The organism is Nocardia sp. NPDC058176 (genome assembly GCF_042883805.1).
In the GTDB taxonomy this organism is placed as follows: Bacteria; Actinomycetota; Actinomycetes; order Mycobacteriales; family Mycobacteriaceae; genus Nocardia.
This window is the reverse complement of record NZ_JBHVVA010000001.1, coordinates 2,363,594-2,421,264: the sequence shown is the minus strand read 5'-3', so window position 1 is coordinate 2,421,264 and position 57,671 is coordinate 2,363,594. Positions and strand designations below refer to the sequence as shown.

Sequence of the window (57,671 nt, the reverse complement as noted above, 5' to 3'; positions counted from 1 at the left end):
GCGAATCCGGTGTCGGCGGCGGGTGCGTCGGCACTGCCACCGACCCACACCACCCGCGCACCGTCGAACACGATCGCGGCGTCGTGCCGGATCCCCAGCGGGCCCACGCCCAGGTCGGGGTCGTTGGTGACGAGGGTGCCGATCTCGGTCAGCGCGGTGGTGGGCACCTGGTCGGTCCTCCTGGTCGTCGAGGGTGGTTCGGCGCAAATCCAAGTCTCCGCCCGGCCTGCTCGGGTCGGCCGTCACCGCCTGTCGCCGCAAGGGCAGGTCCGACCGGCGAGATCATCATTCGATTCTGCGCCTTCCGACCCCGGGGAGAACGGATTGACCGAGCCCACCGCGCCGCCGCCGCGGGTGGTGAACGGGTCGACCGGGCGGCAACCGAGCAGCCAGGTGGATCGCCTGCTGCGTGGACTGGGCGAGGAATGCCGCATCATGATCAACGCCGCCGGTTCCGAAGCTGCCGAAGACCGCGCGGTCTCCCCAGACACCGACTTCCTCGACCACGCCCGGCAACATCCAGCGCCCACCAGCCGTGCCTGCTCTCCATGACGCCGATCAGGCCGTAGGCGGTGCTGCGCGGCAGTCCGACACACCTCGAACGCGATCGGCCGCCGTCCGCGAGGCCGAGACGTAGGCCTAGACCGGAGGCTCTCATTCCCGAACCCGTGACCGGTCCAGCGCGGTAGTCCGACACACCTCGAACGCGATCGGCCGCCGTCCGCGAGGCCGAGGCGTAGGCCCGGACCGGAGGTCCGCATTCCCGAGCCCATGACCGCGGATCGGAGGCCGAGATGGCGGCCGGACTCGCTGCCAGCGGTGCACTACATCGTGCCGACGGTTGGCAGGCGGGGCACTCGGAAACCCGCCACCTCGGCCGGTGGTTGTCGGCGCGCGGTACGGGTGGTCATTCGGATACGGGCCGCACAGCCAAGCCCGACGGACGGCGTGTCGCCACCTGACCCGTTTGCCGACCATGCGTGCCAGGCTGGTGTTCCTGACACTTCGGAACGGAGCAGCATGGTGAGGATCGACTCTGCGCGACCGGCGCCGGTCGCTGGGGAACCGGTTGTCGTCGGTATCGGACCGGTGTCCCCCGAGGACGTGGTGCGCGTGGCCAGGGACGGTGTCGCGGTGTGGGTGTCGGCGGAGGCGCTGGCCGCCATGGCACAGACGCGTCAGCGGATCGAGGCGCTGGCCGCGGACCCCAAACCGGTGTACGGGGTGTCGACCGGGTTCGGTGCGCTCGCGGTCCGGCACATCCCGCCCGAGTCACGTAAGCAGTTGCAGCGCAGTCTGATTCGTTCACATGCGGCGGGTTCGGGTGCCGAAGTCGAGCGGGAGGTGGTGCGGGCGCTGATGCTGCTGCGCCTGTCGACGTTGGCCACCGGCCGTACCGGCGTGCGGCCGGTGATCGCCCAGACCTATGCAGCGCTGCTGTCGGCGGGGATCACTCCGGTCGTCCACGAATACGGCAGCCTCGGCTGTTCGGGCGATCTCGCGCCGCTGGCACACGTCGCACTGGCCGCGCTCGGCGAGGGCACCGTGCGCGACGCCGACGGTGACCTGGTGCCCGCGGACCGGGCGCTGGCCGCGGCCGCTATCGAGCCCGTCGAACTCGAGGAGAAGGAGGGTCTCGCGCTGATCAACGGCACCGACGGCATGCTCGGCATGCTGGTGCTGGCCTGCCGTGACCTGCGCGAACTCCTGCGGCTGGCGGATGTCACCGCCGCGATGAGTGTGGAGGGTCTGCTGGGCACCGACCGGGTCTTCGCCGCCGACCTGCAAGCTTTGCGTCCTCAGCCCGGTCAGGCGGTCGCGGCCGCCAACATGACCCGCCTGCTGGCCGATTCGGGCATCGTCGCCAGCCACGCCACGCCTGACTGTCCGGTCGTCCAGGACGCGTATTCGCTGCGCTGCGCACCCCAGGTCGCCGGTGCCGCCCGAGACACCCTCGCCCACGCCGAGCGGGTCGCGGGCTACGAGCTGGCCGGCGCCGTGGACAACCCGGTGGTCACCCTCGACGGCCGGGTGGAATCCAACGGCAATTTCCACGGCGCCCCGCTCGCCTATGTGCTCGACTTCCTGGCCATCGTCGTCGCCGATGTGGCGTCGATGAGCGAACGCCGCACCGACCGCTTCCTCGACAAGGCCCGCAACCACGGCCTGCCGCCCTTCCTGGCCGACGACCCCGGCGTCGACAGCGGCCACATGATCGCCCAGTACACCCAGGCGGCCATCGTCGCCGACCTCAAACGCCTGGCCGCCCCCGCCTCGGTCGACTCCATCCCGTCCTCGGCCATGCAGGAGGACCACGTCTCCCTCGGCTGGTCCGCCGCCCGCAAACTCCGCCGCGCCCTCGACGGCCTCACCCGCGTCCTCGCCATCGAAGCCCTCACCGCCGCCCGCGCCCTCGACCTGCGCGCCCCGCTCACCCCGGCCCCCGCCACCGCCGCCGTCCGCGCGGCCCTCCGCACCGAAGTCCCCGGCCCCGGCCCCGACCGCCACCTCGCCCCCGACATCGAGGCCGCCGTCCGCCTCGCGGCCACCGGCGCCCTCGTCACCGCCGCCGAATCGATCACCGGCCCACTCGCCTGACACCCCGCTTCCTTGACCGAGGCGCGGTCGTCGAAGTGCCGTCCGGTGACGGTGTCGCTGCCGCGCAAGCCGTCGACGGTGCCCTCGAAGCAGATGGTGCCGCCCTTGGACCCGGCGGCCGGACCGATGTCGACGATGTGGTCGGCGATGGCGATCGTCTCGGGCTTGTGCTCGACGACCAGCACGGTGTTGCCCTTGTCGCGCAGGCGCAACAGCAGGTCGTTCATGCGCTGGATGTCGTGCGGGTGCAGGCCCGCGGTCGGCTCGTCGAACACATAGGTGTGTTCCGGACGGAACTCGGTGACGGCTGTGGATCCCGGCTTCCCGCTGGTACGGCGGGACGGTGGGCCGGCCAACCACCGTGTCTCCGCTACGGGGAGGCGTCGACGTGGTGAGGCGGACAGCGGGCGGCAATCGCTACCAGTGCTGGGTGGTTGGGCTTGCCTACGCGGCATCGCGGCCCCAGCCGTCGCGATGGGATGACAGGCAGCACCGCCTACCGTCGCATCGCCGCCTCGGCGGAGGGCTCGACTTCGGTGAGGCGGGACAGCGAACGGGGGAGTGGGGACCGGTGCAGGACGCCGAGGCGCTGGGTGGCTCGGGTCAGGGCGACGTAGAGTTCGGCGGCGCCTCGTGGGCCGTCGGCGAGAATGCGGTCCGGGTCCACGATCAGCACGGCGTCGAATTCCAGGCCCTTGGTCTCCGAAGCCGCCACCGCGCCCAGCACCTCGGGCGGGCCGATCACGATGCTCGTGCCTTCGCGCTCCGCCTCGGTGCGCACGAATTCCTCGACCGCCGCGGCCACTTCGTCGCCGGTGACCTGGCGCGACCAGGGTTGGACGCCGTTGGCGCGCACCGACTCCGGTGGCTGTGCGTCGGGCGCGAACTCGGCGAGCACGTCGGCGGCGACCGCCATGATCTCGGCGGGGGTGCGGTAGTTGACCGTCAGCGAGCGATAGACCCAGCGGCCGGGGACGTACGGGTCCATGACCGTGGACCAGGAGGTCGCGCCCGCGGGGGAGCGGCGCTGGGCGAGATCGCCGACCACGGCGAACGACCGGCTCGGGCAGCGGCGCATGAGGAGCCGCCAGTCCATGGCCGACAGTTCCTGGGCCTCGTCGACCACGATGTGTCCGTAGGTCCAGTCCCGGTCCGCGGCGGCGCGTTCGGCGAGCTCGCGGGTGTCGCGTTCGAGGAAGCGCTCAGCCAGGTCCTCGCCGAAGAGCATGTCCTGGGCGAAGAGGTGGTCCTCGTCGTCCATCATGTCCGCGCGGTCGACCAGGACGTCGAGGACCCCGGCGGCGTATTCGGCCTCGGCCTTGCGCTCCCGCTCGGCGCTGTCGTCGACCGGTTCGTGCGGGCCGAGCAGGTCCACCAGTTCGTCGAGCAACGGCACATCCGACACCGTCCACGCCGCCCCATCGGTCCGCGACAACACCGCGTCGGCACCCGCGGCGCGCAGCCGATCCGGCGACGAATACAGCTGTGCCAGTACGGTTTCCGGGGTCAGGATCGGCCAGTACTCGTCGAGCGCCGCGCTGAAGCCCTCGTGCTCGGCGAGCTCGGCGACCAGATCCCCGCGCAACTGCTCCCAGGCTTCGCGATCGTCGCGGGTCAACCAGCCCTGCCCGATCCGCGCGATCGCCCGTTCGGTGAGCACGTAGGTGAGGATCTCGCGGAACACCGCGCGGGCCTCGTTGTGCGGCTGCTCGCTCGCTCGCGCCTCCTCCCGCGCCCACTCCGCGGTCGCGGCGTCGATCCGCACCGTGACGTCCGAGAGCGCGATCGGCACGGGGTCGACGGGCAGGCGCTGGTGATCGGCGACCGCCGCGGCGAGCACCTCCAGCATCGTCAGCGACCCCTTGATCCGCGCGGCCGCCGGACTGTCCTCGGCGGTGACGCGCAGGCCCGGGACCAGGTCACCGGTGGTCGAGAACACCACATTGGTCTCGCCGAGCGAGGGCAGCACGTGCGCGATGTGGTTCAGGAACGCCGGATTGGGCCCCACCACGAGCACGCCCTGCCGCTCCATCCGCGCCCGCTGCGTGTAGAGCAGATAGGCGACCCGATGCAGCGCCACCACGGTCTTGCCGGTGCCGGGACCACCCTCGATCACCAGCACACCGGGGTGCGCCAACCGGATGATCTCGTCCTGCTCGGCCTGGATCGTCGCGACGATGTCGCGCATGCCCGCCCCGCGCGGCGCGTCGACCGCCGCGAGCAGGGCCGCGTCGCCGCGATCCCCGGCATCGGGGCGCCCGAGCACCTCGTCGGTGAAGTCGCGGACCCGTCGTCCCCTGGTGTGGAACTGGCGGCGCCTGCGCATCCCCTCGGGATTGGCCGCGGTGGCGACATAGAAGGCGCGTGCCGCGGGTGCCCGCCAGTCGAGCAGCAGCGTCGTGAACTCGTCGTCGGCGTCGAACAGCCCGATCCGGCCGATGTAGGAGCGCTCGCCGGACAGGGCGTCCAACCGGCCGAAGCACAGCCCGCTGTCGGCCACGTCGAGGCGGCGCACCTGCTCGGCCAGCGTGCGCACCGCGACGTCACGCTCCATCGGTGACCCGCTGTTGTCGCGCAGCGCGGCCCGGTACTGCCCGTTCACCCGCGCGCGCTCGTCGTCGAGCCGCGTGTAGAGCCCGGCCACGTAGTCCTGTTCGGACCGTAGTTCGTCGTCGTTCCCCTGCGTGGTCATGTGCTCCTTCGGGTCCTGCCGACACCGACCCGACTGTCGGTGTTTCGGCCTGGGCCGACGATTATGCGGGACCACCGGGGCCTTGCCGCAAGGCCGGGGGTGCGCTATACATTGAAAGTGGAAGAGAGTGATTTCGCCTCCTTCCCGATCAACCCTCTTGCATCGGAATTCGCACTCCGCGGGCCCGAGCGACCTCCGTGGCCTTCTCGTAACCCGCGTCAACATGCCGCATCACCCCGGTCCCCGGATCATTGGTGAGCACCCGCTCGAGCTTCCGCGCCGCCAACTCGGTGCCATCGGCGACACACACCTGACCGGCGTGAATGGAGCGACCCATCCCCACTCCGCCGCCATGGTGGATCGACACCCAGGTCGCCCCCGACGCGGTGTTGAGCAGGGCGTTGAGCAGCGGCCAGTCGGCCACGGCATCGGAGCCGTCGGCCATGGCCTCGGTCTCGCGATAGGGCGAGGCCACCGATCCGGCGTCGAGATGGTCACGGCCGATGGCCAGCGGCGCCGACAGCTCACCCGAGGCCACCATCTCGTTGAAACGCAGCCCCGCCCGGTGCCGCTCGCCGTAGCCGAGCCAGCAGATCCGCGCGGGCAGCCCCTCGAACCGCACCTTCTCCCCGGCGAGGGTGATCCACCGTCGCAGATGTTCGTCCTCGGGGAACAACTCCACGATCGCGCGATCGGTGGCGGCGATATCGGCCGGATCACCCGAGAGCGCCGCCCAGCGGAACGGGCCGCGACCTTCCTCGAACAGCGGCCGGATATAGGCGGGCACGAAGCCGGGAAACGCGAAGGCCCGGTCGTAGCCGCCCTTGCGGGCCTCGTCGCGGATCGAATTGCCGTAGTCGAACACCTCGGCGCCCCGATCGAGAAAACCCACCATGGCCCGCACGTGCGCGGCCATCGACGCCTGTGCCTCGGTGGTGAACCAGACCGGATCCTTGGCCGCGAGGTCGTGCCAGTCCTCGACCGTGACGCCGACCGGCAGATACGACAGCGGATCGTGCGCCGAGGTCTGGTCGGTCACGACATCGATCGGCGCGGCCATGGCCAGCAGCCGCGGGAACACCTCCGCGGCATTGCCGAGCACCCCGATCGACAGCGCCCGGCCCTCGTCCCTGGCCGTGATCGCGAGATCCAGTGCCGCGCGCAAGGATTCGGCCCTGGTATCGAGATAGCCGTGTGCCAGGCGCCGCTCGATCCTGGCCGGATCGCACTCCACGCACAGCGCCACACCGCCGTGCATGGTCACCGCCAGCGGCTGTGCCCCACCCATGCCGCCCAAACCCGCGGTGAGCGTGATGGTTCCGGTCAGCGTGCCGCCGAATCGTTGACGGGCGAGGGCGCCGAAGGTTTCGAAAGTGCCCTGCAGAATGCCCTGACTGCCGATATAGATCCACGAACCGGCGGTCATCTGGCCGTACATCATCAGGCCCAACTGCTCGAGCCTGCGGAATTCGGTCCAGTTCGCCCAGTCACCCACCAGATTCGAATTCGCCAGCAACACCCGCGGCGCCCACTCGTTCGTGCGGAACACCCCGACCGGTTTCCCCGACTGCACCAGCAGCGTCTCGTCCGATTCGAGCGTGCGCAGGGTGCGCACGATCGCGTCGAAGGCCGCCCAGCTGCGCACCGCCCGCCCGGTCCCGCCGTAGACGACCAGCTCGTCGGGCCGTTCGGCGACCTCGGGGTCGAGGTTGTTCATCAGCATGCGCAGCGCGCCCTCCTGCTGCCAGCCCCTGGTCTGCAGCACCGATCCGCGCGGCGCGGTCACGGGCCGCGGGCCGGACACGGGGGAGTCGTTCATGGATTCACTCCTCGACAGACGGTGTTCCTCGGTCGCCTCGGATCAGGGTAGAGACAGATAACGCGACTCGCGGTGAAACGGTGCTCGGAATTGTTACGGGATCTGAATATAATCCACCACAAGCAAATAGTCCGCTATCGCGATATCTCGGCCTGAGCTGGGAATATTAGCGAGTGCTGAATAAGTGGCAATTTTGAGTTATCACTGTTTCGTGACGAACTCCGCTCTGAGCACGATTCGGGCTGTACGTTTGTGGCCCATGGTTCGCTGGGTCCCATTCGGGTAACGGAGAGGGCGGAAATGGCTACAGTCACACGGCAGTCCGGGCCGCATGGAGTGATCTTCCGGCACGGCTTCTCCGCAGCGAAATCGACCATGACGCCCTCGGCTCTGGTCACCCTCGGCCTGATCTTGTTGATCCCGGTTCTGGCCACGGTCGGCCCCATCGCCGCCTCCGCGCTGATCGCGCGCAACGCCGGAATCGGCTGGCCGGGCGCGGTGGTGTTCGCGGTGCTCGCGGCCGTGGTCTGCCTGTCGGTGGTCGCGTCGGTCGTCGCCTTCCGGATGGCCTGGCGCCGCGGACGGCACTCGTTCGGTTCTTTCGCACGGTAGGGGGCTCGCGATGCAGACACATGGACACGCGGCCGGGCCGGTGGCCCCCGCGATCGAACCGGCGGCTCCCGGTGCGGACGAATGCCGTCGCCTGCGGATCGTGGCGCAGATCGACGATCCCCGAACCTGGGACCTGACCGCGGCCCGCCTGCTCGACAGCGGCTGCCGCCGCTGGCGGGCCAGGCCCGACATCGCCGACCATCCGGCGCTGCTGCGCTGGACGCGGATCCAGCAGTCCCAGCAGGTACCCGAACAGCCTTGCCTGCGAACGACTTTCGCCGCGGTGGCGGCCGGGCAGGCGATCGGCGCCGGTGACGCGTGCACCGGTTTCGCCGCCGCCATCATGCTGCTGTCGAGCTGCCCCACCGAGGCGATCCTGCAGTCGGACACACCGAGCGATCCCCACATCGTGCGCTTCTCGGTCTACGCCTACCGCGAGGACGATCTCCCGCTCGCCGAGGATCTGATCACCACCACGATCCACACCTGCGGCACCGTTCTCGTCCGCCGCTGCACGGTCGTGCGGCGCCGCCCGGGGGCCACGACCCCGGTGCTCGGTCAGCCGGTTCCCGAGCTGTTCGTCCTCGGCAGCACCGCCGCTCGCTGACCCCGGCTCAGCCGGAAATCTGTCCCGCCGCCACCGCGGGCGGCCGCGTCGACCCGCGCAGCGGATTGGCGGTCGGGAAGGTGATCGAGGGCAGCGTGACCCACATGCGCACGCGGGTGCCGTTCTCGTCGTGGTCGAACTCGAGATCCTCGGTGAGCACGCGCATCATCTCCACACCGCGACCCCGAAACCCGGGGTCGGTGGGCGTGGGAATCCAGCGGCCACCGTCGGCGACCTCGATCACGACCCGGTCACCCTCGCAGGTGGCGGTGAGCCGCACCCGGCCCGGCGTGCTGTCGCGGTAGGCGTGTTCGACGCTGTTGCTGCACGCCTCGTTGGCGGCGGCGACCAGGTCGGCGGCCAGATCGTGCGGGACGGCGGCGGTGGCGAACCAGCGGTAGAGATTGCGGCGCAGCCCGGTCAGCTCGGCCGCGGCGGCGGGGATGTCGAGGCTCAGCGGCGCGGGGGGCTGACGGTAGACGACCATGGCGACGTCGTCGTCGTAGCCGGCGGGCGGACACAGCCGTGACAGCACGGCATCGGCCACATCGCGCGGCAGCGCGGCGCCGGTCTCGCTCAGCACCTCCGCGATCTTGACGAAGCCGTCGGCGATGTCGTAGCCGCGCTGCTCGACCAACCCGTCGGTGAACAGCACCAGCGTGGCGCCCGGCGGCAGCGCGGTCGTCGCCTCGGGGCGGCGCGGGGTGTCGAAGGTGGCCAGCGGCACCGCGCGCCCGCCCTCGAGCATCCGGCCGGGGCCACCGGGCGGGGCGATGATGGGTGGCATGTGCCCGGCGTTGGAGTAGCGGACCATGCCGCGCTCGGGGTCGAGCACCGCGGCGCACACCGTCGTGCACATGGCGCCGGGGATCCGCGCCGCGACCGCGTCGAGCTCGGCCAGCAGCTGCGCCGGACCCGCCCCGCGCAACAGCAGAGCCCTTGCCGCGGTACGCAATTGGCCCATCACCACGGCGGCGGACAGGCCACGGCCGACGCAGTCGCCGACGACGACGCCGATGGTGCCGTCGCGCAGCGGCACCACGTCGTACCAGTCGCCGCCGATCTCGAGCGGGGGCAGCGCGGGTTCGTAGTGCACCGAGAACCGGGGCGGCAGCTCGATCGGACCGAGCATGGCCCGCTGCAGGGTGAGCGAGGTGGCGCGGGCCTGATCGAAGTTGCGCGCACGCTGCAGGGCCACGCTGAGATGGCCGACCAGCAGTGAGTAGAGCGCCCAGTCCGCGGCGCTGACCGCGCGCGGCGCGCCGAAACGCACCCACAGCGCGGCATCGCCGGTCTCGCCGAGCGGCGCCACCACGGCTTCGACGCCGCCGTCCTCGCCGGTGATCGCCGACAGCCCGCGGGCAGGCTGCCTGCGCGAGCGGTCCAGCAGCCCCTTGACCTCGTCGTCGAGCGTCACCGTATCCGCGGCACGGGTTCCGGACTGCACCGGTGTGACGGTGACTTCCGTTGTGCCGCCGGTATTCTCGGCCGAGGGTGGTTCGCCGCACGAATACAGGTCGGGCCGCCCGGTCCGGCTCGGCCACACCGCCACCAGCGCCGTGCGCGCGCCCATGGTCCGGCGCAACTCGTCGAGCCCGACGGCGAGCACCTCCACCATGCTGGTCGCCGCGCCGACCGCCGTCGCCAGCCGCGAGGCCGCCTGATCGCGGGCCTGCGCGTCGTGTTCGGCGGTCACGTCACGCACGGTGCCGACGAAGATCCGTTCGTTGTTCTCCTGCTTGACCAGCGAGCTCGCGCTCACCGCCAGCCAGCGCTCCCGGCCGTCGCGGTGCCGCACGGGCATCACGAAACGCGAAGCCTCCGTGCCGATCTGGGGATAGCCCTCGCGATCCGACAGCGCCCACGGGTGCGGCAGCGAGAACGGCACCTCCCCGGCGCCGTAGCCGGTGAGCACACCGAAGGCCGAGTTCACCTCGACGATGGTGCCGTCGGCATCGGCGACGAAGAACCCGTCCTGCAGCGATTCGACCAGCGCGGTGCGGAAGGCGTCACGGCCGGCGAGGTCCTCGGCGCGCTCGCGCTGCTGTTCGTAGCGGCGGGTGCCGTCGAGGTAGCCGCGGGTGGCGATGTCGAGCGCGGCCATCGTCTGCAGGAGGAACCCCAGCGCCACCTCGGCGCTGCGCGGATCGGCCGGGTCGCCCGCGTATTCGGCGACCGCGCGGTAATGGTGCTCGGTGAGATCGAGCAGGCTGATGCCCTCGACGAGGGCTCGCCTGCCGAGGTCGTAGCCCTCGGTGAGGCCGTCCTGTCCGGGCGCGGCGACGTGGCGGCCCAGGGCAGCCGAGTAGTCGTCGAGAAATGCGGCCAGGACAGCGCTCATCGGCAACCTTTCATGGGCAGGCTCCGCGGAAGCGGGCCGCGAGCACCAGGGCGTCGTCGGTGTCCTTGGCGTCGCGCGCGAGCAGATCGCCCGCGACGGCGGTGGCCGGTTTGGCCAGATCGATCGATTCGGGACCCACCGCGACAATGCCGTCGGTGGCCATCAGCAGCAGGTCGCCCGGCCGGATGGGCAGGGTCTGTGGCTGCAGGTGCGAGGGCAGCCGGTAGCCGACGATGCCGCCGGTCAGCAGCATGGTCGCGCGCAGTTCCGGCCCGGCGGGGCCCAGCGTGAGCAACCGCGAATCGACATTGCCGACCCCGAGCCACTCCAGGGTCTCCCCCGGCCCGATCAGCGCCAGCGAGACCGCGGCGCCGCGGGTCTCGACCATCGCGCGATGACACAGCACCATCAGCACATCCAGCGGTTCGCCGCGGTTGTCGGCCAGGATGACCGCCGCGCGATCGGCGGCGTCGGCCGCGGCGACACCGTGCCCGAGCCCGTCGAGCACGGCGAACAGCACGCCGCCGTCGCCGGTGTCGAGGATGACGGCACGGTCACCGGAGACGTCCTGCCCGGGCAGTGCCCGACCGGCCGTCGACCATTCCGTGCGGCCGATGATCCCGTCTTCATGCACCGTCGGGTACCCACTTCCACATCTCGATCAACGTGCCGCGGCCGGGCGCGGAATCGATGGTCAGGCGGTCCATCAGCCTGCGCGCACCGGGCAGGCCGAGACCGAGGCCGCGGCCGGTGGAATAGCCGTCCTCGAGCGCGCGCGGGATGTCGCGGATCCCCGGGCCCTGGTCCTCGGCCTGGACCACGAGCGCCTTGCGGCCTTCGCGCAGATCCACCAGCAGGCGGATCTCGCCGCTGCCCGCGTAACTGGTGATGTTGCGGGCGATTTCGGAGATGGCGGTCGAGATCATGGTGCGGTCGGTGAGGGTGAAGCCGAGGTGTGCCGCCAGCTCGTGTCCGGCTTTGCGTGCCGTCACGATGTCTTCGGACACCTTGACCCCGATCGCGACCTGCTCAGCGGCCACTGTCACGACCATCTCGTCGGCTGCGCGGATGCCGGTTCAGCCAGGCAAGGCCCTCCTCCAGATCCAGCGCGGTGTGCATGTCCTCGAAGGTCAGGCCGAGTTGCACCATGGCGAACGCGACCTCGGGCTGCAGACCGACGATCACGGTCTCGGCGCCGCGCAGCTGGGTCATGTGCGCGATGGTGCGCAGCGAGCGCGCGGCGAAGGAGTCCATGATGTCGATCGCGGTGACGTCGACGATGATGCCGGTCGCGCGATAGCGGCTGACCTGCGTCATGAGGTCTTCCTGCAGGCGCAGGGTGTCGGCGTCGGTCAATGCCGACTGCACCGAGGCGATCAGGAAGGTGCCCTGTTTGAGAATAGGTACGGGCATGGTGGACGGATCAGCGCCCGTCCCGCTCGACCAGGCGCTCGTTGCCTCTCGACACCTCGTAACCCAGCAGGCGCTCGGCTTCTTCGATGCCACCCTGGAGGTCGCCGACGGCGTTCATCTTGGACAGGTCGAGTCCGATGGTCACCAGGGTCAGCGCGATCTCCGAGGACAGGCCGGTGATGATGACGCTGGCACCCATCAGGCCCGACGCGTCCACGGTCTGGACGAGGTGGTTGGCCACCACCGCGTCGATCTGCGGCACACCGGTGATGTCGATGACGACCACCTTGGCGCGATTGGCGCGGATGGCGCGCAGCAGCTGCTCGGTGAGCTGGCGGGCGCGCTGGGAATCGAGCACGCCGATGATCGGCAGGATGAGCAGCTGCTCACGGACCTGCAGCACCGGAGTGGACAGCTCGCGGATGGCTTCCTGCTGGCGGCTGATGACGCGCTCGCGCTCCTGCACGAACGACACACTCACGGTGTTGGCGATGCGGTTGGCCGCGGGCTCGTAGGCGTCGAGCACCTGGTTGAGCATCTCGAAGTTCGACTGGTACTTCGAGAACAGCGAGCGGGCCAGCACGTCACGCAGCAGGGCGACGATGCCGAGGACCTCGTCGGTCTCGACGCCTCGCGGAATGATGCGCTCGGACAGGTCGCGGGCGTAGGCCTGCAGTGCCTCGACGCTACCGGTCTCGAGCACCTCGACGTAGTTGTCGAAGATCGAGGTGGCCTCGGAGAAGATCTCCTCCGGGGTCATCGCGGTGAGCAGCTGGGCCTCGGTGATGCGCCGGGCCCACTCCTCGCGCAGGGCGGTGCGGTTCTGCCTGAGGTGTTCGACCAGTTGGGGTAGCAGACTGTCTACCGGGCGCGCCGGCAGCGAATCCGCCGAAAGACTCATGGACACCTCGGACATGGAAACTCCTGCCCCTTTCGACGGACTTTCTACGGTGCGCACGGCGCGCGTTTGGACCCGAGCCTACTCATACCCCACCCACAGTGGTGTCCAAACCTGCCGGTTGTCGGCTATTCCGGGGCGAATCCGCGCTCCAGTGCCCGCAGGGCCTGATCCAGATAGACGGTCAGGTCGGTGTCGCCGCGTTCGAGCCAGGCGTCGAAGGCGGCGCGCGCGGCGGCCAGGGTGGTGCGGCCGACCGCCAGCGGGACGAGCGCGCCCGCGGTGGTGCCGAGGCGGCTCGCGGCGAATTCGCCGACCGCGCGCTCCCAGGCGTCGTAGTGCGCGCCCGCGCCCGCCGAGAGCGCGGGCACGCCGGAGACCAGCTTCATCCTGGTGCGCAGCTCGGGGATGTCCTCGGCGCGATAGCGGTTGGCCGCCACCACGATTCGGCGCACCGCCGCCATCATCGGTTCCTCCGGCGGTACCGCGGCGAAGGCGGCGCGCAGGTCGGCGACCTCGTTGTCGAACTGGTGCCACAGCACCTCGCCCTTGCTGGGGAAGTACCGGAAGAAGGTGCGCTCGCTGACGCCTGCCTCGGCGGCGATGCGTTCGACGGTGACGTCGTCGAAGCCGTGTTCGGCGAACAGTCGCATCGCGATGACTTCGAGTTCGCGACGCGTGGTGCGCGGGGGACGACCGCGATGGGTGCGCGGGATCGGGGCGGACATGGATACAGCGTAGGGACTCCGCGGGCCTTGATTATGTCAGTGACTGTCGTTAATGTTCGGATCATGTTCGTGGCGCACCTCACATGGCCCGAGGCGGGCACATGGGCCGCCGAGGGAGTGATCCTGCTCATCCCGCTCGGCGCGACCGAGCAGCACGGCCCGCATCTGCCGCTGTCGACCGACAGCGACATCGCCGCGGCCCTGTGCGCGCGGGCCGCCGCCGAGCGCACCGATGTGCTCATCGCGCCGCCGGTGCCCTACGGCGCCAGCGGCGAGCACGCGGGATTCGCGGGCACGCTGTCGATCGGGCAGGCCGCGCTCGAGCTGCTGGTGGTGGAGCTGTGCCGCTCGGCCACCGACACCTTCTCGCGGATCGCGCTGGTCAACGGGCACGGCGGCAATATCGAGCCGCTGCGTCGCGCGGTCGAGCTGCTGCGCTCGGAATCGCGCGATGTGCGGCTGTTCTCGCCCGGCTACGGCGGCGATCCGCACGCGGGCCGGGCCGAGACCTCGCTGCAACTGGCGCTGGCGCCGCAGCGGGTGCGCGCCGAACTGGCCGAACCGGGCGACCGGCGCCCACTGCCCGAACTGCTGCCGCTGCTGCGCGCGGGCGGCGTGCGCGCGGTGAGCCCGAACGGAATTCTCGGTGACCCCACCGGGGCCTGCGCCGAGGAAGGTGCCGCGCTGCTGACCGCGGCGACCACCGCGTTGTTGAACGACCTGGGCCGATGGTGGCCACAGGATCATGAGGAAGGACCCCTTCGATGAATCCCTGGTTCGAGACCGTCGCCGAGGCGCAGCGTCGCGCCCGCAAGCGCCTGCCGAAATCGGTGTACGGCGCGCTGATCGCGGGCTCCGAACGCGGCCAGACCATCGAGGACAACCAGACCGCGTTCACCGAACTCGGCTTCGCCCCGCACTGCGCGGGCCCGATCGGCGAGCGCGACCAGTCCACCACCGTGCTCGGTCAGCACATCTCCATGCCGGTGCTCATCTCGCCGACCGGCGTGCAGGCGGTGCACCCCGACGGCGAGGTCGCCGTCGCCAGGGCAGCGGCCGCGCGCGGAATCGCGATGGGCCTGAGTTCGTTCGCCAGCAAGCCGGTCGAAGAGGTGATCGCGGCCAATCCGGCCACCTTCTTCCAGCTGTACTGGTGTGGCAACAAGGATCAGATCCTCGAGCGGATGGCCCGGGCGAAGCAGGCGGGCGCGGTGGGCCTGATCCTCACCCTGGACTGGTCGTTCTCGCACGGGCGCGACTGGGGCAGCCCGGTGATCCCGGAATCGCTGAACCTGCGCACCATGATGAAGTTCGCCCCGCAGACCCTGGCCCGCCCGCGCTGGCTGGGCACCTACCTGCGCTCGGGCTCCATTCCCGACCTCACCGCGCCCAACATGGCCGTCGGTGGCGGTGCGGCGCCCGGCTTCTTCGGCGCCTACGGCGAGTGGATGCAGACCCCCGCGCCGGACTGGGCCGATGTCGCCTGGATCTGTGATCAGTGGGACGGCCCGGTCCTGCTCAAGGGCGTCATGCGGGTCGACGACGCCCGGCGCGCGGTCGACGCGGGCGTGGCCGGTATCTCGGTGTCCAACCACGGTGGCAACAACCTCGACGGCACCCCCGCCGCCATCCGCGCCCTGCCGGTCCTGGCCGACGCGGTCGGTTCGGAGATCGAGGTCCTGCTCGACGGTGGCATCCGCCGCGGCAGCGATGTCGTCAAGGCCGTCGCCCTCGGCGCCCGCGCCGTCCTGATCGGCCGCGCCTACCTGTGGGGTCTGGCCGCCAACGGCCAGGCCGGTGTCGAGAACGTCCTCGACATCCTGCGCGGCGGCATCGACTCCGCCCTGCTCGGCCTGCGCAAGACCGCGGTCACCGAGCTCACCCGCGACGACATCGTCGTTCCCGCCGGATTCGAGCGGGCGCTGGGGGTGGATGCGGGGGAGAACCATTCCGGCAACCGGAATTTCACCACCAACGGAGAAGCCGTGGAAGTCGCTGTGCCCCACTAATATCGGCGTTCGGTCGCCACTTCTCGGCGGCCGGTACCGAAGGGGAGTTCGTGAGCGTGGTCGCGGGTCGGCGTAGTCGGGTCATGAAGTCGCGCAGTGTGTCCTGCGCACTGCCCGCGCTGGTGGCGGTGGCATTGGTCTCGGCGGGCTGTGGGTCCTCCGGCGCCCAGCACGCGGCAGCGCCGACCACGGTCACGACCACCTCGACGCCGCCGACCACGACCTCGCGGACGCCGACAACGACACGGCCGACCACAACGACATTGCCGACCACGACGTCAGCCGTGCCGACCACGAGTGCCGCGGGACAACCCACCGCGGTCGGGATCTGCGTGGACACCACCACGACGACCCGTGCCGTCGACGGCCTGTGCGACACCGCCGACGATCGGTACGCGAACTTCTGGTACCAGCACACGGACACGCTGGTGTACCCGGCGGTCGGGGCCGCCGTGGCACTGGCCGCCGGGAGTTTCCTCCGGCCGTCGGGCACGAGTGCCCGTGGCGTGCCGGTCGGCGGCGGCACCGTCGCGCGGGGTGGGCTCGGGCAGAGTCGCGCCGACTCCGGGGGCGGCTCCGGATCGTAGGTCGGCTCGAGTCCGAGGCGTCCGGCTCCGCGCGGTGTCGAACGAGGCTTCGGATCCGGCGTTCGGCCAGCGGCGCTCGGAGCCGACCTGCACCGGTACCGGGTGAAGCTCCGGAACGACCTGCGCTGCCGGGCTACGGCTGTGGCTTCACCCCGTGGCCTCGGCGCCGATCGTGGTTCCGGCACCGGCCGTGGCCTCGTCGGGTGGGGCCTCGGCGCCGACCGTGGTGTCAGCGTCGGCCGTGGCGTCCGAATGGGCCGTGGTGTCGGCACCGGCCGTGGCGTCGGAACGGACCGTGGTGTCGGCATCGACCGCCGGAGCGGGCGTGGCGGTGGTGTCGTCATCGCGGCTGTAGGTGGACGCGGCCGGGTCGGGTTCGCGTGCCGCCGGGCCGCAGTCGTGGGGGGCCGCGCGGTGATGGGTGATGAGCACGTCGTAGATCTCGGCCAGTGCCGCGAGTTGCTCGCGGTCGAGGACGTCGATCATGTGTCTTCGCACGCTGCGCACATGGGCGGGGGCCGCGGTGGTGAGCAGCTGGCCGCCCGCGGTGGTCAGCCGGGCGACGGTGCGGCGGGCGTCGTGGGGCATCGTCTCGCGGGTCACCAGTCCGCGTTTCTGCATGCGGGTGATCTGGTGTGAGAGCCGGCTCTGCGACCATTCCAGCGCGCCGGCCAGGTCGGCGAAGGTGAGGCGCTGACCTGGTGCGTCGGCCAGGTAGACCAGCACCGAGTACTCCACCCAGCTGAGGTTGGCGGTGCGGCCCGCGTCGCGTCCGATCGCCGCGGCGATCAGATCACGGGTCCGCACATAGCCCAGCCAGGCGCGCATTTCGACATCATCGAGCCACTGTGGATCGGTCACGATCGCGCTCCAGATTCTCGGTGCAAGCTTCGGTTTGCAACGGTGCACGCCCGCCACCGTCCACGGAGATGGGTAGCACCGTTTGTGTTGAACGTGCAACCTCGATCTTGGTTAAGGATAGTGCCGTACGGACATAGGGTTGCCTAATCGGGGGTGCCGCTGTGGGTGGTCGATAGGCTGCCGATGCTTTGTGACCAGCCCTGGTTGGCGCCGCGCGGATGTCGCGGTGTCCGCCCTGCCCGAAGGAGTGCGCTGTCGTGACCGCGCCGGAGTTCCGCTATTCCGATCTGCTGCCGATCGGCGCCGACGACACCCCGTACCGGCTGCTGTCGACGGAGGGGGTCAGCACCTTCGAGCACAACGGCCGGACCTTCCTGCAGGTCGAGCCCGAGGCCCTGCGGCTGCTCACCGAGACGGCGATCCACGACATCAGCCACTACCTGCGCCCCGCGCACCTGCGCCAGCTGCGCAAGATCATCGATGATCCCGAGTCCTCGGGTAACGACCGCTTCGTCGCGCTGGACCTGCTCAAGAACCTCAACATCTCCGCGGGCGGCGTGCTGCCCATGTGCCAGGACACCGGCACCGCGATCGTGATGGGCAAGAAGTCCGAGGGCGTGCTCACCGGCGTGGACGACGCCGAGTGGATCAGCCGTGGCGTGTTCGACGCCTACTCCACGCTGAACCTGCGCTACTCCCAGCTCGCCCCGATCACCATGTGGGACGAGAAGAACACCGGCTCCAACCTGCCCGCCCAGATCGAGCTGTACTCGACCGAGGGCACCCCCGACAATCCGGTCTACAAGTTCCTGTTCATGGCCAAGGGTGGCGGTTCGGCCAACAAGTCGTTCCTGTACCAGGAGACCAAGGCGGTCCTGAACCCCGAGCGCATGCTCGAGTTCCTCGACGAGAAGATCCGCTCGCTCGGTACCGCGGCCTGCCCGCCGTACCACCTCGCGGTGGTCATCGGCGGCACCAGTGCCGAATTCGCTTTGAAGACCGCGAAATACGCGTCCGCCCACTACCTGGACAACCTGCCCACCGAGGGCTCGATCACCGGGCACGCCTTCCGCGATCTCGAGCTCGAGGAAGAGGTCTTCCAGCTCACCCGCGAGTTCGGCATCGGCGCGCAGTTCGGCGGCAAGTACTTCTGCCACGACGTGCGCGTGGTGCGCCTGCCCCGCCACGGCGCCTCCTGCCCGGTCGCCATCGCGGTGTCGTGCTCGGCCGACCGCCAGGCCCTGGCCAAGATCACCAAGGACGGCATCTTCCTCGAGCAGCTGGAAACCGAACCGGCCCAGTACCTGCCGGAGCAGACCGCCGACATCCTCGGCGGTGACGTGGTGAAGATCGACCTCAACCGCCCGATGGACGAGATCCGCACCGAACTGTCGAAATACCCGGTGAAGACCCGCCTTTCGCTCACCGGCCCGCTGGTCGTGGCCCGCGACATCGCGCACGCCAAGATCAAGGAACGCCTCGACGCGGGCGAACCGATGCCGCAGTACCTGCGCGACATGGCCGTCTACTACGCGGGCCCGGCCAAGACCCCCGAGGGCTACGCCTCCGGCTCCTTCGGTCCCACCACCGCGGGCCGGATGGACTCCTACGTCGACCAGTTCCAGGCTGCGGGCGGCTCGATGATCATGCTCGCCAAGGGCAACCGCTCGGCCCAGGTCACCAAGGCCTGCCATGAGCACGGCGGCTTCTACCTCGGCTCCATCGGCGGCCCCGCCGCCCGCCTGGCCCTGGACTGCATCAAGAACGTCGAGGTCCTCGAATACCCCGAACTCGGCATGGAAGCCGTCTGGAAGATCGACGTCGAAGATTTTCCGGCCTTCATCGTCGTCGACGACAAGGGCAACGACTTCTTCGCCGAAACCTCCAAGCCCCTCGCCCTGCGCGTACGCACCCGCTCCAAAGAGCGCGTCTGACACGCTCCGCGTGACCTGGCCGGTGTCGCCGAATCGGCCGGTCGGGGTGTCGGCGGGCGGTTAGGGTGTCGCTCGACGGGTGCGGTGTCCCGGAGGGAGGTGTCCATGGCTACCACCGGGGTTCCGGGGAGCCGGGTGGCGCGCAGCGCGAAGCTGGGCGGGCTCGCAGCGGGGCAGGCGGTGCGTGGCGTGGGCCGGCGCCTGTCGATGATCGGGCGGACGGAGGAGGCCCGGCAGGTGCTCGCCGAGCGGTCGGCGATGACGGCCGCGCAGCAGATCGTCACGGTGCTCGGGAGCATGAAGGGCTCGGCGATGAAGCTGGGGCAGATGGCCTCGGTGCTGGACCTGGACTTCGTGCCCGAGGCGTATCGCGCCGAGTTCCGCCGCCAACTCGCTGCACTGCAGGACAAGGCGCCCGCGGTGGCGTTCCCGAAGATCCGGGGGGTGGTCGAGGAGGATCTCGGGCCGCTGGCGCGGACCTTCGCCGAATTCGACGAGACCCCGGTCGCGGCGGCCTCGATCGGCCAGGTGCACCGCGCCGTTCTGCACGACGGGCGCGTCGTCGCGGTCAAGGTGAAATATCCCGGGGTGGAGCGCGCGGTCCACGCCGACATCGGCAATCTGGAATTCCTCGGCAAGATGGGCCGATCGGTGCTGCCCAGCGTCGCCGACAGCGGCGTGCTCGAGGAGGTCGCCAACAACCTGCGCAGCGAACTGGACTACCTGCGCGAGGCGCGGACCCAGCATCGGGTGGCCCAGCGCTATCGCGGCCACCCGCTGGTCGTGGTTCCCGATGCCATCGCCGAGTACTGCACGCACAACGTGCTGGTGACCGAATTCGTCGACGCGCGACCGTTTTCGTACCTGCAGACCCTGCCCGACGCCGACCGTGACCGGTACGGCGAGCTCATCTACCGCTTCTACATCGGCACCCTGTTCGCCGAGTACGAATTCTGCGGTGATCCGCATCCGGGCAATGTGCTGTTGGCCGCCGACGGCAGGCTCGCCTTCGTCGACTTCGGGCTCTACAACCGGATGGACCCGGTGCACGTCGATTTCGAGCGTTCGTGTCTGCGCGCGGCCGCCGAGGGCCGTCCCGAGGACGTGTACGCGGCCTGGGTCGAGCGCGGCATCATCGACCCCGAGGCGGGCGTCACGGTCGAGGAGTGCCAGGCCTATGTCTGGGCGGTGACGGGCTGGCATCTGCTCGACGAGGAGGTCACGATCACCCCCGAACTGGCCACCGGCGCGGTACTGCTCGCTGTCGACCCGCGTTCGACGGAGTTCCAGGGCATGCACCGCCAGTTCCTGCCGCCCGAGCACATCTTCTCCCGCCGCGCCGACCTGTTCACCTTCGCCACCCTCGGCCAGCTCCGGGTCACGGCGAACTGGCATCTGCTGGCCAGGGAATGGCTCTACGGCGAGCCCGCGCAGACCGAGGTGGGCCGCGAGTTCGAGCAGTGGCGGGGCCGCTCGCGCTGACCGTCGCGAATCCCGCTCCGGCGCTGATCCACTCACCTCCGGCGCGCTGACCTGTGTCTACGTAATGCTGTAGTAGCTTGGTCGGCGACCGGCACCGGCGTGCGGAAGGAGCGAAGTGGGACGATCGGCCGACGGCTTCCGTGCCCGGACCCGCCCACTCGCCGTGCTGGTGGTTCTCGCCACGCTGTGCGCGCTGCTGATCGACTGCACCACAGCCGATCACGACGACCACCACATCGGGTCCGGCACCGTCGCGATGGTCACGGGTGTCGCCGATGTCGTGGTGCCCGATCACCCGCTGCCCGACCACTGCCTGCCCGATCTCGCGGCGCCGGACAGCGCGCTCGTCCTGCTGTCCGTCCTCGTCGCGATCCTGCTCGTCCTCGTGGTGGCCTGGGGGCTGCCCGCGCTCGCCGGTCGTGGACCGCCGCGCGCCGTCGTGTGGTCGCGTCCCGGGCGCGACATCCTCACGCATTTCTGTATCTGCCGACGCTGACCGGTCAGCGACAGGCCTGCCCGGACGGCAGGCCGGTGTCCGCGTGCCCGTGCTCGTCCGTGCCGCCGTCCGCGGCGGCCGACTCAGGAAGCGACAGACATGCAGGAATTCGTGCTCGACAGGACCGCTCGCGCCATCGCCGACCGGCCACACGACCTCGTCGGCAACACCCCGGTGATGTGGGTGGGTGCGCCGTTGGCCGGACCCGACCGGGGGTTCTGGGCCAAGCTGGAAGGATTCAATCCGGGCGGGATGAAGGACCGCCCCGCCCTGCACATGGTGCGCCGCGCCGAGCAGCGCGGCGAGCTGGTGCCCGGCGCCCGGATCGTCGAATCCAGCAGCGGCACTTTCGGTCTCGGTCTCGCACTGGCGGGACTGGTGTACGACCACCCGGTGACGGTGGTGACCGATCCGGGCCTCGAGCCCATCGTGGACCGCATGCTGACCGCGTTCGGCGCGCGGGTCGACCGGGTGGAACGGCCGCATCCGGTGGGCGGCTGGCAGCAGGCCCGCCGCGAGCACGTCGCCGCGGCGCTGGCCGCCGATCCCACGGCCTGGTGCCCCGACCAGTACAGCAACCCCGACGCCCCCGACGGCTACGCGAGCCTGGCGCAGGAGCTGATCGAGCAGCTCGGCCGGGTCGACGTGCTGGTGTGCGCGGTCGGCACCGGTGGCCACTCCGCCGGGGTCGCGAGCCACCTGCGCGGGCACCACCCCGACCTGCGGCTGATCGGAGTCGACACGGTGGCCTCGACCATCTTCGGGCAACCGGCGGGCCCACGGCTGATGCGCGGGCTCGGCTCCAGCATCCGGCCCGCCAATGTCGACTATCGCGCGTTCGACGAGGTCCACTGGGTCGCGCCGGCCGAAGCCGTCTGGGCCTGCCGCACCCTGGCCGCGACGCACTACGCCACCGGCGGCTGGAGCGTCGGCGCGGTCGCGCTGGTGGCGGGCTGGGCCGCGCGCACCGCCGCGCCGAGCACCCGGATCGCCGCGGTGTTCCCCGACGGCCCGCACCGCTACTTCGACACCGTGTACAACGACACCTACTGCGGCGAACACGGGCTGCTCACCGGGCCGCCGCCGCGCGAACCCGCCGTCATCGCGCATCCAGGGGAGCGGGTCGTCGAGACCTGGACCCGCTGCCCGGTCGTGGTCGATCCGGCGGCGGCCGGTCCGGTGGTCGCATGAGAACGCTGCGTGCCTTCGCCGGGTTCGACCTGCCCGCCCGGCTGCTGATGATCAACCAGTTCGGCATCAATCTCGGCTTCTACATGCTGATGCCCTATCTGGCCGGGTATCTGGCGGGACCGCTCGGCCTGGCGGCCTGGGCGATCGGGCTGGTACTCGGCGTGCGGAACTTCTCTCAGCAGGGCATGTTCCTGCTCGGCGGGACATTGGCCGACCGGCTCGGGTACAAACCGCTGATCGTGGCCGGATGTCTGCTGCGCACTGCGGGTTTCGCCGCGCTGGTGGTGGCCACGTCGCTGCCGATGCTGCTGATCGCCTCCGCCGCAACGGGTTTCGCCGGTGCGTTGTTCAATCCGGCCGTGCGCGCCTATCTCGCCGCCGAGGCGGGTGAGCGGCGGGTGGAGGCCTTCGCGGTGTTCAACGTGTTCTATCAGGCGGGCATCCTGGCCGGTCCGCTCGTCGGTATCGCCCTGCTGGGCCTGGATTTCCGGTGGGTCGCGGCCGTGGCCGCGGTGGTGTTCGCGGTGCTCACCGTGGCGCAGCTGTGCGCGCTGCCGCAGCGCCGCGGGGTCGGCAACGGTGGCTCGGTGCTGGCCGACTGGCGCGCGATCGCGGGCAATCGGCGGTTCCTCGCCTTCGCCGTCGCGATGGGCGGATCGTATGTGCTGTCGTTCCAGGTGTATCTGGCGCTGCCGCTGCAGGCGGAGTTCGTCGCCGGTGCGGGCGGGGCACAGGCGTTGACAGCGGCGGTGTTCGTGCTCTCGGGCGTGGTCGCCATCGCCGGGCAATGGCGGATCACCGCCTGGTTCCGGCGGCGGTGGGGGACCGAGCGCGGGCTGGTCGTCGGGCTCGGGGTGCTCGCCGCGGCGTTCCTGCCGCTGGCGCTCGTGCCGGGACCGGACGGGGTCGGGCCGGTGGTCGCGGCGGGCGCCCTGCTGGTCTCGGCCGCGGTGCTCGCGCTGGGCACGGCGGCGGTGTTCCCGTTCGAGATGGACACCGTGGTCGCGATGGCCGACGGGAAGCTGGTGGCCACCCACTACGGCTTCTACAACACCATCGTCGGGGTGGCGATCCTGGCGGGGAACCTGGCCACCGGTGCGGTGCTCGGGGTGGCCAGGGCCGCGGGCGCGGACCGGCTGGTGTGGCTGGGCATCCTGCTGATCGGCGTGCTGACCGCGGTCGCGGTGGGGCGCGCGCTGCGGCCCGACAGGGGACGCCATCGTCGGCGTTCGGCGCTACCCGCCTACACCGCGGCGCCCGGACGCTGGCCCGTGCGCACGGAGCGGGAACCGGATCGGCCGCGGGGCGCGACCCGGGAGCTGGTCGATAGAATCCGCGCATGACCACTGTGCTCGGCCGCGCGGCCGACCGGACGCTGGTGACGTTGACGGCCGCGATGGTGCTGACCGCCGTGGCCGGTGGCCTCGCCGGTGCCCACCCCGGCGGTACCGACCTGCTCGAGCAGTCGCAGTCCGCCGCGGGCACCGAGGGCCTCGACCCCGCGCTGGCGGCGGCCTACACCCTGGCCGAGCAGCAGGCGCGCGCCGAGGGCGTGCCACTGTCGATCACCTCGGGGTACCGCACCTACGAGCAGCAGCAATGGCTGTGGCAGGACGGCCTCGCCACCTACGGCAGCCCCGAGGAGACGCGCCGCTGGGTCCTGCCGCCGGAGGAGTCGACCCACGTCTCCGGACGCGCGATCGACGTCGGGCCGCAGGTGGGCGCGCAGTGGCTGGAGACCAACGGCAACCGCTGGGGTCTGTGCCGGACTTTCGACAACGAGTGGTGGCATTTCGAGCTGGTCACCGCGCCCGGCGCACCGTGCCCACCACGCGTGCCCGACGCCAGCCTCCGCTGACCCTCCGGGCCGGTGTCTGACGTGTGCCGGCGCGGGGTCGGATCATGGTGACTCCGACTCCGCGCCGGCGTTGGCGGATTGTGGGGACTTTGACGCCGCGCTGACAGGGCCGGACAGTGTGGAGCTTTGGGCGGCGGACCATAGGGCTTTGGCGTTGCGCGGGTGGCGCCGGACCGTGGGAGCTCCGGCGCTGCGCTGGCGCGCCTTCGGTGCGCGGTCGACCCGCGCACCGAAGCGGCTCGCGCCCTAGCGCAGTGCGGCGAAGAACGCGCGGATGTCGGCGACGTGGGCGGCCGGTTCCTCCATGGCGACGAAGTGGTTGCCCGGGTTCTCCTCGGGCCAGTGCGTGATCTTGTTGTCCCGCTCGGCCAGCTTGCGCATGAGCGGCGACCCACCGCCGTAGACGCCGGTCGGCACGAGATTCTGGCCGATGGGCCAGCCGAAACCGCCGTCGCGCAACCCGTTGTACATCGGCCATGACGAGCTACCCGTGGTCTGGGTGAACCAGTACAGGGCCACATTGGTGAGGATGTGGTCGCGGTCGATCACGTCCTCGGCCAGGTCGGCCATTGGCGTGAACTCCTGGAACTTCTGCAGGATCCAGGCCAGCAGCGCCACCGGTGAATCGTTCCAGCCCAGCGCGAAGGTCTGCGGGGCGGCCTTCAGCAAGGCGTGATGGTCGACCCCGCCGGTCATCCACTGCTGCATCTCGGCCCACTGGGCCTGGTCCTCGGCCGACATCGTCGGCACGTCGGCCTCGCTCGGCATGCCGATCCCGCCGTCGAGGTGCACGCCGATCACGTGCTCGGGGGCGGCCAGGGCCAGCTCCGGCGCGATGTAGGCGCCGAGATCGCCGCCCTGGGTGCCGTAGCGGTCGTAGCCGAGCCGGTCCATGAGGGTGGCCCACATCCGGGCCACCTTCGCTGTCGACATCCCGGTCTCGGTGGGTGCGGCGGAGAAGGCGAAGCCGGGCACCGAGGGGATCACCACGTGGAAGGCGAGGGCGGGGTCGAGGCCGTGGGCGCGGGGATCGGTGAGCGGGCCGATGGTGCGGGTGAACTCGACGAACGAGTTCGGCCAGCCGTGGGTGAGCAGCAGCGGCACCGCGTCGGGCTCGGGGGAGCGGACGTGGACGAAGTGCACGTCGAGACCGTCGATCTCGGTCAGGAACTGCGGGAACGCGTTGAGCGCCGCTTCCTGTGCGCGCCAGTCGAATTCGCTCGCCCAGTACTGCGCCACCTCGCGCAGGTACGCGGTCGGCACGCCTCGGTCCCAGCCCTCGCCCGGCAGCTGTGCCGCCCAGCGCGCCCTGCTGAGCCGGTCGGTCAGATCGTCGATGTCGGCCTGCGGGATGTCGATGCGGAAGGGGCGGATGCTGCTCATGGGGCGAACTCCTCGATCTCGTGGTCGGTGTGATTTCGACTCTATGAGCCATGTAGGACAGTTTCGGTCCTAGATGTGCGAGAGAATCGAAATCATGACCGACACCGCCGCCCGCCTGCTCCGTTTGCTCTCCCTGCTGCAGATGCCGCGCGAGTGGCCGGGCAGCGAGCTGGCCGATCGGCTCGGCGTCACCGATCGCACGGTCCGCCGCGATGTCGACCGCTTGCGTGAGCTCGGCTATCCGGTGGTCGCGGCGATGGGCGCGACCGGGGGCTATCGCCTCACCGCGGGTTCGGCGCTGCCGCCACTGGTGCTCGACGAGGAGGAGGCCGTCGCGGTGGCCGTCGGCCTGCGGGTGGCGACCGGTCAGGCCGTCGCGGGCATCGAGGACGCCTCGGTCCGCGCGCTGACCAAACTCGAACAGGTGCTGCCCGCCAAGCTGCGCAGGCGGGTGCGGGTGGTCGGCGGCGCCGTCGCGGTGCGTGTGGGCGAGGGCCCGACGGTCGACCCCGAGGTGCTCACCACGCTCGCCGCGGCCGTGAGCAATCGCGAACGCCTGCGCTTCGGCTACCGGGACGGGGCGGGCACCGAGTCCCGGCGCCATGCGGAACCGGTCGGCGTGGTCGCCTCCGGCAGGCGCTGGTACCTGGTCGCCTACGACCTCGACCGCGACGGATGGCGCAGCTACCGGGCCGACCGGATCGCCGCGCCACAGCCCACCGGCGCCCGCATCGTCGCCAGGGAACTGCCCGCCGCCGACGCGGCCGACTACGTCGCGGGCCGTCGAACCGATTGGGGCACACCGGAATACCGGGCCGAGGTATCCATCGATGCCCCCATCGGCCGCGTCGCCGGTCGCCTCGGCGCCGAACCCGGCAGCCTCGTTCCTGACGGCGACACCGCCTGCCGCCTGGTAGGCACCCGCGACGACGACCCCGAATGGCTTGCGGTCCAGCTGATGTCGCTGGGTGTGCGCTTCCGCATCCACGACTCCCCGGAATTGACCGCCTGTTTGCGCCGACTGTCGGCCCGCCTCGCCGAGGCTCTCGACGCATGACAACACCCCAGCCGAAGCTGGACCGTTGATCACCAGGGCCTGGTGGCGGCATCGACCACTTGAATCCACCCGAGAAGCGAACGCCACCAGCTCCCGGTGATCACTGGTCCAGCTTCGGCGGGTCCAGCTTCGGCTGGGGCGGCTCGTCGTGCGTATGCGGGCTTCGGCGCGCGGGCTAGAGGCGCCCGGTGTCCTTGAGGACTCGGCGGGACTGGGCGAAGAGCATGCCGACGTTGACCGTCTTGCGGCACACCACGACCACGACGAGGTCGTCGCGGCTCTCGGCGCGCAGGAACAGGTGGGTGAGGTTGTTGGAGTTGACCAGGATCTCCTGGAAGTAGTGCTCGTCGCTGCGGATGCCGCGGCGCTCCTTCCAGATGTCCTCGATCATCACCACATTGCGGCCCTGGAACAGGTCGAGGGTGGCGGCGGCGAGCAGGTCGAGGACCTCCGGCGGATGGTTGTCGACGGTCTCCACCGACAGCAGCATGCCGGTCGACATGTCGATGACGCCCGCGGCGACGCAGTCGGGCACTTCGGTGCGCAGGGATTTGACCAGGCCGCCGAGCCGTTCGGTCATGGTGGCGGGGGCGGTGTTGTTGGTGTTCACGTGATCCTCTCGGTGCGCCGTGGGGCGCAGTGCTCGTCCACGGCGATCGTGGACGGGGGAGCGGCCTGCGGTGGGCGTGGCCGCAGGGTGTCGTTGATGCCGCTGGCGCCACGACGGCGCCGCGGCAGGGCGGGATCGACCGTGCCCGGCCGGGTGGCCGGTCTCCGGTCGACCGGTGGGGCGGGCACGGTGAGGTGTCCGGTGGCGAGCAGCCGGCCGACCTCGACGGTCACCGGATAGAGCGGGCGGCCCAGCAGGAACGCCAGATCGCGGCAGCTGCGGGTGCCATCGGCCAGGCGCAGGATCTCGGCCGTGACGCCGTCGGCACGGTCGCGCTCGGCTTGCCCGAAAGCGGTGCGCACCAACAGGTTCCGGTAGGGCGAGAATCCCGCATTGGCCAGCGCGGCGAGGCGGCGTTCGGTCTCGGCCAGCAGCCACTGTGGTTCGTAGCCGGGGTCGTCCTCGCCGAGGACCTGCGGGTCGGCGTCGATCCAGTGGCAGCGGTCGATCCAGCCCGCCGCGATCGCGAACGCGCCGTCGACGGTCGCCGTCATCCGCAGCAGGCGCAGACGCGCGGCGCCGAGCGGTCGATCACCGGCCTGCTGATCGAATCCCGGTGCGCCACCGGTGGTCACGGCGACGATCCGGCCGTCGACGAAGCGGAGATCACCGCCCGGCTCGCCGGTGATCCGCAGGATCCCGGTGAAGCGGCCCGCGTCGGCCTCGGCGAGTGCCGACTCGAGCGGGCGGGTGGTGTCCCGCAGGGGGACGGGGAGCTGCATGGTGGTCACATCCCGCGGTCGGCAAGGGAGGGTGGGCGCCGGTTCGACACAATGGCGACTCCGGCGCAGACGGGCCAGCAACGGCCATGCGGCCATTCCGGTGAATATCTCCGGCACCTTCATCGGGCTGGACGGCCGAGTTCGCCAGCGAACTCAGCGCATCGAGACGTGCGGTAGTGGCGCCGGGCGCTCACCCGTCGGCGAACCGCCCGACGCGATACCGGAAACCTGTCGGTGCACAGGCGACGAGAGGTGGTGATTGTGTCGATATCTCACGACGTTCCCCTGAAAATTGCTGACGCGTGCGGACTTTCCCGCACCCTGACCGTGGCGGACCGACCGTGTCGGTGTCGTCGCGTGAGCGAAATCCTGACAGCACTGTGGATTTCGAGCAACCGATTCCGGGAAATTCGATTCGGTATTCTTTCGCAGAAATCAACCGGTCGGTCTGTGGTCTCCGGCAATTGCCTGGCCACCCTGCTTTCCGCGCCAGGGGACGCGTCAAGTCAGGTTGGCGGCAGCGGGGTTTCAGCCGACCGGAGCGGGTGTGCCGGGCATGCCCTCCAGGGTGAGTCCGCCCTCGATGGTGTTCGGGACACGACGCCGGTTGGGTGAGCCGAGTGCGGTGGTGAGATCGCCGCCGTCGTGCTCGGCGAGCAGTTCACCGCTGTCCCACACCAGCAGGGTGGCGCTGACGGTGTTCTCCGCGGTCGAGTGGGCCAGGTCGTAGTGGGCGCAGCCGGGGACGTGACCGTAGGTGATCCACAGGTCGTAGCCGGTCATGAACAGGTCGAGGTCGAATTGCACGCTCAGGCCGAGCAATTCGCTGCGGCCGTTGTCGTCGACGCCGGCGAAGGCCTCGTCCAGGGCCAGCAGGCGCGGGGCCTGCGGGTCGGCCGAATCGAGCATGACGTGCGCCGCGGCGAAGAGCGGAAGGTGCAGCGAGACCGACTGTTCGCCGCCCGAGAGGGCGCTGTGGCGGGCCACGGTGAGTTTGTCCTCGGTGCCGTCACCGGAGATGAGGGTGAACGAGAACACCCGCCAGATGCGGTAATCGAGGGTGGCGGCCAGGATCTCGGGGTAGGAGCGCTCGGGATGGGCGGCGCGGGCAGCGCGGATCTCGGCGGCGAAATGCGCGCGGACCGCGCCGAGATCCTCCGGGCTCAAAGCGGCGGTGTCGCGATCGAGCAGCTTGCACATGGCGCGCGCGGCCTCGGACAGGCCGTCGGCCAGGATCCAGTGCACGCCGATGGTGTTGCCCGAGGACATCCGGCGCTGCTTCATCTCCGCGCCCATCCGGGAGATGAGTTCGCGGGCATCGGTGGTGCGTTCGTGGATCTGCTGGGCCAGGCCGGTGAGCAGGGCGTCTTCGAGGATGCGGCGTTCGGCGTCGGTGAGCAGCAGTTCCTGATCGCGGCGGGCGGCGTCGATGCGGGCGGCGAAATCGGCGAGGGCGGCCTGGCCGTTCTCGTCGTGTACGGCCACCACGGTGAGCCCGTCGGCGGCGTCCCAGTGCAGGCGGTAGTCGCGGCCCGATGCGGTGAGCGCGGCGTCGAATTCCTGCAGCGCGCTGGTCACCGCCGAGCGGGTGGACTTGCGTCCGGCCTCGGTGGCGCGGACCTGCGTGGTCGCGGCGTCGAGGTCGGCGAACAGGGCGGACACCTCCTCGGGCAGCACGACCGGATCGGTCTCCGGGCCCGCGGCGACGATGCGGTACTGCAGTTGCTCCGGGGTCGACCAGGCGGCATCGCTGCTGGGCCACCGGTGTTCGACCGAGGCGCCGAGCAGGCTCAGCAGATCGGGCCGGGCGTACGGGGCCAGCGACCGGACCTCGGCCATGACCTCGGTGAGTGCGGTGGCCAGTGCCTCGTTGGCAGTGCGATACGCGGCCTCGGCATCACCGACCGCCTCGATCGCGGAGTTCGCGGCCTTGCGGGCGGCCCGCTGCTCGGCCTTGGCGGCCTCGATGGCGGCCCGCGCCTGATCGAGTTCGCGATCGATGTCGGCGGCACTGGCACCCAAGGCCTCACGCAGCGTCTCGAGCTTGCGCTGCTGCTCGGTGTACCCGAGCCGGGCGGCCTCGGCCTCCTCGGCGAACGCCTCGGCCAGGGCGCGGGCCTCGTCGTGCCGGTCGGCGCCCTCGCGTTCGCGCTCGCGTTCCCGCTCGTGCTCGGCCCGTAGCCGCAGCAGCCCGGTGCCGGTGTTCTCGAAGTGCCGGATCGCCGCGGCCAGCGCGTCGAGTTCCCGTGCCTCACGCGGAGTTCGGTGCGCCTGTGCGGCCGCGCGCAGCTTCTTGTCCTGCGCGGCGACCTCGGCCACCGCCTGGTCGAGTTCGCGTTCGGCTTGCGTGGCGGCCTCCACACGCGAGCGCATCAGACCCGCGGTCTCGGCGACCGCCCGCAGCGCCGACGTGACCGCCACCGGACGCGGCAGTGCCTTCGCCGCGGCGGACAACGCGGCCAATTCCGCAGTGGCCCCGGCCTCTTCGGCCTTCGCCACCTCGAACTCGCCCACCGCAGTCTCGATGGCTGCCTCGATCTCGGCAAGCCGCGACTCGCGCCTGCGCGCCCTGGCAGTGGCACCGAGGAACTCGGCCTCCGGCTTGTGGTGTCGACCGACGAGGATGCCGGTCCGGAAGGCGCCGGTGGTGCCGATGCTGACGGGGGGTGCGGGTGGGGCAGTCAGCGCCGCCAGTTCGACGCCGGATACGGCGGACTCGTCGGTGCCGTTGCCCGCACCGCTTGTAGATGCGCTGGTCGGCGCATCGTGCAGGGCGATGGAAGCGAGCACTGCGGCGACGGTGTCGGTGGGGACGGCCAGCTCGGGGGAGTCCTCTTCGACTACGAGGACATCGGCGAGGGTGCGGCCGGTGGGGCGTTGGTCGACAGGGAGGGGGAGGAGGAAGTGGTCGGAGGCCACGTCGGTGGGCAGGGTCGGGCCGCAGATCCAGCTGTCGAGCAGGCCGCTGGACTGTAAGGCCGCTTCGATTCCCGCCGCCTCGGTGGGGGAGACCGAATCCGCGAAGCGGACCAGGCGCCACAGCGGTGCGCCGGGAAGTCCTTCGCGCACACCGGTTCTCGCGGGATGCGGCGGGGGAGCGTCGTCGTGCTGGGCGGCGATCTGCTTCCGCTCGGCGGTGAGGGCGTCGCGACGTGCGGACGCGGTGGCGGCGCGGGTGCGGGCTTCCTGGCGGCGGGTACGGATCTGCTCCTGCAGCGGTTCGCAGTACTCGGCCAGCACCTCCGGCGCGGACGGGATGTCCTCGACGCCGACCCCGGCGATGGCCGCGTCGAGTGCCTCGAACAATCCCCTGGTCGAGTGGTCCTGGCCGACAGCGGTATCACGGGCCTGCCGAGAGCGCGGCTTGCTGCCCGAGGGTTCCGCGATCGGATCGGCGTTCGCGGTGGTCGCCGAGCTGTCGGGGCCGGTCGCCTTTCCGGTGCGCGCAGTGCCCAGTTGGTCAGCTGTCGAGCCGTTGGCACGAGCTGACTGTGCCGTGGTCGCGGCGGCGTCTTGGCTGTGCACCGAATGCGCGAGATCGGTGTTCGGTGTTGATCGGCCGTCGGTCGGCGCATCGCCCGGCTGTGCAACTGCCGCGAAAACCTCGGAGTGTGTGTTCCACCAGGTGCGCAGGGCGGCGGCGGATTCGCTGCGGGCCAGGGTGACGGCGGCTTCGGCGTGGGCGACTTCGGCGGCGGCGGATTCGCGCAGTTCGATCGCGCGTTCGGCGAGGCGTTCGGCGCGGGTGCGGTCGGCGGCGGCGGATTCCCACTTGCCCACTGCTTTTCGGACCGCGCGGACGTCGGCGTCGCGTTCCTCGGCGTGGCCGCGCACGGCGGTGGTGAACTGGTCGCCGCGGCCCTCGGCCGAGGGTGCGACCCACTCGATGCCCGCTTCCTCGGCGGCGGCCCGCAGGGAGTCCTCGCCCCGGACCAGGGCGGCGGCGGCCGTGCGGACGGTCTCGGCGGCGCGTTCGGCTTCCTCGGCGCGGCGCTGCAGGGTCTGGCCGGCTTCGGCGGCCTTGTCGCGGTGGGCGGCGGCGGAGGTCTCCAGGCGGCGCACGGCGTCGGCGAGGTCGTCGAGTTGCTGTTTACCCTCGTAGGCGCTGGAGCGCTGCAGGTTCTCGCGGTCGGCGATGGCCTGCTCGTAGGCGTGGTCGGCCTCCTCGGCCCTGGCCTCGGCCGCGGTGCGGTCGGTCTCGCGGCGGGTGCGCAGGGCGGTCGCGGCGAACAGCGCGGTCGAGGCATTGGTGACCGCGTCGAGGCGGGTGCGGACCTGGTCGACATCGGTCTTCGCCTGCACGGCAAGGTATTTGCGGTAGACATCGACGAATCGGCGGGTCGCGGTGTCGGCCTGGACGAGTCCGTCGAGCGTGCGCCCGACCTCCTCCATATCGCTGAACGAGCGGGCCGCGTCGAGGATGAGCTGTTCGTCGAGCGGCCGCAGACCGTCGGTGAGCGCCTGCGAGAGTCCGCGCGGGTCGAGGTTCTTGGCGAGCTGGGGGCGGCGCAGGGTGAGGATCAGGTTGATCAGCTGGTCGTAGCGCTGCACTCCGAGCCCGAACATGCGCGCGTCGATCGCGGCGCGGTACTCCACCGGCCGGTCGACGATGGCGTCGCTGCCGATCTGCTCGGCCAGCTGCTTGCGGGTCAGCGGGCGATCGTCGGGACCGATGAGGGAGAAGTCGACCCCCGCGCGGCCATCGGCCACGAAATACCAGCGGGTCACCTTGTCCGAGGAGCGGGTGGCGCGCATTCCGATTCCGACGGTGACCACCTCGGGGTCGTCCCAGCCGCCGCGCGCGAACTCCATCCACACATACGAGTACGCCGATTCCTGCTTGCGATACAGCAGATTCGACTTCATGGTGCGTTCTTCACCGGCGAACGGATTGAGCCTGCGCGGTTCGATCCGCCCGTCGAGGACGAACGGGAACAGCACCTCGAGCGCCTTGGTCTTGCCGGACCCGTTGGGTCCGCGCAGCACCAGGCGGCCGTCGGCGAAGCAGAACTCCTGGTCGCGGTAGTCCCAGAGGTTGACGATGCCCGCGCGGGTCGGGACGAACCGCACTCCGCCGTGAATGAGCGTCATCTGTTCAGTTCCCTCCCGCTCCGGTGCCGCCGGTCTCGGCGGCGGTGACGAACAATTCCTCGGCCCGGCGGACCCGCACGGTGACCACCGCGCCCCGGTACCTGGCCAGCGCGGGCAGCACCAGCAGCCCGTCCTCGACCGGCCGGATCAGCCGCAGCCGGGCCAGCAGGGCGAGCACCTCGGTGGTGAGCGCGCCGACATCGGCCTGCCACTGCGCGGCGAAGGTCGCGCCGTACCGATCGGTCAGCGCGCTGACGGTGCCGCGCACCCAGGTCTCGTCGAGGAACGGATAGGTGAGCGGTTCCGCGTCCACGGATTCCGCGTCGGCATCGGCGGCCTCGAGGATCTCGGCGTCCTCGGCCAGCGGGACGAAAACGCCCGCCTCGGGGATGGCCGCGTCGAGCTGATCGAGCAGCAGGTCCTCGGCCGCGGCGACATCGGGCCGGTGTGGCACCGGATGATCGATGTCGAGCACGACATCGGCGATCTCACCGATCAACAGCAGCGCCACCTGGGCGAGGGTGCCGGTGCCGGGGAACCTGGTGTCGGACAGCCGCCCCGAGGTGTCGATGAGCGCGACGCCTTCGGCCCGGCGTTCGGCGCGCAGGCCCGTGCAGTACTCGACCTCGGCGATCACCCGATCCTGGCCGAGCAGCGCCTGTTCGGCAGGCGAGAGCTCCGCGAGATAGACGACGGGCCGCTCCACCAGCGCGCGCCGCACCCGGCGGGCCTGATCGGCCGGCGTCTGCTCGGCGTCGTCGGCGAGCAGGCCGCGCACGGTGTGCAGGTGTTGCAGCGCGCGCGGCGGACGGAACAGCGCGAACACCACCGGACGGTCGATGTCGTAGAGCGCCTCGCCCGCCTCCGGATCGCTGGCCCAGCCGCCCGCGTCACCATCGGCCAAGGTCAGCGCACCGCGCGCGCCCAGCCAGCCGACCGCGTCGACGAACGCGTCCCGATCGGCGGCCCGCTCGGTCGACAGGTCCAGCCCGTCGATCCGGCTCGCGTAATCGGCCACGTGCTCGGCCAATTCGGACAGCGTGATCTGGTCACCCGCCCGGCCGAGCGCCGCCAAGGCCAGCGACAGATAGGCATAGCGACGACGATCGAAGACCCGGTCGTTCACGCTGCGCGCGGGCCTGCCGTCATCGAGCCGATCGTGCACCGGATAGAGCCGGGCCGTGGTCTCGGTGACCTCGAGGCGATAGCCGAACAGTTCGGCCAGGTCCTCGCGCAATTCCGTGGCCCATCGCCGGATCAGCGGCAGCGCGATCCGGTCGGGATAGACCCGGGTGACCAGGTGATTGGCCAGCATCACCCGGGCCGCGCGCTGATAGCTGTCCAGGGCGAGGGCGTCGATGCGGCGCTGCTGCCTCATCGGGCCGCACCCCGGCGGACCGCGGCGCGCACCTCGAGGCGCCGGTTGTTCAGGTGCAGCAGTCCGGCCGCGGTACGGATCACGGTCGACCCGTCGCACGGGCGCACGGTCAGCGTCACCCCGTTGTCCGAACCCGTTGTGCCGTCGACGGTTCCGCTGACCGGCACCCACGCGGTCGAGGCGGCGTCGAGCAGCCGCAACAGCACCTCGGTCTCGCGCTCGTCGAGCACCCGCTCGTGCACGGCGCCGGTGGCCAGCGACGCGGCCGCCGCGGCCCGTTCGCGCTGGGCCGCCAGCTGCGCCTCGCGCAACCGGCGCACACCCGCGTCGTTGCGCGCGATCCGCGCCGGTGCGCCCGCGGTGGGCGCGCGACCGGTCTCGGCGAGGGTGCGCGAGATCTCCAACGGTGGTGCGTCCCACCAGGATCGGCTCGTCGGGATCAATTCGGCGTCGGGATGTTCCAGGGCCAGATGGCGCGGCCTGCCCAGGCCGAACACCGCGTCGTAGAGGGCGTGCGCGCTGCCCGCGGTCGGAGTGTCGACGAACCACGCGGCCAGGTGACGCAGCGCGGACTCACGGCTCACGCCGCCCCGTCGGGTCTCGGTGACGCGCCGCAGCAGCGACAGCACGGCCGCGATCGCGCTCATCGTCGCCTCACGCAGCCGGTCGGCCTCGCACGACTCACTCGATTCGCCGCCCGCCGCGACGAACCAGGTACGCAGCCCGTCCCAGCGCGAGCGCCAGTCGGCCTCGCGTTCGGCCGGGCTCACCAGCACCCGCTCGTCACAGCCCGCCGCCCGGCGGATCAACTGCTCGACACCGGTGTCCTCGACCTCGCCGATCGCCGCCGCCAGGCGCGGGGCGAACCGGGCCAGGTCCATGCTGAACTCGCGCATGTGCGCCAGCAGCGCGTCCTTGTGCGCGAGAAAGGACTCCGGCGTGATCTCGGTGGTGCGCACCAGATCGCCCAGCGACAGGTAGAAATGCGCGGCGCGGGCCGCCATGTCGGTCAGCGCGGCGTCGAGCCTGCGCAGCGTCGTGTAGACCCGCTCGGCATCGCCGTCACGATTGGCCGCGGCCAGGGTGCGCAGGTCGGCGAGCAGTTCGGGCAGGACCAGCCGCGACAGCGAGGCGTCGTCCATCCGGGCCGCCAGCACCCCGGCCACCGCCCGGTACGCCTGGAAGCCCGCCTGCGCGAACTGGTAGACGTAGTGCCGGTTGCGGTACTCGGCCAGGGTGGCCGCGCGGGTGCCGTCGTAGCTGCGTTCGAGCACACCCCAGCGGTGCAGCTGCTCGAGCAGCGGGCCGATCTCGACCGCGGGCAGCGGCACCCCCGCCACCCCGTCGCCGTGCGCGGCGCTCTCGGCCCTGGCGATCCACTCGGCGACGTCGTCGGCGTGCAACAACACCACGTAGGCGGCGCGAGCGCTGTCGAAGGCGCGCAGTACCCGCAGGTAGTCGGCGCGCTTCTCGGCGGTCGCGAACGAGAACAACCGCAGACGCTCGTCCCACAGGGCGGGTACGGCGCTGGGCAGGCCGTCGGCGGAGTCGGTCACCGTAGAGAGGGTAGTGGTGGCCACCGACGACTCCGCCGGACCCGTCCCGGATCGGCGTGGCACCGCCGCCGCGCTCACCCGACGTTGAGTGAGCGCAGCTGGTCGAGGAACGACTGGGTGCGCGGGTCTCCTGGGTAGCGTTCGATGATCTCCCTGGCCGCCTCGCCCGCGATCCAGGCCAGCGAAGGCAGTGAACGCCTGCCCGCGGTGAACGCCGCGACGCCCTCCTCGACCGCGCGCTCGAGATCGCGATCGCGCACGGCCACCACGGCCAGGGTCAGCCGCGCCTCCGAGACGCGCATGGGATTGCGGACCGAACCGTCGGGTCTGGTCGAGTCGCGGATCACCTGCTGGGCGTAGCGTTCGGCGAGCCGGTCCTGGCCCGCCACCCGGCAGCAGTCCATGGCGTAGAAGTCGAATTTCGTTGCGTCGACGACGAAATGGTTGTCCAGATTGGCCGGATGGCCCATCCGGGCCAGGATCGACCTGCCGTCGTCGAGGGCGGTCTGCACCGCGCGGCGGTCGCCCAGCCGAGCCCAGCCCTTGGCACGTTGCGCGGCCAGCTGCACCCCGACGCCCATCGACGTGGTGCCCGGCATCGCCTTCTCCGAGACGTCGATCGCGCCACGGAAGTTGCCCTGGGTCAACGCGAACCACGCCGACATCTCCGCGGCCCAGCCGACGATCTCGACATTGCCCGCCTCCCGGCCGAGCGAATCGGCGGCCCGGCGGGTGGCCTCCGCACCGGCGCGACGGCCGAGGTCGTAGTCGACGCAACCCACCAGCAACGCGACCCAGCCGGCCAGGACGAGGATCTCCCGATGCTGGCTCAGGGTGAGTCTGCCGTCGAGCAGCGAGGTGATCCGGCGCAGCCACGCCGTCCCCTCGGCGTGCAGCTCGTGCGGATCGGCATAGGCGTATTCGCAGCACAGTCGTTCGGCGGTGATCCGCACCGCGTCCAGGGTCGCGCTGTTGACATCGGACATCCGTAGCCTGCCGATGAATTCGAGGGTGTCCATGCCCGTGGCGGATAACAGCTCGTCATCGCGGTTGGGTCGGGCCTTGGGGAAGAACGCGGCGGTGACGGTGTCGAACGCCGCCGCGATGATCGGCGCGTAGAACTCGTCGGGGCGCGATTCCCCGGATTCCCAACGGCGCCAGTTGCGTAGCAAGGTACTGTCCGTCGGCAGGTTGTGGGAGGACTTGGCCCGCATGGCGCGAACTGCATCGGCTTGGGACCACCCCCTCGCGTCACGTTCCGAGCGCATCCGGACAGCCCAGACGGGTCGATCATCAGTTGCGGTCACGGCGGTAGTATCCCACCAGTTAACGTTCGGCGTCTCGGATAGGGCACGTAGATGTCATCGGTTTGACATCTGCTGCCGGAGGCCGAAAATGCGCATGCTGTAAGCAGGTGCTTCGGCCCGGCCGAACACCCGCTCCGCAGGAGAGCTTGCGGGGCAACGCAGTACCCCCGCGCGGCGCCCGCCGTCGCGCGGGGGGATCCGACAACAGAACAGCGATCCCTATCCAACGGAGGTTCGGGTGGAAGCGTTGATCTATGGATACTTGCGGGACGATCTGGCCGAAGGCCAGGGCGACCAATTGGAGGATGCGCTACGCAGCCTCGCGCGCACCGCGGGGATGTGTTTCGCAGCGACGTTCCATGAATCGACCGCGGGTGACGGTGCGGCATTCGTCGAACTCACTCAGGAATTGAAGCGGGCCGACGCGCACCACGTGGTGGTGCCGTCCTTGGATCACCTTGCCGGCCAGACGATTCCGCGTGACCTGCTGATCGCGAAGCTGGCGCACGAGGCGGCCGCCCAGGTGCTCACCCTGGAGCGTTGACCGTGGCCACCGGCACCGATGCCGAACCGCCATCTCGGTAGCGGCCTGCCCCGCGCCCGTCCACCTACGACAACTACATCCGAGCGGTCCCGGCGGAATCGGTTCACAGACCGAAGCTGCCGGGACCTCGCCTGCGCAGGTACTTCTCGAACTCCGCGGCGATGGCGTCACCGTCGATCTTCGACATCGTCTCGTTCAGGTCGAGCGCCGCGTCCCCGCGCTCCTCGAGCGAGCGCACGTACTCGCTGATCTCCTCGTCGCCCTCGGTCATCTCGTTGACCGCGGCCTCCCACTCCTCGGCCTGCTTGGGCAGCTCACCCAGCGGCACCTCGATGTCGAGCACGTCCTCGACCCGGTGCAGCAGCGCGATCGTGGCCTTCGGATTCGGCGGCTGCGACACGTAGTGCGGGACCGCGGCCCAGAACGACACCGCGGGAACACCGGCCTTGACGCACTGGTCCTGCAGTACACCGGTGATCCCGGTCGGGCCCTCGTAGCGGGTCTGTTCCAGATTGAATCGCTCGGCCGCCTCGGGGCTGTAGGCCGAACCGGTCACCGGCACCGGGCGGGTGTGCGGGGTGTCGGCCAGCAGCGCGCCGAGGATCACCACGGTCTCCACGCCCAGCTGCTCGATGAACTCGAGCAGGTCGTCGCAGAAGCTGCGCCATTTCATGTTCGGTTCGATCCCGCGCAGCAGTACCACGTCGCGGTCGCTGCCGGGGGGCGAGCACACCGACAGCATGGTCGACGGCCACTGGATCTCCCTGGTCACCCCGTCGACCTGGCGCACCGTCGGACGGTTCACCTGGTAGTCGTAGTACTCCTCGGAATCGAGCTCGGCCAGCGGTTCGGCATCCCAGATCAACTCGAGGTGTTCGACCGCGCCGCTGGCCGCGTCACCGGCGTCGTTCCAGCCCTCGAAGGCCGCAACCAGCACGGGATGACGCAACGTCGGCAGTTCCGTCTCGGGGGTGTCACTGGCATCCACCAGGTCAGCCTAGTGTCTCGCGCGAATTGTTTTGCGGTGACCGGCGCGGTTGGCCGAACGCGTCGCGCGCTGTGGCCGGGGCCACTGGATTCACCCACAGTGGTCTGCCGCGTCGGTGGCGCCCTCTAGTCTGGAATGCATGTCTGCGTCCTTGCCCACCGGGTTCGATACCACGCTCCTCGACACGCTTCGACGGCGTGTCGTCATCGGCGACGGTGCGATGGGCACGATGTTGCAGGCCGCGGATCTGACCTTGGACGATTTCCGTGGCCTCGAGGGATGCAACGAAATCCTCAACGACACCCGTCCCGACGTGCTGGCCGAGATCCACCGCGCCTACTTCGCGGCAGGCGCGGACGCGGTGGAGACCAACACCTTCGGCTGCAACCTACCCAACCTCGCCGACTACGACATCGCCGACCGGATCCGTGATCTGTCCGAGCGCGGCACCCGCATCGCCCGCGATGTCGCCGACGAGATGGGCCCCTCGCCCGACGGCACCCCCCGCTACGTCCTGGGCTCGATGGGCCCTGGCACCAAGCTGCCGACGCTGGGCCACGCGCCGTTCGCGCAACTGCGCGATGCCTACACCGAGGCGGCGCTGGGCATGCTCGACGGTGGCGCCGATGCCATCCTGGTGGAGACCTGCCAGGACCTGCTGCAGGTCAAGGCGGCGATCACGGGTAGTCGCCGGGCCATGATCGCCGCGGGCCGCCGCATCCCGATCATCACCCACGTGACCGTGGAGACCACCGGGACGATGCTGGTCGGTAGTGAGATCGCCGCGGCGCTGACCGCGCTGGAACCGCTCGGTATCGACATGATCGGGCTGAACTGCGCGACCGGTCCCGACGAGATGAGCGAGCACCTGCGGCATCTGTCGCGGCACTCCCAGATCCCGGTGTCGGTGATGCCGAACGCCGGTCTGCCGGTGCTCGGCGCGAACGGCGCGGAATACCCGCTCACCCCCGAGGAGCTCGCGGTCGCGCTGAGCGGGTTCGTCTCGGAGTTCGGCCTGGCGCTGGTCGGCGGCTGCTGCGGCACCACGCCCGAGCACATCCGTCAGGTCGCCGAGGCGGTGCGCGAGGTGGAGACCCGCCTGCCCGCGATCGAGCAGCGTCGCGCGCCCGAGCACGAGCCCGCCGTGTCGAGCATGTACACCGCGGTCCCGTTCGAGCAGGACGCCTCGATCATGATGATCGGTGAGCGCACGAACGCCAACGGCTCCAAGGCTTTCCGTGATGCCATGCTCGCCGAGGACTGGCAGCGCTGCCTCGAGATCGCCAAGGACCAGACCCGCGACGGCGCGCACATGCTCGACCTGTGCGTGGACTACGTCGGCCGCGACGGCAGCGTGGACATGAACGAGCTGGCCTCGCGCCTGGCCACCTCCTCGACACTGCCGATCATGCTCGACTCCACCGAGCCGCCGGTGCTGGAAGCCGGTCTGGAGCATCTGGGTGGGCGGTGCGCGGTGAACTCGGTGAACTACGAGGACGGCGCCGGGCCGGATTCGCGGTTCCAGCAGATCATGCGACTGGTGTCCGAACACGGCGCCGCGGTGGTGGCGTTGACCATCGACGAGGAGGGCCAGGCCCGTACCGCCGAGGCCAAGGTCGCCATCGCCGAACGGTTGATCGAAGACATCACCACCAACTGGGGTCTGCTCGAGTCCGACATCATCGTCGACACCTTGACCTTCACCCTCGGCACCGGGCAGGAGGAGTCGCGCAAAGACGGCGAGGAGACGATCAACGCCATCCGTGAACTCAAGCGCCGCCACCCGCGGGTGCAGACCACCCTGGGCCTGTCCAACATCTCCTTCGGCCTGAACCCGGCGGCCCGGCAGGTGCTGAACTCGGTGTTCATGCACGAGTGCGTGGAAGCCGGGCTGGATTCGGCGATCGTGCACGCCTCGAAGATCCTGCCGATGAGCCGGATCCCCGAGGAGCACCGCCAGACCGCCCTGGACCTGATCTATGACCGCCGCTCCGAGGACTACGACCCGCTGCAGAAGCTGATGGCGCTGTTCGAGGGTGTCTCGACGGCGTCGTCGAAGGCCTCGCGCGCCGAGGAGATGGCCGCGCTGCCGCTGTTCGAGCGGCTCGAGCGGCGCATCGTCGACGGTGAGCGCAACGGCCTCGGTGAGGATCTGGACGAGGCGATGCAGACGGTGCCGCCGCTGCAGATCATCAACGAGACGTTGCTGTCGGGGATGAAGACCGTCGGTGAGCTGTTCGGTTCGGGTCAGATGCAGCTGCCGTTCGTGCTGCAGTCGGCCGAGGTGATGAAAACCGCTGTCGCGCATCTGGAACCGCACATGGAGGCCACCGACGACGCGGGCAAGGGCCGGATCGTGCTGGCCACGGTCAAGGGCGATGTGCACGACATCGGCAAGAACCTGGTCGACATCATCTTGTCCAACAACGGCTACGAGGTGGTCAACCTCGGGATCAAGCAGCCGATCGCCACCATCCTCGATGCCGCCAAGGACAAGAAGGCCGACGTGATCGGCATGTCCGGGCTGCTGGTGAAGTCGACGGTGGTGATGAAGGAGAACCTCGAGGAACTCAACGCCAAGGGTGTGGCCGAGCAGTTCCCGGTGCTGCTCGGTGGTGCCGCGCTGACCCGCTCCTATGTGGAGAACGACCTCACCGCCGTCTACGAGGGCGATGTGCACTACGCCCGCGACGCGTTCGAGGGCCTGCGCCTGATGGACGAGATCATGACCGTCAAGCGCGGCGGTGGCCTCGATCCCGACAGTCCCGAGGCGATCGCGGCCAAGGAGAAGGCCGCCGAGCGCAAGGCCCGTCACGAGCGGTCCAAGCGCATCGCCGCCGAGCGCAAGGCCGCCGAGGCGCCGGTGGTGGTGCCAGAGCGTTCCGATGTGGCCGCCGATCTGCCGGTGCCGAGCCCGCCGTTCTGGGGCACTCGGGTGATCAAGGGCCTGCCGCTGCAGGAGTATTCGGGTCTGCTCGACGAGCGTGCCCTTTTCCTCGGGCAGTGGGGGCTGCGCGGTCAGCGTGCCGGAGACGGGCCCTCCTACGAGGAGCTGGTGGAGACCGAGGGCCGTCCGCGGTTGCGGGCCTGGCTCGACCGGCTCGCCACCGAGGGCGTGCTGCAGCACGCGGCGGTGGTCTACGGGTACTTCCCCGCGGTGTCGGAGGGTGACGAGGTCATCGTGCTCACCGAGCCCGAACCCGATGCGCCCGAGCGGTACCGGTTCACCTTCCCACGCCAGCAGCGCGACCGGTTCCTGTGCATCGCGGACTTCATCCGCTCACGCGAGCGGGCCCGCGAGACCGGGCAGGTCGATGTGCTGCCGTTCCAGCTGGTCACCATGGGTCAGCCGATCGCCGACTTCGCCAACGCGTTGTTCGCCGCCGACAACTACCGCGACTACCTCGAGGTACACGGCATCGGCGTGCAGCTGACCGAGTCGCTGGCCGAGTACTGGCACCGCCGGATCCGCGAGGAACTCACCCTCGACGGGCAATCGGTCGCCGCCGACGATCCGGCCGATATCCAGGAGTACTTCAAGCTCGGCTATCGCGGCGCGCGGTACTCCTTCGGTTATGGTGCCTGCCCTGACCTCGAGGATCGGGCCAAACTGGTCGATCTGCTCGACGCGGAGCGGGTCGGGGTGCGGCTGTCGGAGGAACTGCAGTTGCACCCGGAACAGTCGACGGATGCGTTCGTGCTGCTGCATCCGGAGGCGAAATACTTCAACGCCTGAGACACTGCGCAGGACGGCAGATCGGATCGGTCCGGTGGGACCGATCCGATCGTCGTTGTGCGGCTTGTGAGTCTGGTCACGATGTGACGGCGTGTCCATCGCCCGGACCGCCCCGGCAACGGGGGCAAAGCAGTTCAGCACGTAGGATTTTCGAAGTTTCATCCCGCTGTGGCGCGGAGGGCTGGACGACTCGGCGGTAAGCAGGAGGGGCACAAGTTATGACATCGGATCGGTTGATCGCGGGACGCTATCGACTCACCGACCCGATCGGCACGGGCGCGATGGGAGTGGTGTGGCGAGCCACCGACGTGCGGTTGCGCCGCACCGTCGCGGTGAAACAGGTGCTGCTCGCACCCGGCCTCACCGGCTCGCAGGCGCTGGAAGCGAAGCTGCGCGCCATGCGGGAGGGCCGGATCGCTGCGCGCCTGCATCATCCCAACGCCATCACCGTGTTCGACGTGGCCGAGGAAGACGGCCAGCCCTGGCTGGTCATGGAATACATGAACGCGCCGAGCCTGGCCGCCAGGCTGGCCGGTGGCCAGACCCTGCCGCCGATCGAGGTGGCCGGGATCGGCGCCCAGGCCGCCGCGGCGCTGTCGGCCGCCCACGATGCCGGGATCATGCACCGGGACGTGAAACCGGCCAACCTGCTCGTCGGGGACGACGGCACCGTCAAGATCACCGATTTCGGGATCTCGCACGCCACCGGTGACGTCACCGTGACGGCAACCGGATTCCTGGCCGGCACCCCCGCCTACCTGGCGCCCGAGATCGCCCGCGGCGACAGCCCCAAGTCCGCCGCCGATGTCTTCGCCCTCGGCTCGACGCTCTACGCCGCCGTCGAGGGTGCCCCGCCGTTCGGCGAGGGCGACAACCCCCTGGCCGTGCTGCACGCCGTGGCGCGCGGGACGGTGCCGGAGCCGAAGAACGCCGGTTCGCTCGGACCGGTGCTGATGTGGCTGCTGACCGCCGACGTCGAGCATCGCCCGACCATGGCCCAGGCTCGGCTGGCGCTGGAAGATGTTGCGGCGGGACGGGTTCCGTCGCTGCCCGCCTCGCTGACCAAGGTTCTGCCGGTGACCGAGTCGGCCACCACGCTGCTGCCGCGGCCGTCGGGACAGGGCAACGGGACCGATGGCGCGAAGTCGGGTGCGGCCGCGCTGCTCGGCAGTGGACTCGCCTTCGCCAAGGCGGCCCGCTCGGCGATCACCGGGGGGTCGTCGACACGTTCCGGCGGGGCCGGCGCAGGGGCCGGACCCTCGGGCGAGGCCGCGTCGTCGCCTGCCTCGGACGAAGGCGTGCGCGCGACCGCGGCCGCCGCCGGACCCGATCGCGTCCGCGAGGCCGCGCCCACCGGATCGGGCCGCCCGCCCGCTTTCCCCACCCCGCCCGCGCGCACCGACTCGGCGAACAACAGCCGCGCGGTCCTGCTGCTCGCCGCGGCCGTCGCCGCGTTCACGGTGATGCTGATCGTCCTGGTCGTCACCAGGGAACGCGGCTCCGACCCCGGTCAGCAGGCGCAGACACCGCCACCCGCGGTCACCGTGACGACGATGGTCGACGGCAAGGTGAGCACCGTCGTGATCGTGCCCGAGCAGGAGACCATCACCGTCTCCGCGCCCGTCCCACCCGCGCCCGACGGCTCGACCCCGACCTCGGCCGCCCCGTCGAGCACCCCGCCGACGCCGACCAGCACCTCCGGCAAACCCACCTCGACACCCTCGGCCACCAGCACCACCACGACCCCCGCCGGCCCACCGTCGCCGGACCGGATCAACCAGTTCATCGCCGGGTACTACGGCATGCTGCCGGGCAACATCGGCGGGGCGTGGGGGCAGCTGGCACCCGGCTACCAGGCGCAGACCGGCGGCTACGGCCAGTACTCCTCGTTCTGGTCGACCGTGCGGTCGGTGAGTGTCGGCTCGATCACCCCGACCGGGCAGAACCGGGCGGTGGTCATGCTGACCTACCACCTCGCCAATGGCACCGTGACCTCGGAGAACCGCTGGATCGAGGTCACCGGCGACGCGGGCAGCCTGCGGATCGCCGGGTCCGGCGTCTGAGGCGCACCCGCTACCCTTGACCAGGCCCGGCGACCGCCGGGCTCGTTCGGTGACCAGACCAGAGGTGAGTGACAGGTGAGCGCGCGACCGGCCGCGGTGCTGTGGGACATGGACGGCACGCTGCTCGATTCGGAGAAGCTGTGGGACATCGCGGTGCGCGAACTCGCCCGCGAGCACGGCAGTGAACTCACCGACGAGGTCCGCCACGCCCTGATCGGCGCCTCCGGGCCCAACGCGCTGCGGATGCTCTTCGCCGGCATCGGTGTCGAGACCACGCCGGGGATCCTGGTCGAGGCGGGGGAGTTCCTCGAGCGCCGGGTCACCGAGCTGATGCTCGGACCGATCCCGTGGCGACCGGGCGCCAAGGACGCCCTCGCCATGGTGCGCGAGGCGGGACTGCGCTGCGCGCTGGTGACCAACACCAAGCGTTCGCTCACCGAATACGGGCTCGACACCCTCGGCCGGGACTTCTTCGACACCTCGGTCTGCGGTGACGAGGTGCCGCACGGCAAGCCCGAACCCCACATCTATCGCCGGGCCGCCGAACTGCTCGGCATCGATCCCAGCCACTGCGTGGCGATCGAGGACTCGCCGACCGGCGCGCTCGCGGCGCAGGGCGCGGGCTGCGGCCTGATCGTGATCCCGTGCGAGATCGCGGTTCCCGAGGCCCCGGGCCGGGTGTTCCGGGAGTCGCTGGTCGGTTTGTCGGTCGCGGATCTGCGCGCCGCCATCGACGCGCGCGTCTGAACAATTCGGCGCCGCAGCGCGATAGGGCGAAATAGCCTACCGTGATAATTCCGAAACCGCGGTGGTATTCACGAAAACTGTTGCCGCACAGTTGATTTCGCAGTCTTGTGATCTGTTCGGGATACGAGCGATTTACCGAAACCCCGGGCGTGTCATCGAAAGTTCCCGCAAAATGAATCCATGACAGGCACGCGGGGGCTTGACGAAATCGTCGATATCGCACGGTATCCGCTCACCGATCTCGGTGGTCCGGGATGGCGCGCCGCGGTCGCGGCCGCGCGCGCCGAACTGGCCGAGGACGGCTGTACGGTGCTGCGGGAGTTCATCCGGCCGGAGCTGCTCGACACGCTCCGCGTCGAGGGTGAGCGGATCGCCCCGCACGCGCACTACAAATCCGAACGGGTCAACGCCTACAACATCCCGCTCGACACCGACCTCCCCGATGATCATCCGGCCAGGATCGTGCTCGACCGCGGCAACGCCTTCGTCGCCCGCGACCGCATCCCCGCCGACGCGCTGATCCAGCGCCTCTACACCGACCCGGTGTTCCAGCGCTTCGTCGCCGACTGCTTCGAACTCGACGAGCTGCACGAGTTCGCCGACCCGCTGGCCGGACTGTGCCTGAACGTGGTCGAGCCGGGCATGTCGCACCCCTGGCACTTCGACACCAACGGATTCACCGTCAGCATGCTCACCCGGCGGCCGGACGCCGGTGGCGTCTTCGAGTACTGCCCCAACATCCGCGACCCGCACGCCGAGAATCTCGACGACGTGCGCGCCGTACTCACCGGGAACGGCGGGCGCCTGATCCGCGCGCTGGAACTGCGTCCCGGTGACCTGCAGCTGTTCAAGGGCCGCTTCTCACTGCACCGCGTCACCGAGGTGGCCGGTGCGGGCCAACGACATTCGGCGATCTTCGCCTACACGGACCGGCCAGGGGTGATCGGCACTGTCGAGCGCACCAGGCAGCTGTTCGGCCGTGTTCTGCCCGACCACGTGGCCGCCGCGGCCGACGCCGTCCGAGGTGACCGACTGCTCGACTGAGAGGAACCGCCCATGTCCGTTCCGTTGCACACCACCGGTAAAGCATCCTTCGACGACATCTACGAAAGCCCTGATCCGCGCGCGTACTTCGCCCGGATGAACGAACTGGACTATCGGATCCCGGAACTGGCCAAGCCGCTGTTCCAGGAGCAGTTGCGGCAGTTGCGGGCGGCGCGACCGGACCGGATTCCGACCGTCCTCGATCTCGGATGCTCCTACGGGGTGAACGCGGCGCTGCTGCGGACGGACACGACCGTCGAGGAGCTGGCGGGGCACTATCGCGACCACGCCGAGACCGACCGGGTGGGGCTGATCGCGGCGGACCGGGAGCGGTTGCGCGCCGACCTCATCCCCGACGTACGCTTCGTCGGGATGGACGCCGCACGCCCGGCGCTGACCTACGCCCACGCCGCCGGATTCCTGCACGACTACGTGCACGCCGACCTCGAGGCCACCGAGCCGACCGAGGCGCAGCGCCGTGTGCTCGCCTCGGCCGATCTGGTCATCTCCACCGGGTGCGTCGGCTACATCACCGAGAAAACCCTGTCCAGGGTCGCGCAGGCCGATCCGCGCAAACGACCGTGGATGGCGCACTTCGTGTTGCGCATGTTCGATTTCGGCCCGATCGCCGCCGAACTCGCCGCGCTGGGCTATCGCAGCGAGCAGCGGCCCGGTATGTTCCAGCAGCGTCGCTTCGCCTCCGACCAGGAACGTGATCAGGTGCTGGATGCGTTGGCGGCCAAGGGAATCGACACCACCGATCACGAAGCCGAGGGCTGGCTCTACGCCAACCTGTTCCTGTCCCGCCCGCATCCCATCGAAACCTGAGGACTTGGATTTGAACCAACCCACGTTCGCCGCCGAAGACACTCTGCCCCGGGTGCCGCTGCCGACACTGGAGGACAGTTGCGCGCGGTTCCTGCGGTGGTGTCAGCCGTTGCTCGGCGCCGAGGACTACGCCACCACCGAGGGCGCGGTAGCCGAGCTGCTGCGCCCCGGCGGGGCCGGGCGCACCCTGCACGCGGCGCTGGCCGACTACGACGCCACCCCCGGCGTCGGCAGCTGGCTCGACGAGTTCTGGCCCTCGCGCTACCTCGGTCGTCGTGACCGGATCGCGCTCAACGCCAACTTCGTGTTCCTGTTCCGCGACGACACCCCCCTGGCCGCCTCGACCGTGGCCGGGCAGGCCGAGCGGGCCGCGGCGATCATCGGTGCCGCCGTGGACTACAAGCTGGCGCTGGACACCGAGACGATCCCGCCGGTCACCCAGCGTGGGCAGCAGCTGTCGATGTGGCAGAACAAGTACCTGTTCTCCGAGACCAGGATTCCGGGCGAGGTGCAGGACACCGTCCGCAAGCCGTACAGCGAGGAATGGCCCGGACCCTCGGACGCCCGCCACATCGCGGTCTTCTACCGCGGCAACATCTTCCGGATGGACGTGGTCGGTCCCGACGGCGCGCCGTACGCCTTCGACGATGTCGTCGACGGGTTGCGCGCGGTGATCAAGGGCGGCACCAAACCCGCCGCCACCGACACCTCGGTGGGTCATCTGACCACCAAGGCGCGCGCGGAGTGGGCGCGCAGCCGCGCCACCCTGCGTACCGAACCCGCCAATGTCGCCGCCTTCGACGAGATCGAGACGGCGCTGTTCTCGGTGTGCCTCGAGGACTTCGCGCCGCGCGACGAGCTGCACGCCTGCGATCAGCTGCTGCACGGTGACAGCGCCAACCGCTACTTCGACAAGTCGGTGTCGTTCATCGTCTTCGCCGACGGCCAGGCCGGGATCAACATCGAGCACTGCGGACTCGACGGCACCACCGTGCTCTCCTTCGTCGACGCGCTGCTCGAGCGGACCGCCCAGGACCACGCCGAGACCAGTGGCGCCCGCCCGCAGGGTCTGCCGTCGGTGGAGCCGATCGAGTTCGTCCTCGATTCTGCGGCCCGCGCCGACATCGCCGCCGCGGGCGCCGACTTCGCCCGCTTCGCCGCCGACACCGCCACCTCGCTGGTCTCGTTCGACGATTTCGGCACCGGCGCCGCCAAGAAGCTCGGCATCTCACCCGATGCCTTCGCCCAGCTCAGCTACCAGCTCGCCCACCGGCGCAGCAAGGGCCTGACCGGGGCCACCTACGAATCCATCGCGACCCGGCAGTTCCGCAACGGCCGCACCGAGGCCATGCGCGTGGTGACCCCGGAGATGGTGGCCTTCGTCGACGCGGCGGTCGACGAGTCGGTCGATCGCGAGACCACGCTCGCCGCCGCCCGCACCGCCGCCGCCGCGCACGTGGGCCGGGCCAAGGAGTGCCAGGCCGGGCAGGCACCCGAGCAGCACCTGTGGGAGCTGCAGTGGATCCAGCGCCGTCGCGGCGCGGAACTCGGCGTCGCCGACGAGCGGATCGCGCTGTTCGACAGCCCCGGCTGGACGATCCTGCGCGACGACTACCTGAGCACCAGCTCGGCGCCCTCGCAGTACATCCGCTACTTCGGCTTCGGCTCCACCAGCCCGAAGTGCATCGGCATCGCCTACGTGCTGCTGCCGGACCGCTGGAACATCTACCTGGCCACCCCCAAGTCGGTGTCCGACGAGATGTACGCCTTCGCCGACCACCTGCGCACCGCGGTCGCCGACCTGCGAGAACTGCTCGCGAGCGAGTCCTGACCGGTCCCCGCGCACCGTTGCCCCCGTGGTCACGGTGCGCGGGAAAACCGGTGTACACGGTGTGAAAGAATCGACCACCGTGAAGAACTTCGAATCCCTGTTCGCCGAGCTGACCGAGCGTGCCCAGACCCGTCCCGAGGGGTCGGGCACCGTGGCCGCGTTGGACGCCGGGGTTCATTTCCAGGGTAAGAAGGTGCTCGAGGAGGCCGGGGAGATCTGGCTGGCCGCCGAGCACGAGAGCGACGAAGCCCTCGCCGAGGAGATCTCCCAGTTGCTGTACTGGGTCCAGGTGATGATGGTGGGTCGCGGGCTGAAGCTCGAGGACGTGTACCGACATCTGTGACGGCTGATCCGTCCCGTCGACACGTCTCCACTTCCCCCCGAAAGGACCCCCATCCCATGTTGCGCGTCGCAGTTCCCAACAAGGGCTCGCTGTCGGAATCCGCCGTCTCCATCCTGAGCGAGGCCGGCTACCGCAAACGCACCGATTCCCGTGAGCTGACCGTCCTGGATCCGATCAACCAGGTCGAGTTCTTCTTCCTCCGGCCCAAGGACATCGCCATCTACGTCGGCTCCGGTGAGCTCGACCTCGGCATCACCGGCCGCGATCTGGCCCTGGACTCCGGCTCGCCGGTCAGCGAGCGCCTGTCCCTCGGCTTCGGTCGCTCGTCGTTCCGCTACGCCGCCCCGGCGGGCGCGGAGTGGAAGGTCGAGGACCTGGCGGGCAAGCGGATCGCGACCTCCTACCCGAACCTGGTTCGCGCCGACCTCGCCCGTTTCGGCATCGAGGCCGAGGTGATCCGCCTCGACGGCGCCGTGGAGATCTCGATCCAGCTCGGTGTCGCCGATGCCATCGCCGATGTCGTCGGCTCCGGGCGCACCCTGCGCCAGCACAACCTGGTGGCCTTCGGCGACTCGCTGTGCGACTCCGAGGGCGTGCTGATCGAGCGCACCGGTTCCGACCGCGACGACCGCACCCGCAATCAGCTCATCGCCCGCGTCCAGGGCGTGGTGTTCGCCCAGCAGTACCTGATGCTCGACTACGACTGCCCCAAGTCGCTGCTCGACCAGGCCGCCGCCATCACCCCCGGCCTGGAATCGCCCACGGTCTCCCCGCTGACCGACCCCGACTGGGTAGCGGTCCGCGCCCTGGTCCCGCGCAAGCAGGGCAACGACCTGATGGACCGCCTCGCCGACCTGGGCGCCAAGGCCATCCTCGCCACCGACATCCGCTCCTGCCGCGCCTTCTGACCCGATCCGGTTCGGACCTGTCCGAGTAGGCTTGACCTCGGATAGGTCCGAACAATCGGTGATTGGGGCGGAAATGTCGAACAAGAACGAACGCGAAGAAAAGGTCGAAAAGGAACAGGTCGAGCGCGAAGAAGAACGCCGCCGCCTGCAGGAGGAAGAAGACCGCCGCCTGGAGTGAGTCCGGCCGCGGAGATCCGCTCAGGCTGAATACAATCCGTGTGCTCCTGGAATACCGTTGCTACCTTGCGTTTCTCGATGAGGAACACAAGGAGTCACCGTGTCGCAGACACCACCCGAGCCACGGCCCGGTAGCGCATTCACCTGGAACGAGGACTGGCTGGCCACCGTTGTCGGTATCGTCCTGATCGGCCTCGTGCTGGTCGGGGCCATTCCCGGATGGCTGGTCCCGTGATGTCGGAGTCGGAGACCACCAAGACGACCAAGACGACAACGGAAACGGCTGCGCTGCAGGCGAATCCGCGTCCCACCATCACCGATATCGTGGCGGGCATCCTGCTGGTGCTGCTGCTCGGTGGGCTGACCCGGTTCTTCGAGACCCAGGTGCCGCAGTGGGCGGTGGACACGCCGCTGCAGCGGGTGGCCAAGTCGATCGAATACCCGGTGTACGCGATCGCGATCGGGCTCATCGGCAATGTGGTGCTGAGCAGACTGGGTCTGCGGGAACGGCTTTCGGCCGGGTTCCGGACCGAGTTCTTCATCAAGACCGGCGTGGTGCTGCTCGGCGCGTCGATCAACCTGAAGATCCTGGTGACCGCGGCCGGACCCGCCATTCTGCAGGCGCTGGCCCTGATCACCATCGTGTTCGGCTTCACCTGGTGGTTCGGCGGCAAACTCGGCCTCGACGACAAGCTGCGGGCGCTGCTGTCCTCGGCGGTCTCGATCTGCGGCGTGAGCGCGGCCATCGCGGCGGCCGGTGCGGTGCAGGCCAAGCGTGAGCAGATCGCCTACGCGGCCTCGCTGGTGATCATCTTCGCGCTGCCCTCGATCTTCCTGCTGCCGTGGCTGGCCGGCCTGCTCGGGCTCTCCGACGCGGTGACCGGTGCCTGGATCGGCGGCAACATCGACACCACGGCCGCCGTCGCCGCCGCGGGCGCGATCGCCGGCGAGGAGGCCTTGCAGATCGCCACGATCGTCAAGACCACCCAGAACGCGCTGATCGGTGTCGTCGCCATCGCGCTGACCGCCTGGTTCGCCTTCCGGGTGGATCGCACCCCCGGCGCGGCACGCCCCAGCATCGGCGAATTCTGGACCAGGTTCCCGAAGTTCGTGCTCGGCTTCATCGCCGCCTCGATCATCGGCACCCTCTACCTGCAGTCGGTGGACAAGGCGACCGGTTCCGCGCACATCGCGATCATCAACGATCTGCGCACCTGGTTCCTGATCCTGGCCTTCGTCTCCATCGGCCTGGAGTTCTCGTTGCGCGGTCTGCGCGACGCGGGCTGGCGTCCGATCGCGGTCTTCGGTTCGGCCGTGGTGGTGAATCTCGCGGTCGGCCTCGGCCTTTCGGTGCTGTTGTTCCGCAACTTCGGTGTCTGAGTCGTATCGCTGAGCTCGCCCGCCGGTCGGCACCTCGACCGGCGGGCGAGCTCGTTCAGACGTCCTCGGCGGCGGGAACCTCCGGAATCCCCATCGGCACCGGTGCCGAATCCTGCTGCGGCCAGCCGGGATACGGCGGGGGCGTGCCGCCGAACTCCGGGCACAGGTGCTGGAAATCGCAGTACCGGCACATCGACCCGCGATTGGGCGGGAAGTCGCCGGTGCGCCCGGCCTCGAGGATGGCCCGCCACAGCGCGGTGAGGATGCGCTCGAAGCGGTCCAGTTCCTCGCGGTCGGGGGTGTAGGTGAGCAGGATCTTGTCGGCCAGGTAGATCAGGCGCAGCTGGGCGGGCACGATGTCGCGGGTCCGCAGGATCATCAGCGCGTAGAACTTGAGCTGGAACAGCGCGCGGGCCTCGTGCATGGGGCCGGGGGAGCGGCCGGTCTTGTAGTCGACCACGCGCAGCATGCCGTTGGGGGCGACATCGATGCGGTCGACGAAACCACGCAGCGGAATGTCACCGTCGAGCTCCGCCTCCACCCGTTCCTCCAGCGCGTGCGGTTCGAAACGGCGCGGGTCCTCCAGCTCGTAGTAGCTCGCGACCAGGCGGCGCACCTCGTCGAACAGCGCCTCCGGTCCGCCCTCGGCGACCAGTTCGTCGAGCCCGTCGCGCTCACCACGCACCCGATCCCACGCGTCGGGCACCAACTCGGCGGCGCGATCGGGCTGCCGCTCGTCGGCGGGCAGACCGAACAGGTCCTCCAGGACCGTGTGCACCACCGTGCCGCGCACCGCCGCCCGCGTCGGCGGTTCCGGGATCCGGTCGATCGCGCGCAACCGGTACTTCAACGGACACTGCTTGAAATCGCTTGCCCGCGAAGGCGACAGCGCCGGACGCGACCGAGTGACCGGACGGTCGACGGTCTCGTCGGCGAGGGACACGGGCACGGGCACTGACATACTCCGCAGGGTAACCGCCGCCACCGACACCACTCGGACGGATTCGGTCGCGACGGCGCGCTCTGCCAAGATCAGGCGCATGTATCGAGTGATTCGGGTGGGGGCGGCCGTGGCCGCGATGATCGTTCTCGGCGCCTGTGAGGAACCGGGCAAGACGGTGCGGGTGCCCGCCACCACCACCTCGGCGGCCGCGACCACCACGACCAGCCCCGAGCAGGCGCGGCTGACGGGTGAACTGGCCGAGGGCATGCGGATCGCCGAGGTCCTGGCGCTGCCCACCGACATCGACCCGAGTTTCGTCCGCCACAGCAGTTCCGACGTGCTGACCTCGGCGCGGTTGCTCGTCGTCGCCGGGCATCACAAAGGGATCGCCGACGTCGCCGACGAGCACGGCCTGCTGGCCGGTTTCGTCAGCCAGCGCTCCAACGGCAGTGCCGAGCTCGACGACCGCGAATGGCTCACCCACGGGGTGATGAGATTCCCGGACGCCGACACCGCGACCACCGCGGCCGACGACTTCGCGCTCGCCGCGACCACCGAACGCGGCATGCTGCAGACCGCGGACCGGACGGCCGCGAGCCTGCCGTCGGCACCCGAGACGCGCTACGTCCAGCTCGACGACCGGGACCGGGACCGATTCGAGGTGATGGCGTTCACGCCGCACGGTGACTACGTCGTGTTCACCATGGTGGGCGGCCGCACCCTGCCCGACCTCGACGCGATCGTGGTGCGGGCGCTGGAACAGCAGGAGCCGCTGCTGGATTCGTTCACCCCGACCCCCGAGACCGAGCTCTCCGCGCTGCCCTACGACCCGGACGGCATCTTCGAGCTGTCGGTGGGCGAGCAGGGCAGCGGCCGCGGCGCCTACCGCAGGCACGCCGCCGTGCTGTTCGCCGAGGATCAGCAGGCGGCGGTGACGCTGTATGCCGAGGTGGGCCTGAGCGCGATGGCGGTCAAGGGCAGCACGGTCTACCGCACGGCCGGCGCCGACTCGGCGCGCGAACTGGCGACGGCCCTCACCGCCGCCATCGCCGCCGCGTGGGACAAGACCGCCACCCCCGCTCCGGCCGACGTGCCCGGCGCCGCCTGCCTGACCGACGGCGAGGAGTACGCCAATTCCTGGGTGTGCCTGGTGAGCAGCGGCCGACACGTCGGCGAGGTCTGGGCGAAAACCCAGGACGAGGCGCACGCCGGAGCCAGGGAACAGCACCGGGTGCTCGCCGCGGCGACGTGAGCGCGGCCGGTCACCCCGTGCGGTGGGTGATCGCGCCGACCTGGCAGGCTGAGGGCCTCATTCGAAGAAGAACGGAGATCCATGACGGCCAGACGGACCGGTCCATTCGCCATCGGGGACCGGGTGCAGCTGACCGATGCCAAGGGGCGCCTCTACACGGTGGTGCTCGAAGAGGGTAAGGAATTCCATACCCACCGGGGTGGCATCAAGCACGACGACCTCATCGGCACCGACGAGGGCACCGTCGTGAAATCCACCAACGGCACCCCGTACCTGGCGCTGCGCCCGCTGCTCGTCGACTACGTGCTGTCGATGCCGCGCGGGGCGGCCGTGATCTACCCCAAGGACGCCGCGCAGATCGTGCACGAGGGCGATGTGTTCCCCGGCGCGCGCGTGTTGGAGGCCGGCGCGGGCTCCGGCGCGCTCACCTGCTCGCTGCTGCGCGCGGTCGGCCCGGAGGGCGAGGTGATCTCGTATGAGATCCGCGACGACCACGCCGAGCACGCCATCCGCAACGTCGAGACCTTCTTCGGCGAACGTCCGGCTAACTGGTCACTGACCGTCGCCGATGTCGCGCAGTACGAGGGCGCACCGGTCGATCGCGTGGTGCTCGACATGCTCGCGCCCTGGGACGCGCTGCCCGCGGTGTCCAAGGCACTGGTCCCCGGTGGCGTCCTGATCGTCTATGTGGCGACGGTCACGCAGCTGTCGAAGGTCGTCGAGGCGCTGCGTGAGCAGGAGTGCTGGACCGAACCGCGCTCCTGGGAGTCGATGGTCCGCGGCTGGCACGTGGTCGGCCTCGCCGTGCGCCCCGAGCACCGGATGCAGGGTCACACGGCCTTCCTGGTGAGCGCTCGCCGGCTCGCCGAGGGCACCGTCACCCCCAAGCCGCAGCGTCGCCCCTCCAAGGGCTGAAACGGGTTCGGGCTGCCCCGGGGCGTGTTCACCGGCCCCGGGGCGCACACGAGCGATCAGGCGGGCACGCAGGGGGCCTGCGCGAAGCCCAGCAGCAGGCAGCCGGAGCTGTCGGAGATCAGCCACTCGCCGTCGACCTTCTCGAAGGTGACGGGGAAGGCGGGCGCGGTGCCGTGCGGCGAGGTGATGGTGACATCGGCGGTGGTGGTGTCACCGCTGGTCGCGACGTTGGCGACGGCGTAGGTGAGGGTGCCGTAGTTGGCCAGCTGGCCGTTCATCTGCTCGATGTTGGCGCGGCGGGCCTCGCCGTTGACGATCAGCTTGGTCTTGTCGTCGGTGGAGACCGCGGGATCGGACACCTTGCTCAGCAGCGCGGTCAGGGAATCGACGGTGGGGGCGTCGGCGTTGTCACCGGACGGAGCGGCCGGTGTCGTCGAATCGCTGGACGGAGCGGCGGCGATACTGGTACTGCTGCTGGTGGCGTTCGTCGAGGAATCGTCGGAGTCGCCGCAACCGGTCAGCCCGACGGTGACGGCGAGTGCCGCAGCAGCGGTAGCGATGGTGACACGGATGGTACGGGGAGGAAGGAGCATTGCTCAGCAACCTTTCGGCTCGATGGCGAGCACGCTCGCCGACGACCCCGGAAGTGGGGTGTTAGGGGAGCCTAACATGTGCACGGACGGGCCCATTACCGTGTGAACCCGTACAAGATGTGATCACGACGAAACCATGTCGGAAAGCGAGAACGGACCGCGCCCGGTAGCGTTGAAAGACCGGGACTGGGAGGAGCAGCATCATGAGCCCCAACGAGAATTCCGATTCGGCGGCCTGGCGAGAGCTCGAGGCGGTACGCGCCGAAGCGGCTGCTCTTCGCAGACAACTCGCCGACTCGCCGGATCGCGCACGCGAATTGGAAGCCAGGATCGATTCGCTGACCATTCGCAACGGCAAGTTGATGGACACGCTCAAGGAAGCGCGCCAGCAACTGATCGCCCTGCGGGAAGAAGTCGATCGCCTCGGCCAGCCGCCCAGCGGCTACGGCATCGTGATCAACACCTACGATGACCAGACGGTCGACGTGTTCACCTCCGGTCGCAAGATGCGCCTCACCTGCTCGCCCAACATCGACGCCACCACCCTCGAATACGGCCAGACCGTTCGCCTCAACGAGGCGCTCACGGTCGTGGAGGCGGGCAAGTTCGACGCCATCGGCGAAATCGGCACGCTGCGTGAGATTCTCGACGACAACCGCCGCGCGCTGGTGGTCGGCCACGCCGACGAGGAGCGCGTGGTCTGGCTCTCGGGTCCGCTGTCCAAGCTCGCCGAGTTCGACGACCTCGACGATCCCGATGCCCCGATTCGCAAACTGCGCCCCGGTGATTCGCTGCTGGTCGACACCAAGGCCGGCTTCGCCTTCGAGCGCATCCCCAAGGCCGAGGTCGAAGACCTTGTGCTGGAAGAGGTTCCCGACGTCGACTACACCGACATCGGTGGCCTCGGTCGCCAGATCGAACAGATCCGCGACGCGGTGGAACTGCCCTTCCTGCACAAGGATCTGTTCCGTGAGTACGCGCTGCGCCCGCCCAAGGGTGTGCTGCTCTACGGTCCGCCCGGCTGCGGTAAGACCCTGATCGCCAAGGCGGTCGCCAACTCACTGGCGAAGAAGATCGCCGAATCGCGTGGCCAGGATGCCAAGGAGGCCAAGTCCTTCTTCCTCAACATCAAGGGTCCCGAGCTGCTCAACAAGTTCGTCGGTGAGACCGAGCGCCACATTCGGATCATCTTCCAGCGGGCGCGGGAGAAGGCCTCCGAGGGCACCCCGGTGATCGTGTTCTTCGACGAGATGGACTCGATCTTCCGCACCCGCGGTTCGGGTGTCTCCTCCGACGTGGAGACCACCGTTGTGCCGCAGCTGCTTTCGGAGATCGACGGCGTGGAGGGCCTCGAGAACGTCATCGTGATCGGTGCGTCCAACCGCGAGGACATGATCGACCCCGCGATCCTGCGGCCCGGTCGTCTCGACGTGAAGATCAAGATCGAGCGCCCGGACGCGGAATCGGCACAGGACATCTTCTCGAAGTACCTCACCGAGACGCTGCCGCTGCACGAGAGCGATCTGCGCGAGTTCGACGGCGACAAGCAGGCGTGCGTGGAGGCGATGATCGAGAAGGTCGTCGAGCGGATGTACGCCGAGAGCGACGACAACCGGTTCCTGGAGGTCACCTACGCCAACGGTGACAAGGAGGTCCTGTACTTCAAGGACTTCAACTCCGGCGCGATGATCCAGAACATCGTCGACCGCGCGAAGAAGTACGCGATCAAGTCGGTGCTCGACACCGGTAACCCGGGTCTGCGCATCCAGCACCTGTTCGACTCGATCGTCGACGAATTCGCCGAGAACGAGGACCTGCCCAACACCACGAATCCGGACGACTGGGCCCGGATCTCGGGCAAGAAGGGCGAGCGGATCGTCTACATCCGTACTCTCGTCACGGGCAAGAACGCCTCGGCCAGCCGGGCGATCGACACCGAGTCCAACACCGGTCAGTACCTGTAGACAGCACCGGTCGGGGGCGGGTGGCCGGGGGACGCGGGCCCCCCCCCCGGCGGGGGGGGGTTGGTTTTTTTTTAGTAAAAAAAGGGCGCGGGCGGAGGTGGTTTTGGTTGTTTAGAAGTTGGTGG

At 69.9% G+C, this 57,671-nt stretch carries 49 protein-coding genes and 1 pseudogene (1 of these 50 cut by a window edge); 28 read left to right on the top strand and 22 right to left on the bottom strand.

Translation table 11 applies throughout. The features are described from left to right. A protein-coding gene (hutI, locus tag ACFVVM_RS11280; RefSeq protein WP_387616199.1) for an imidazolonepropionase crosses the window boundary here: on the bottom strand, positions 1-167 show its beginning. It extends 1,009 nt beyond the left edge of the window; only the first 167 of its 1,176 coding nucleotides appear in the window; its start codon is at positions 165-167; its stop codon lies beyond the left edge, outside the window. 157 nt (positions 168-324) lie between these two features. Here hutI and ACFVVM_RS11275 point away from each other — a divergent pair, with 157 nt between their 5' ends. Both ACFVVM_RS11275 and hutH read left to right on the top strand, forming a co-directional pair. Further along, the gene (locus ACFVVM_RS11275; protein WP_387616197.1) at positions 325-552 is read left to right on the top strand and encodes a hypothetical protein; all 228 of its coding nucleotides are present in this window, start codon (positions 325-327) and stop codon (positions 550-552) included. A gap of 471 nt (positions 553-1,023) precedes the next feature. Continuing rightward, entirely contained in the window at positions 1,024-2,598 is a 1,575-nt protein-coding gene (hutH, locus tag ACFVVM_RS11270; protein WP_387616195.1) for a histidine ammonia-lyase, read from the top strand. On the opposite strand, the pseudogene ACFVVM_RS11265 reads toward hutH, so the two are convergent. From ACFVVM_RS11265 to hutU, 3 genes and pseudogenes are all read right to left on the bottom strand, one after another. Further along, positions 2,586-2,879, bottom strand: a pseudogene (locus ACFVVM_RS11265) (excinuclease ABC subunit UvrA); the annotation flags it as partial. The gene hutH and the pseudogene ACFVVM_RS11265 sit on opposite strands and share 13 nt — an antisense overlap. 215 nt (positions 2,880-3,094) lie before the next feature. Further along, positions 3,095-5,290: an RNA polymerase recycling motor ATPase HelR gene (gene helR, locus ACFVVM_RS11260; protein WP_387616193.1), complete on the bottom strand. Its 2,196-nt coding sequence runs from the start codon at positions 5,288-5,290 to the stop codon at positions 3,095-3,097. 148 nt (positions 5,291-5,438) lie between these two features. Next, the gene (hutU, locus tag ACFVVM_RS11255; protein WP_387616191.1) at positions 5,439-7,109 is read right to left on the bottom strand and encodes a urocanate hydratase; all 1,671 of its coding nucleotides are present in this window, start codon (positions 7,107-7,109) and stop codon (positions 5,439-5,441) included. A 300-nt stretch (positions 7,110-7,409) separates the two neighbouring features. Here hutU and ACFVVM_RS11250 point away from each other — a divergent pair, with 300 nt between their 5' ends. Together ACFVVM_RS11250 and ACFVVM_RS11245 are read left to right on the top strand one after the other, a co-directional pair. Then, a complete protein-coding gene (locus tag ACFVVM_RS11250; RefSeq protein ID WP_387616189.1) occupies positions 7,410-7,721 on the top strand; it encodes a hypothetical protein in 312 nt (103 codons plus the stop codon). A 10-nt stretch (positions 7,722-7,731) separates the two neighbouring features. Beyond that, the gene (locus ACFVVM_RS11245; protein WP_387616187.1) at positions 7,732-8,328 is read left to right on the top strand and encodes a hypothetical protein; all 597 of its coding nucleotides are present in this window, start codon (positions 7,732-7,734) and stop codon (positions 8,326-8,328) included. Between the two features lie 7 nt (positions 8,329-8,335). On the opposite strand, the gene ACFVVM_RS11240 is transcribed toward ACFVVM_RS11245, so the two are convergent. The 6 genes from ACFVVM_RS11240 to mftR form a co-directional block, all read right to left on the bottom strand. Continuing rightward, a complete protein-coding gene (locus ACFVVM_RS11240) occupies positions 8,336-10,669 on the bottom strand; it encodes a SpoIIE family protein phosphatase (protein ID WP_387616185.1) in 2,334 nt (777 codons plus the stop codon). 10 nt (positions 10,670-10,679) lie between these two features. Beyond that, complete coding sequence (locus ACFVVM_RS11235) at positions 10,680-11,303, bottom strand: SpoIIE family protein phosphatase (protein WP_387616183.1); 624 nt, start codon at positions 11,301-11,303, stop codon at positions 10,680-10,682. Further along, complete coding sequence (locus tag ACFVVM_RS11230) at positions 11,296-11,721, bottom strand: ATP-binding protein (RefSeq protein WP_387616181.1); 426 nt, start codon at positions 11,719-11,721, stop codon at positions 11,296-11,298. The genes ACFVVM_RS11235 and ACFVVM_RS11230 overlap by 8 nt, the downstream gene beginning before the upstream one ends. Beyond that, on the bottom strand, positions 11,699-12,082 hold the full coding sequence (locus ACFVVM_RS11225; RefSeq protein ID WP_387616179.1) for an STAS domain-containing protein: 384 nt from the start codon (positions 12,080-12,082) through the stop codon (positions 11,699-11,701). The genes ACFVVM_RS11230 and ACFVVM_RS11225 overlap by 23 nt, the downstream gene beginning before the upstream one ends. A 10-nt stretch (positions 12,083-12,092) precedes the next feature. Further along, positions 12,093-12,998: an STAS domain-containing protein gene (locus tag ACFVVM_RS11220; protein ID WP_387616177.1), complete on the bottom strand. Its 906-nt coding sequence runs from the start codon at positions 12,996-12,998 to the stop codon at positions 12,093-12,095. Between the two features lie 110 nt (positions 12,999-13,108). Next, positions 13,109-13,708, bottom strand: a complete 600-nt coding sequence (gene mftR, locus ACFVVM_RS11215) for a mycofactocin system transcriptional regulator (protein ID WP_387616174.1) — start codon at positions 13,706-13,708, stop codon at positions 13,109-13,111. Between the two features lie 63 nt (positions 13,709-13,771). Here mftR and mftE point away from each other — a divergent pair, with 63 nt between their 5' ends. Together mftE and mftD are read left to right on the top strand one after the other, a co-directional pair. Then, entirely contained in the window at positions 13,772-14,476 is a 705-nt protein-coding gene (gene mftE, locus ACFVVM_RS11210; protein ID WP_387616171.1) for a mycofactocin biosynthesis peptidyl-dipeptidase MftE, read from the top strand. Continuing rightward, entirely contained in the window at positions 14,473-15,717 is a 1,245-nt protein-coding gene (gene mftD, locus ACFVVM_RS11205; protein WP_387616168.1) for a pre-mycofactocin synthase MftD, read from the top strand. The genes mftE and mftD overlap by 4 nt, the downstream gene beginning before the upstream one ends. Here the strand turns inward: mftD and ACFVVM_RS11200 are convergent. Next, a complete protein-coding gene (locus ACFVVM_RS11200; RefSeq protein WP_387616165.1) occupies positions 15,674-16,057 on the bottom strand; it encodes a hypothetical protein in 384 nt (127 codons plus the stop codon). The two genes, mftD and ACFVVM_RS11200, sit on opposite strands and share 44 nt — an antisense overlap. Between ACFVVM_RS11200 and ACFVVM_RS11195 the strand changes: the two genes are divergently transcribed. Then, positions 16,050-16,304 (top strand): hypothetical protein, encoded by a 255-nt coding sequence (locus ACFVVM_RS11195; protein WP_387616162.1) that lies wholly within the window; start codon positions 16,050-16,052, stop codon positions 16,302-16,304. The two genes, ACFVVM_RS11200 and ACFVVM_RS11195, sit on opposite strands and share 8 nt — an antisense overlap. Before the next feature lie 147 nt (positions 16,305-16,451). On the opposite strand, the gene ACFVVM_RS11190 is transcribed toward ACFVVM_RS11195, so the two are convergent. Continuing rightward, entirely contained in the window at positions 16,452-17,165 is a 714-nt protein-coding gene (locus ACFVVM_RS11190; protein ID WP_387616159.1) for a MarR family winged helix-turn-helix transcriptional regulator, read from the bottom strand. Between the two features lie 218 nt (positions 17,166-17,383). On the opposite strand from ACFVVM_RS11190, the gene ACFVVM_RS11185 reads away from it, so the two are divergent. The 6 genes from ACFVVM_RS11185 (at position 17,384) to ACFVVM_RS11160 (ending at position 24,126) form a co-directional block, all read left to right on the top strand. Next, complete coding sequence (locus ACFVVM_RS11185; RefSeq protein WP_387616156.1) at positions 17,384-19,099, top strand: fumarate hydratase; 1,716 nt, start codon at positions 17,384-17,386, stop codon at positions 19,097-19,099. A 105-nt stretch (positions 19,100-19,204) separates the two neighbouring features. Beyond that, entirely contained in the window at positions 19,205-20,581 is a 1,377-nt protein-coding gene (locus ACFVVM_RS11180) for an ABC1 kinase family protein (protein ID WP_387616153.1), read from the top strand. Positions 20,582-20,696: 115 nt separating this feature from the next. After that, on the top strand, positions 20,697-21,077 hold the full coding sequence (locus ACFVVM_RS11175) for a hypothetical protein (RefSeq protein ID WP_387616151.1): 381 nt from the start codon (positions 20,697-20,699) through the stop codon (positions 21,075-21,077). Positions 21,078-21,176: 99 nt separating this feature from the next. Next, a complete protein-coding gene (locus ACFVVM_RS11170; protein ID WP_387616148.1) occupies positions 21,177-22,268 on the top strand; it encodes a PLP-dependent cysteine synthase family protein in 1,092 nt (363 codons plus the stop codon). Further along, positions 22,265-23,611, top strand: coding sequence for an MFS transporter (locus tag ACFVVM_RS11165; protein ID WP_387616146.1), 1,347 nt, complete (start codon positions 22,265-22,267; stop codon positions 23,609-23,611). The genes ACFVVM_RS11170 and ACFVVM_RS11165 overlap by 4 nt, the downstream gene beginning before the upstream one ends. Next, positions 23,608-24,126: a M15 family metallopeptidase gene (locus ACFVVM_RS11160; protein ID WP_387616143.1), complete on the top strand. Its 519-nt coding sequence runs from the start codon at positions 23,608-23,610 to the stop codon at positions 24,124-24,126. Before ACFVVM_RS11165 ends, ACFVVM_RS11160 begins: the two co-directional genes overlap by 4 nt. A 246-nt stretch (positions 24,127-24,372) precedes the next feature. On the opposite strand, the gene ACFVVM_RS11155 is transcribed toward ACFVVM_RS11160, so the two are convergent. Next, positions 24,373-25,509 carry an epoxide hydrolase family protein gene (locus tag ACFVVM_RS11155; RefSeq protein ID WP_387616140.1) on the bottom strand — a complete coding sequence of 379 codons (1,137 nt, stop codon included), beginning with the start codon at positions 25,507-25,509 and terminating at the stop codon, positions 24,373-24,375. Positions 25,510-25,603: 94 nt separating this feature from the next. Here ACFVVM_RS11155 and ACFVVM_RS11150 point away from each other — a divergent pair, with 94 nt between their 5' ends. Further along, positions 25,604-26,566 carry a helix-turn-helix transcriptional regulator gene (locus ACFVVM_RS11150; protein ID WP_387616137.1) on the top strand — a complete coding sequence of 321 codons (963 nt, stop codon included), beginning with the start codon at positions 25,604-25,606 and terminating at the stop codon, positions 26,564-26,566. A 175-nt stretch (positions 26,567-26,741) separates the two neighbouring features. Here ACFVVM_RS11150 and ACFVVM_RS11145 read toward each other — a convergent pair whose 3' ends face one another. From ACFVVM_RS11145 to ACFVVM_RS11120, 6 genes are all read right to left on the bottom strand, one after another. Beyond that, positions 26,742-27,176 (bottom strand): hypothetical protein, encoded by a 435-nt coding sequence (locus ACFVVM_RS11145; RefSeq protein WP_387616134.1) that lies wholly within the window; start codon positions 27,174-27,176, stop codon positions 26,742-26,744. Then, the gene (locus ACFVVM_RS11140) at positions 27,173-27,958 is read right to left on the bottom strand and encodes a hypothetical protein (protein WP_387616131.1); all 786 of its coding nucleotides are present in this window, start codon (positions 27,956-27,958) and stop codon (positions 27,173-27,175) included. The genes ACFVVM_RS11145 and ACFVVM_RS11140 overlap by 4 nt, the downstream gene beginning before the upstream one ends. A gap of 528 nt (positions 27,959-28,486) precedes the next feature. Next, positions 28,487-33,049, bottom strand: coding sequence for an SbcC/MukB-like Walker B domain-containing protein (locus ACFVVM_RS11135; RefSeq protein WP_387616128.1), 4,563 nt, complete (start codon positions 33,047-33,049; stop codon positions 28,487-28,489). 4 nt (positions 33,050-33,053) lie between these two features. Then, positions 33,054-34,427 carry a DUF2398 family protein gene (locus ACFVVM_RS11130; protein WP_387616125.1) on the bottom strand — a complete coding sequence of 458 codons (1,374 nt, stop codon included), beginning with the start codon at positions 34,425-34,427 and terminating at the stop codon, positions 33,054-33,056. Further along, a complete protein-coding gene (locus ACFVVM_RS11125; protein WP_387616122.1) occupies positions 34,424-35,983 on the bottom strand; it encodes a TIGR02677 family protein in 1,560 nt (519 codons plus the stop codon). Before ACFVVM_RS11125 ends, ACFVVM_RS11130 begins: the two co-directional genes overlap by 4 nt. A 74-nt stretch (positions 35,984-36,057) precedes the next feature. Next, a complete protein-coding gene (locus tag ACFVVM_RS11120) occupies positions 36,058-37,197 on the bottom strand; it encodes an XRE family transcriptional regulator (RefSeq protein ID WP_387616119.1) in 1,140 nt (379 codons plus the stop codon). A gap of 331 nt (positions 37,198-37,528) precedes the next feature. On the opposite strand from ACFVVM_RS11120, the gene ACFVVM_RS11115 reads away from it, so the two are divergent. Beyond that, positions 37,529-37,834, top strand: a complete 306-nt coding sequence (locus tag ACFVVM_RS11115) for a hypothetical protein (protein WP_387616116.1) — start codon at positions 37,529-37,531, stop codon at positions 37,832-37,834. Positions 37,835-37,937: 103 nt separating this feature from the next. Here the strand turns inward: ACFVVM_RS11115 and ACFVVM_RS11110 are convergent, their stop codons facing one another. After that, on the bottom strand, positions 37,938-38,822 hold the full coding sequence (locus ACFVVM_RS11110; RefSeq protein WP_387616113.1) for a PAC2 family protein: 885 nt from the start codon (positions 38,820-38,822) through the stop codon (positions 37,938-37,940). Between the two features lie 139 nt (positions 38,823-38,961). Here ACFVVM_RS11110 and metH point away from each other — a divergent pair, with 139 nt between their 5' ends. The 10 genes from metH (at position 38,962) to ACFVVM_RS11060 (ending at position 51,879) form a co-directional block, all read left to right on the top strand. Continuing rightward, positions 38,962-42,558, top strand: coding sequence for a methionine synthase (gene metH / locus ACFVVM_RS11105; protein ID WP_387616110.1), 3,597 nt, complete (start codon positions 38,962-38,964; stop codon positions 42,556-42,558). Positions 42,559-42,776: 218 nt separating this feature from the next. After that, positions 42,777-44,621 (top strand): serine/threonine-protein kinase, encoded by a 1,845-nt coding sequence (locus ACFVVM_RS11100; RefSeq protein WP_387616107.1) that lies wholly within the window; start codon positions 42,777-42,779, stop codon positions 44,619-44,621. 108 nt (positions 44,622-44,729) lie between these two features. Then, entirely contained in the window at positions 44,730-45,368 is a 639-nt protein-coding gene (locus ACFVVM_RS11095; RefSeq protein WP_387616830.1) for an HAD family hydrolase, read from the top strand. 180 nt (positions 45,369-45,548) lie between these two features. Next, a complete protein-coding gene (locus tag ACFVVM_RS11090; protein WP_387616104.1) occupies positions 45,549-46,412 on the top strand; it encodes an arpA protein in 864 nt (287 codons plus the stop codon). A 12-nt stretch (positions 46,413-46,424) separates the two neighbouring features. Continuing rightward, positions 46,425-47,240: a class I SAM-dependent methyltransferase gene (locus tag ACFVVM_RS11085; protein WP_387616102.1), complete on the top strand. Its 816-nt coding sequence runs from the start codon at positions 46,425-46,427 to the stop codon at positions 47,238-47,240. Positions 47,241-47,250: 10 nt separating this feature from the next. Further along, positions 47,251-49,071 carry a choline/carnitine O-acyltransferase gene (locus ACFVVM_RS11080; RefSeq protein ID WP_387616099.1) on the top strand — a complete coding sequence of 607 codons (1,821 nt, stop codon included), beginning with the start codon at positions 47,251-47,253 and terminating at the stop codon, positions 49,069-49,071. Positions 49,072-49,150: 79 nt separating this feature from the next. Further along, entirely contained in the window at positions 49,151-49,414 is a 264-nt protein-coding gene (locus tag ACFVVM_RS11075; protein ID WP_110041330.1) for a phosphoribosyl-ATP diphosphatase, read from the top strand. A 56-nt stretch (positions 49,415-49,470) separates the two neighbouring features. Next, positions 49,471-50,322: an ATP phosphoribosyltransferase gene (hisG, locus tag ACFVVM_RS11070; protein ID WP_387616096.1), complete on the top strand. Its 852-nt coding sequence runs from the start codon at positions 49,471-49,473 to the stop codon at positions 50,320-50,322. 277 nt (positions 50,323-50,599) lie between these two features. Then, positions 50,600-50,734 (top strand): hypothetical protein, encoded by a 135-nt coding sequence (locus tag ACFVVM_RS11065; protein WP_387616093.1) that lies wholly within the window; start codon positions 50,600-50,602, stop codon positions 50,732-50,734. After that, complete coding sequence (locus ACFVVM_RS11060; RefSeq protein WP_387616090.1) at positions 50,719-51,879, top strand: YeiH family protein; 1,161 nt, start codon at positions 50,719-50,721, stop codon at positions 51,877-51,879. The genes ACFVVM_RS11065 and ACFVVM_RS11060 overlap by 16 nt, the downstream gene beginning before the upstream one ends. 55 nt (positions 51,880-51,934) lie before the next feature. Here ACFVVM_RS11060 and ACFVVM_RS11055 read toward each other — a convergent pair whose 3' ends face one another. Next, positions 51,935-52,840, bottom strand: coding sequence for a RecB family exonuclease (locus ACFVVM_RS11055; RefSeq protein ID WP_387616087.1), 906 nt, complete (start codon positions 52,838-52,840; stop codon positions 51,935-51,937). Positions 52,841-52,919: 79 nt separating this feature from the next. Here ACFVVM_RS11055 and ACFVVM_RS11050 point away from each other — a divergent pair, with 79 nt between their 5' ends. Both ACFVVM_RS11050 and ACFVVM_RS11045 read left to right on the top strand, forming a co-directional pair. After that, positions 52,920-54,074 carry a hypothetical protein gene (locus ACFVVM_RS11050; protein ID WP_387616084.1) on the top strand — a complete coding sequence of 385 codons (1,155 nt, stop codon included), beginning with the start codon at positions 52,920-52,922 and terminating at the stop codon, positions 54,072-54,074. Between the two features lie 81 nt (positions 54,075-54,155). Next, positions 54,156-54,989 carry a tRNA (adenine-N1)-methyltransferase gene (locus ACFVVM_RS11045; protein WP_387616081.1) on the top strand — a complete coding sequence of 278 codons (834 nt, stop codon included), beginning with the start codon at positions 54,156-54,158 and terminating at the stop codon, positions 54,987-54,989. Positions 54,990-55,045: 56 nt separating this feature from the next. Here the strand turns inward: ACFVVM_RS11045 and ACFVVM_RS11040 are convergent, their stop codons facing one another. Continuing rightward, a complete protein-coding gene (locus ACFVVM_RS11040) occupies positions 55,046-55,582 on the bottom strand; it encodes a hypothetical protein (RefSeq protein WP_387616078.1) in 537 nt (178 codons plus the stop codon). Positions 55,583-55,785: 203 nt separating this feature from the next. Between ACFVVM_RS11040 and arc the strand changes: the two genes are divergently transcribed. Then, on the top strand, positions 55,786-57,546 hold the full coding sequence (arc, locus tag ACFVVM_RS11035) for a proteasome ATPase (RefSeq protein WP_387616075.1): 1,761 nt from the start codon (positions 55,786-55,788) through the stop codon (positions 57,544-57,546). Positions 57,547-57,671 lie beyond the last annotated feature (125 nt).

What these genes read in the sequence shown, in the direction of transcription:
- helR (WP_387616193.1), bottom strand. Translation starts at nt 5,290, where the DNA reads ATGACCACGCAGGGGAACGACGACGAACTACGGTCCGAACAGGACTAC.
- hutU (WP_387616191.1), bottom strand. Translation starts at nt 7,109, where the DNA reads ATGAACGACTCCCCCGTGTCCGGCCCGCGGCCCGTGACCGCGCCGCGC.
- ACFVVM_RS11250 (WP_387616189.1), top strand. Translation starts at nt 7,410, where the DNA reads ATGGCTACAGTCACACGGCAGTCCGGGCCGCATGGAGTGATCTTCCGG.
- ACFVVM_RS11245 (WP_387616187.1), top strand. Translation starts at nt 7,732, where the DNA reads ATGCAGACACATGGACACGCGGCCGGGCCGGTGGCCCCCGCGATCGAA.
- ACFVVM_RS11240 (WP_387616185.1), bottom strand. Translation starts at nt 10,669, where the DNA reads ATGAGCGCTGTCCTGGCCGCATTTCTCGACGACTACTCGGCTGCCCTG.
- ACFVVM_RS11230 (WP_387616181.1), bottom strand. Translation starts at nt 11,721, where the DNA reads ATGGTCGTGACAGTGGCCGCTGAGCAGGTCGCGATCGGGGTCAAGGTG.
- ACFVVM_RS11225 (WP_387616179.1), bottom strand. Translation starts at nt 12,082, where the DNA reads ATGCCCGTACCTATTCTCAAACAGGGCACCTTCCTGATCGCCTCGGTG.
- ACFVVM_RS11220 (WP_387616177.1), bottom strand. Translation starts at nt 12,998, where the DNA reads ATGTCCGAGGTGTCCATGAGTCTTTCGGCGGATTCGCTGCCGGCGCGC.
- mftR (WP_387616174.1), bottom strand. Translation starts at nt 13,708, where the DNA reads ATGTCCGCCCCGATCCCGCGCACCCATCGCGGTCGTCCCCCGCGCACC.
- mftE (WP_387616171.1), top strand. Translation starts at nt 13,772, where the DNA reads ATGTTCGTGGCGCACCTCACATGGCCCGAGGCGGGCACATGGGCCGCC.
- mftD (WP_387616168.1), top strand. Translation starts at nt 14,473, where the DNA reads ATGAATCCCTGGTTCGAGACCGTCGCCGAGGCGCAGCGTCGCGCCCGC.
- ACFVVM_RS11185 (WP_387616156.1), top strand. Translation starts at nt 17,384, where the DNA reads ATGTCGCGGTGTCCGCCCTGCCCGAAGGAGTGCGCTGTCGTGACCGCG.
- ACFVVM_RS11180 (WP_387616153.1), top strand. Translation starts at nt 19,205, where the DNA reads ATGGCTACCACCGGGGTTCCGGGGAGCCGGGTGGCGCGCAGCGCGAAG.
- ACFVVM_RS11170 (WP_387616148.1), top strand. Translation starts at nt 21,177, where the DNA reads ATGCAGGAATTCGTGCTCGACAGGACCGCTCGCGCCATCGCCGACCGG.
- ACFVVM_RS11165 (WP_387616146.1), top strand. Translation starts at nt 22,265, where the DNA reads ATGAGAACGCTGCGTGCCTTCGCCGGGTTCGACCTGCCCGCCCGGCTG.
- ACFVVM_RS11160 (WP_387616143.1), top strand. Translation starts at nt 23,608, where the DNA reads ATGACCACTGTGCTCGGCCGCGCGGCCGACCGGACGCTGGTGACGTTG.
- ACFVVM_RS11155 (WP_387616140.1), bottom strand. Translation starts at nt 25,509, where the DNA reads ATGAGCAGCATCCGCCCCTTCCGCATCGACATCCCGCAGGCCGACATC.
- ACFVVM_RS11150 (WP_387616137.1), top strand. Translation starts at nt 25,604, where the DNA reads ATGACCGACACCGCCGCCCGCCTGCTCCGTTTGCTCTCCCTGCTGCAG.
- ACFVVM_RS11140 (WP_387616131.1), bottom strand. Translation starts at nt 27,958, where the DNA reads ATGCAGCTCCCCGTCCCCCTGCGGGACACCACCCGCCCGCTCGAGTCG.
- ACFVVM_RS11135 (WP_387616128.1), bottom strand. Translation starts at nt 33,049, where the DNA reads ATGACGCTCATTCACGGCGGAGTGCGGTTCGTCCCGACCCGCGCGGGC.
- ACFVVM_RS11130 (WP_387616125.1), bottom strand. Translation starts at nt 34,427, where the DNA reads ATGAGGCAGCAGCGCCGCATCGACGCCCTCGCCCTGGACAGCTATCAG.
- ACFVVM_RS11120 (WP_387616119.1), bottom strand. Translation starts at nt 37,197, where the DNA reads ATGCGGGCCAAGTCCTCCCACAACCTGCCGACGGACAGTACCTTGCTA.
- metH (WP_387616110.1), top strand. Translation starts at nt 38,962, where the DNA reads ATGTCTGCGTCCTTGCCCACCGGGTTCGATACCACGCTCCTCGACACG.
- ACFVVM_RS11100 (WP_387616107.1), top strand. Translation starts at nt 42,777, where the DNA reads ATGACATCGGATCGGTTGATCGCGGGACGCTATCGACTCACCGACCCG.
- ACFVVM_RS11095 (WP_387616830.1), top strand. Translation starts at nt 44,730, where the DNA reads ATGGACGGCACGCTGCTCGATTCGGAGAAGCTGTGGGACATCGCGGTG.
- ACFVVM_RS11090 (WP_387616104.1), top strand. Translation starts at nt 45,549, where the DNA reads ATGACAGGCACGCGGGGGCTTGACGAAATCGTCGATATCGCACGGTAT.
- ACFVVM_RS11085 (WP_387616102.1), top strand. Translation starts at nt 46,425, where the DNA reads ATGTCCGTTCCGTTGCACACCACCGGTAAAGCATCCTTCGACGACATC.
- hisG (WP_387616096.1), top strand. Translation starts at nt 49,471, where the DNA reads ATGTTGCGCGTCGCAGTTCCCAACAAGGGCTCGCTGTCGGAATCCGCC.
- ACFVVM_RS11060 (WP_387616090.1), top strand. Translation starts at nt 50,719, where the DNA reads ATGGCTGGTCCCGTGATGTCGGAGTCGGAGACCACCAAGACGACCAAG.
- ACFVVM_RS11055 (WP_387616087.1), bottom strand. Translation starts at nt 52,840, where the DNA reads ATGTCAGTGCCCGTGCCCGTGTCCCTCGCCGACGAGACCGTCGACCGT.
- ACFVVM_RS11050 (WP_387616084.1), top strand. Translation starts at nt 52,920, where the DNA reads ATGTATCGAGTGATTCGGGTGGGGGCGGCCGTGGCCGCGATGATCGTT.
- ACFVVM_RS11045 (WP_387616081.1), top strand. Translation starts at nt 54,156, where the DNA reads ATGACGGCCAGACGGACCGGTCCATTCGCCATCGGGGACCGGGTGCAG.
- ACFVVM_RS11040 (WP_387616078.1), bottom strand. Translation starts at nt 55,582, where the DNA reads ATGCTCCTTCCTCCCCGTACCATCCGTGTCACCATCGCTACCGCTGCT.
- arc (WP_387616075.1), top strand. Translation starts at nt 55,786, where the DNA reads ATGAGCCCCAACGAGAATTCCGATTCGGCGGCCTGGCGAGAGCTCGAG.